Source organism: Halosimplex halophilum, assembly GCF_004698125.1.
In the GTDB taxonomy this organism is placed as follows: Archaea; Halobacteriota; Halobacteria; order Halobacteriales; family Haloarculaceae; genus Halosimplex; species Halosimplex halophilum.
Map to the genome: position 1 here is coordinate 56826 of NZ_SRHV01000005.1, position 53843 is coordinate 110668.

At 71.3% G+C, this 53843-nt stretch carries 59 protein-coding genes (1 of these 59 only partly in view); 29 read left to right on the top strand and 30 right to left on the bottom strand.

The window, feature by feature from the left end; genetic code table 11:
• Positions 1 to 175: the 3' portion of a DUF7557 family protein gene (locus E3328_RS16755; protein WP_135365796.1), read on the top strand. 26 nt of this gene lie to the left of the window's left edge; only the last 175 of its 201 coding nucleotides appear in the window; its start codon lies off the left edge, out of view; it ends in the stop codon at positions 173 to 175.
• Complete coding sequence (locus E3328_RS16760) at positions 172 to 561, top strand: PIN domain-containing protein (protein ID WP_135365797.1); 390 nt, start codon at positions 172 to 174, stop codon at positions 559 to 561. The genes E3328_RS16755 and E3328_RS16760 overlap by 4 nt, the downstream gene beginning before the upstream one ends.
• 18 nt (positions 562 to 579) lie before the next feature.
• On the opposite strand, the gene E3328_RS16765 is transcribed toward E3328_RS16760, so the two are convergent.
• A complete protein-coding gene (locus tag E3328_RS16765; protein WP_135365798.1) occupies positions 580 to 2334 on the bottom strand; it encodes a glycoside hydrolase family 97 protein in 1755 nt (584 codons plus the stop codon).
• 425 nt (positions 2335 to 2759) lie between these two features.
• Here E3328_RS16765 and E3328_RS16770 point away from each other — a divergent pair, with 425 nt between their 5' ends.
• Complete coding sequence (locus E3328_RS16770) at positions 2760 to 3413, top strand: PH domain-containing protein (RefSeq protein WP_135365799.1); 654 nt, start codon at positions 2760 to 2762, stop codon at positions 3411 to 3413.
• Positions 3410 to 4171: a PH domain-containing protein gene (locus E3328_RS16775; protein ID WP_135365800.1), complete on the top strand. Its 762-nt coding sequence runs from the start codon at positions 3410 to 3412 to the stop codon at positions 4169 to 4171. The genes E3328_RS16770 and E3328_RS16775 overlap by 4 nt, the downstream gene beginning before the upstream one ends.
• Before the next feature lie 54 nt (positions 4172 to 4225).
• Here the strand turns inward: E3328_RS16775 and E3328_RS16780 are convergent, their stop codons facing one another.
• Positions 4226 to 4462 (bottom strand): hypothetical protein, encoded by a 237-nt coding sequence (locus E3328_RS16780; RefSeq protein ID WP_135365801.1) that lies wholly within the window; start codon positions 4460 to 4462, stop codon positions 4226 to 4228.
• Between the two features lie 202 nt (positions 4463 to 4664).
• Positions 4665 to 5603 (bottom strand): branched-chain amino acid transaminase, encoded by a 939-nt coding sequence (locus tag E3328_RS16785; protein ID WP_135365802.1) that lies wholly within the window; start codon positions 5601 to 5603, stop codon positions 4665 to 4667.
• A 348-nt stretch (positions 5604 to 5951) separates the two neighbouring features.
• Here E3328_RS16785 and E3328_RS16790 point away from each other — a divergent pair, with 348 nt between their 5' ends.
• Both E3328_RS16790 and E3328_RS16795 read left to right on the top strand, forming a co-directional pair.
• Positions 5952 to 6437, top strand: a complete 486-nt coding sequence (locus E3328_RS16790; protein WP_135365803.1) for a DUF3592 domain-containing protein — start codon at positions 5952 to 5954, stop codon at positions 6435 to 6437.
• A gap of 183 nt (positions 6438 to 6620) precedes the next feature.
• On the top strand, positions 6621 to 7628 hold the full coding sequence (locus tag E3328_RS16795) for an SDR family NAD(P)-dependent oxidoreductase (RefSeq protein ID WP_135365804.1): 1008 nt from the start codon (positions 6621 to 6623) through the stop codon (positions 7626 to 7628).
• 27 nt (positions 7629 to 7655) lie between these two features.
• On the opposite strand, the gene E3328_RS16800 is transcribed toward E3328_RS16795, so the two are convergent.
• The 3 genes from E3328_RS16800 to E3328_RS16810 form a co-directional block, all read right to left on the bottom strand.
• On the bottom strand, positions 7656 to 8567 hold the full coding sequence (locus E3328_RS16800) for a PhzF family phenazine biosynthesis protein (protein WP_135365805.1): 912 nt from the start codon (positions 8565 to 8567) through the stop codon (positions 7656 to 7658).
• Between the two features lie 77 nt (positions 8568 to 8644).
• Complete coding sequence (locus E3328_RS16805; protein ID WP_135365806.1) at positions 8645 to 9505, bottom strand: class I SAM-dependent methyltransferase; 861 nt, start codon at positions 9503 to 9505, stop codon at positions 8645 to 8647.
• Between the two features lie 72 nt (positions 9506 to 9577).
• Positions 9578 to 11428, bottom strand: coding sequence for a PAS domain-containing sensor histidine kinase (locus tag E3328_RS16810; protein ID WP_135365807.1), 1851 nt, complete (start codon positions 11426 to 11428; stop codon positions 9578 to 9580).
• Positions 11429 to 11647: 219 nt separating this feature from the next.
• Between E3328_RS16810 and E3328_RS16815 the strand changes: the two genes are divergently transcribed.
• Together E3328_RS16815 and E3328_RS16820 are read left to right on the top strand one after the other, a co-directional pair.
• A complete protein-coding gene (locus tag E3328_RS16815; protein WP_135365808.1) occupies positions 11648 to 11824 on the top strand; it encodes a ribbon-helix-helix domain-containing protein in 177 nt (58 codons plus the stop codon).
• Positions 11821 to 12531 carry a queuosine precursor transporter gene (locus tag E3328_RS16820; RefSeq protein ID WP_135365809.1) on the top strand — a complete coding sequence of 237 codons (711 nt, stop codon included), beginning with the start codon at positions 11821 to 11823 and terminating at the stop codon, positions 12529 to 12531. The genes E3328_RS16815 and E3328_RS16820 overlap by 4 nt, the downstream gene beginning before the upstream one ends.
• Before the next feature lie 588 nt (positions 12532 to 13119).
• Here the strand turns inward: E3328_RS16820 and E3328_RS16825 are convergent.
• The 6 genes from E3328_RS16825 to E3328_RS16850 all read right to left on the bottom strand — a co-directional run bounded on the left by E3328_RS16825 (position 13120) and on the right by E3328_RS16850 (position 16587).
• A complete protein-coding gene (locus tag E3328_RS16825) occupies positions 13120 to 13671 on the bottom strand; it encodes a GTP-dependent dephospho-CoA kinase family protein (protein WP_135365810.1) in 552 nt (183 codons plus the stop codon).
• A gap of 1 nt (position 13672) precedes the next feature.
• Positions 13673 to 13873, bottom strand: a complete 201-nt coding sequence (gene spt4 / locus E3328_RS16830) for a transcription elongation factor subunit Spt4 (RefSeq protein WP_135365811.1) — start codon at positions 13871 to 13873, stop codon at positions 13673 to 13675.
• The gene (locus E3328_RS16835) at positions 13870 to 14448 is read right to left on the bottom strand and encodes a DNA-directed RNA polymerase (RefSeq protein WP_135365812.1); all 579 of its coding nucleotides are present in this window, start codon (positions 14446 to 14448) and stop codon (positions 13870 to 13872) included. The genes spt4 and E3328_RS16835 overlap by 4 nt, the downstream gene beginning before the upstream one ends.
• A gap of 1 nt (position 14449) precedes the next feature.
• A complete protein-coding gene (locus E3328_RS16840) occupies positions 14450 to 14830 on the bottom strand; it encodes a PIN domain-containing protein (protein WP_135365813.1) in 381 nt (126 codons plus the stop codon).
• Positions 14827 to 16059: a translation initiation factor IF-2 subunit gamma gene (locus tag E3328_RS16845; RefSeq protein ID WP_135365814.1), complete on the bottom strand. Its 1233-nt coding sequence runs from the start codon at positions 16057 to 16059 to the stop codon at positions 14827 to 14829. The genes E3328_RS16840 and E3328_RS16845 overlap by 4 nt, the downstream gene beginning before the upstream one ends.
• Before the next feature lie 108 nt (positions 16060 to 16167).
• Complete coding sequence (locus E3328_RS16850) at positions 16168 to 16587, bottom strand: response regulator (protein ID WP_135365815.1); 420 nt, start codon at positions 16585 to 16587, stop codon at positions 16168 to 16170.
• Positions 16588 to 16728: 141 nt separating this feature from the next.
• On the opposite strand from E3328_RS16850, the gene E3328_RS16855 reads away from it, so the two are divergent.
• Positions 16729 to 17628 carry a winged helix-turn-helix domain-containing protein gene (locus E3328_RS16855; RefSeq protein WP_135365816.1) on the top strand — a complete coding sequence of 300 codons (900 nt, stop codon included), beginning with the start codon at positions 16729 to 16731 and terminating at the stop codon, positions 17626 to 17628.
• Between the two features lie 187 nt (positions 17629 to 17815).
• A complete protein-coding gene (locus E3328_RS16860) occupies positions 17816 to 19981 on the top strand; it encodes a polymer-forming cytoskeletal protein (RefSeq protein ID WP_135365817.1) in 2166 nt (721 codons plus the stop codon).
• A gap of 63 nt (positions 19982 to 20044) precedes the next feature.
• Here the strand turns inward: E3328_RS16860 and E3328_RS16865 are convergent, their stop codons facing one another.
• Genes E3328_RS16865 through E3328_RS16885 form a run of 5 tightly spaced genes read right to left on the bottom strand, consistent with a single transcriptional unit; the run spans position 20045 to position 23425 of the window.
• Positions 20045 to 20827 (bottom strand): DUF7289 family protein, encoded by a 783-nt coding sequence (locus tag E3328_RS16865; protein WP_135365818.1) that lies wholly within the window; start codon positions 20825 to 20827, stop codon positions 20045 to 20047.
• Positions 20820 to 21281 (bottom strand): DUF7266 family protein, encoded by a 462-nt coding sequence (locus E3328_RS16870; protein ID WP_135365819.1) that lies wholly within the window; start codon positions 21279 to 21281, stop codon positions 20820 to 20822. The genes E3328_RS16865 and E3328_RS16870 overlap by 8 nt, the downstream gene beginning before the upstream one ends.
• A complete protein-coding gene (locus tag E3328_RS16875; RefSeq protein WP_135365820.1) occupies positions 21278 to 22273 on the bottom strand; it encodes a DUF7261 family protein in 996 nt (331 codons plus the stop codon). The genes E3328_RS16870 and E3328_RS16875 overlap by 4 nt, the downstream gene beginning before the upstream one ends.
• Positions 22261 to 22857, bottom strand: a complete 597-nt coding sequence (locus E3328_RS16880) for a DUF7288 family protein (RefSeq protein WP_135365821.1) — start codon at positions 22855 to 22857, stop codon at positions 22261 to 22263. The genes E3328_RS16875 and E3328_RS16880 overlap by 13 nt, the downstream gene beginning before the upstream one ends.
• Before the next feature lies 1 nt (position 22858).
• The gene (locus tag E3328_RS16885) at positions 22859 to 23425 is read right to left on the bottom strand and encodes a DUF7287 family protein (RefSeq protein ID WP_167837443.1); all 567 of its coding nucleotides are present in this window, start codon (positions 23423 to 23425) and stop codon (positions 22859 to 22861) included.
• Positions 23426 to 23667: 242 nt separating this feature from the next.
• On the opposite strand from E3328_RS16885, the gene E3328_RS16890 reads away from it, so the two are divergent.
• Positions 23668 to 24678 (top strand): DUF5787 family protein, encoded by a 1011-nt coding sequence (locus E3328_RS16890; protein ID WP_135365823.1) that lies wholly within the window; start codon positions 23668 to 23670, stop codon positions 24676 to 24678.
• 1 nt (position 24679) lies between these two features.
• On the opposite strand, the gene E3328_RS16895 is transcribed toward E3328_RS16890, so the two are convergent.
• Positions 24680 to 24970: a hypothetical protein gene (locus tag E3328_RS16895; RefSeq protein WP_167837444.1), complete on the bottom strand. Its 291-nt coding sequence runs from the start codon at positions 24968 to 24970 to the stop codon at positions 24680 to 24682.
• Between the two features lie 166 nt (positions 24971 to 25136).
• On the opposite strand from E3328_RS16895, the gene E3328_RS16900 reads away from it, so the two are divergent.
• Positions 25137 to 25694, top strand: a complete 558-nt coding sequence (locus tag E3328_RS16900) for a gamma carbonic anhydrase family protein (RefSeq protein WP_135365825.1) — start codon at positions 25137 to 25139, stop codon at positions 25692 to 25694.
• Here the strand turns inward: E3328_RS16900 and E3328_RS16905 are convergent, their stop codons facing one another.
• Both E3328_RS16905 and E3328_RS16910 read right to left on the bottom strand, forming a co-directional pair.
• On the bottom strand, positions 25695 to 26111 hold the full coding sequence (locus tag E3328_RS16905; RefSeq protein ID WP_135365826.1) for an SHOCT domain-containing protein: 417 nt from the start codon (positions 26109 to 26111) through the stop codon (positions 25695 to 25697).
• 63 nt (positions 26112 to 26174) lie between these two features.
• Positions 26175 to 26624, bottom strand: a complete 450-nt coding sequence (locus tag E3328_RS16910) for a hypothetical protein (RefSeq protein WP_135365827.1) — start codon at positions 26622 to 26624, stop codon at positions 26175 to 26177.
• 339 nt (positions 26625 to 26963) lie between these two features.
• On the opposite strand from E3328_RS16910, the gene E3328_RS16915 reads away from it, so the two are divergent.
• On the top strand, positions 26964 to 28205 hold the full coding sequence (locus tag E3328_RS16915; protein ID WP_135365828.1) for a tryptophan--tRNA ligase: 1242 nt from the start codon (positions 26964 to 26966) through the stop codon (positions 28203 to 28205).
• Between the two features lie 10 nt (positions 28206 to 28215).
• Here E3328_RS16915 and E3328_RS16920 read toward each other — a convergent pair whose 3' ends face one another.
• Positions 28216 to 29436 (bottom strand): LolA family protein, encoded by a 1221-nt coding sequence (locus E3328_RS16920; RefSeq protein WP_135365829.1) that lies wholly within the window; start codon positions 29434 to 29436, stop codon positions 28216 to 28218.
• A gap of 103 nt (positions 29437 to 29539) precedes the next feature.
• Between E3328_RS16920 and E3328_RS16930 the strand changes: the two genes are divergently transcribed.
• Entirely contained in the window at positions 29540 to 30358 is an 819-nt protein-coding gene (locus tag E3328_RS16930) for an ABC transporter ATP-binding protein (protein ID WP_394345915.1), read from the top strand.
• Positions 30358 to 31599: an ABC transporter permease gene (locus E3328_RS16935; RefSeq protein WP_135365830.1), complete on the top strand. Its 1242-nt coding sequence runs from the start codon at positions 30358 to 30360 to the stop codon at positions 31597 to 31599. Before E3328_RS16930 ends, E3328_RS16935 begins: the two co-directional genes overlap by 1 nt.
• A 36-nt stretch (positions 31600 to 31635) precedes the next feature.
• On the opposite strand, the gene E3328_RS16940 is transcribed toward E3328_RS16935, so the two are convergent.
• Positions 31636 to 32325 (bottom strand): DUF8127 domain-containing protein, encoded by a 690-nt coding sequence (locus E3328_RS16940; protein WP_209452230.1) that lies wholly within the window; start codon positions 32323 to 32325, stop codon positions 31636 to 31638.
• Positions 32326 to 32463: 138 nt separating this feature from the next.
• On the opposite strand from E3328_RS16940, the gene E3328_RS16945 reads away from it, so the two are divergent.
• From E3328_RS16945 to E3328_RS16955, 3 genes are all read left to right on the top strand, one after another.
• Entirely contained in the window at positions 32464 to 33012 is a 549-nt protein-coding gene (locus E3328_RS16945) for a KH domain-containing protein (protein WP_135365831.1), read from the top strand.
• A gap of 533 nt (positions 33013 to 33545) precedes the next feature.
• Positions 33546 to 34607 (top strand): zinc-dependent alcohol dehydrogenase family protein, encoded by a 1062-nt coding sequence (locus tag E3328_RS16950; RefSeq protein WP_135365832.1) that lies wholly within the window; start codon positions 33546 to 33548, stop codon positions 34605 to 34607.
• Positions 34608 to 34668: 61 nt separating this feature from the next.
• Positions 34669 to 35118: an RDD family protein gene (locus E3328_RS16955; RefSeq protein ID WP_135365833.1), complete on the top strand. Its 450-nt coding sequence runs from the start codon at positions 34669 to 34671 to the stop codon at positions 35116 to 35118.
• A 108-nt stretch (positions 35119 to 35226) separates the two neighbouring features.
• Here the strand turns inward: E3328_RS16955 and E3328_RS22150 are convergent, their stop codons facing one another.
• A complete protein-coding gene (locus tag E3328_RS22150; RefSeq protein ID WP_167837445.1) occupies positions 35227 to 36144 on the bottom strand; it encodes a hypothetical protein in 918 nt (305 codons plus the stop codon).
• A gap of 228 nt (positions 36145 to 36372) precedes the next feature.
• On the opposite strand from E3328_RS22150, the gene E3328_RS22155 reads away from it, so the two are divergent.
• The gene (locus E3328_RS22155; protein WP_167837446.1) at positions 36373 to 36537 is read left to right on the top strand and encodes a hypothetical protein; all 165 of its coding nucleotides are present in this window, start codon (positions 36373 to 36375) and stop codon (positions 36535 to 36537) included.
• Positions 36538 to 36556: 19 nt separating this feature from the next.
• Here the strand turns inward: E3328_RS22155 and E3328_RS16965 are convergent, their stop codons facing one another.
• From E3328_RS16965 to E3328_RS16975, 3 genes are all read right to left on the bottom strand, one after another.
• On the bottom strand, positions 36557 to 37861 hold the full coding sequence (locus E3328_RS16965) for an amidohydrolase (RefSeq protein ID WP_135365834.1): 1305 nt from the start codon (positions 37859 to 37861) through the stop codon (positions 36557 to 36559).
• A gap of 117 nt (positions 37862 to 37978) precedes the next feature.
• On the bottom strand, positions 37979 to 39148 hold the full coding sequence (locus tag E3328_RS16970) for a M48 family metalloprotease (RefSeq protein ID WP_135365835.1): 1170 nt from the start codon (positions 39146 to 39148) through the stop codon (positions 37979 to 37981).
• 52 nt (positions 39149 to 39200) lie between these two features.
• Positions 39201 to 39485: a hypothetical protein gene (locus E3328_RS16975; protein WP_135365836.1), complete on the bottom strand. Its 285-nt coding sequence runs from the start codon at positions 39483 to 39485 to the stop codon at positions 39201 to 39203.
• Between the two features lie 108 nt (positions 39486 to 39593).
• Between E3328_RS16975 and hisG the strand changes: the two genes are divergently transcribed.
• Positions 39594 to 40442 (top strand): ATP phosphoribosyltransferase, encoded by an 849-nt coding sequence (hisG, locus tag E3328_RS16980; protein ID WP_135365837.1) that lies wholly within the window; start codon positions 39594 to 39596, stop codon positions 40440 to 40442.
• A gap of 21 nt (positions 40443 to 40463) precedes the next feature.
• Here hisG and E3328_RS16985 read toward each other — a convergent pair whose 3' ends face one another.
• The 3 genes from E3328_RS16985 to E3328_RS16995 form a co-directional block, all read right to left on the bottom strand.
• On the bottom strand, positions 40464 to 41918 hold the full coding sequence (locus E3328_RS16985) for an acyl-CoA thioesterase/bile acid-CoA:amino acid N-acyltransferase family protein (protein ID WP_135365838.1): 1455 nt from the start codon (positions 41916 to 41918) through the stop codon (positions 40464 to 40466).
• Positions 41919 to 41999: 81 nt separating this feature from the next.
• Entirely contained in the window at positions 42000 to 42344 is a 345-nt protein-coding gene (locus E3328_RS16990) for a DUF7473 family protein (RefSeq protein WP_135366438.1), read from the bottom strand.
• Positions 42345 to 42651: 307 nt separating this feature from the next.
• Positions 42652 to 43212 carry a TATA-box-binding protein gene (locus E3328_RS16995; protein WP_123535123.1) on the bottom strand — a complete coding sequence of 187 codons (561 nt, stop codon included), beginning with the start codon at positions 43210 to 43212 and terminating at the stop codon, positions 42652 to 42654.
• 261 nt (positions 43213 to 43473) lie between these two features.
• On the opposite strand from E3328_RS16995, the gene E3328_RS17000 reads away from it, so the two are divergent.
• The 3 genes from E3328_RS17000 (at position 43474) to E3328_RS17010 (ending at position 46189) form a co-directional block, all read left to right on the top strand.
• Positions 43474 to 44535, top strand: a complete 1062-nt coding sequence (locus tag E3328_RS17000) for a methyltransferase domain-containing protein (protein WP_135365839.1) — start codon at positions 43474 to 43476, stop codon at positions 44533 to 44535.
• A gap of 75 nt (positions 44536 to 44610) precedes the next feature.
• Positions 44611 to 45609 (top strand): thymidylate synthase, encoded by a 999-nt coding sequence (thyA, locus tag E3328_RS17005; protein ID WP_135365840.1) that lies wholly within the window; start codon positions 44611 to 44613, stop codon positions 45607 to 45609.
• 13 nt (positions 45610 to 45622) lie between these two features.
• A complete protein-coding gene (locus tag E3328_RS17010; RefSeq protein ID WP_135365841.1) occupies positions 45623 to 46189 on the top strand; it encodes a dihydrofolate reductase in 567 nt (188 codons plus the stop codon).
• 557 nt (positions 46190 to 46746) lie between these two features.
• Here the strand turns inward: E3328_RS17010 and E3328_RS17015 are convergent.
• Entirely contained in the window at positions 46747 to 47973 is a 1227-nt protein-coding gene (locus E3328_RS17015) for a glucuronyl esterase domain-containing protein (RefSeq protein ID WP_135365842.1), read from the bottom strand.
• Positions 47974 to 48115: 142 nt separating this feature from the next.
• Between E3328_RS17015 and E3328_RS17020 the strand changes: the two genes are divergently transcribed.
• The 6 genes from E3328_RS17020 to E3328_RS17045 all read left to right on the top strand — a co-directional run bounded on the left by E3328_RS17020 (position 48116) and on the right by E3328_RS17045 (position 53824).
• Positions 48116 to 48844 carry a sugar phosphate isomerase/epimerase family protein gene (locus E3328_RS17020; protein WP_135365843.1) on the top strand — a complete coding sequence of 243 codons (729 nt, stop codon included), beginning with the start codon at positions 48116 to 48118 and terminating at the stop codon, positions 48842 to 48844.
• Between the two features lie 240 nt (positions 48845 to 49084).
• Positions 49085 to 49873, top strand: a complete 789-nt coding sequence (locus E3328_RS17025; protein WP_135365844.1) for an SRPBCC family protein — start codon at positions 49085 to 49087, stop codon at positions 49871 to 49873.
• A gap of 41 nt (positions 49874 to 49914) precedes the next feature.
• A complete protein-coding gene (locus E3328_RS17030) occupies positions 49915 to 51084 on the top strand; it encodes a zinc-dependent alcohol dehydrogenase (protein WP_135366439.1) in 1170 nt (389 codons plus the stop codon).
• Positions 51085 to 51160: 76 nt separating this feature from the next.
• Positions 51161 to 52414 carry a Glu-tRNA(Gln) amidotransferase subunit GatD gene (gene gatD, locus E3328_RS17035; protein WP_135365845.1) on the top strand — a complete coding sequence of 418 codons (1254 nt, stop codon included), beginning with the start codon at positions 51161 to 51163 and terminating at the stop codon, positions 52412 to 52414.
• Between the two features lie 13 nt (positions 52415 to 52427).
• Complete coding sequence (locus tag E3328_RS17040; RefSeq protein ID WP_135365846.1) at positions 52428 to 53354, top strand: GNAT family N-acetyltransferase; 927 nt, start codon at positions 52428 to 52430, stop codon at positions 53352 to 53354.
• Between the two features lie 62 nt (positions 53355 to 53416).
• Positions 53417 to 53824: a PaaI family thioesterase gene (locus E3328_RS17045; protein ID WP_135365847.1), complete on the top strand. Its 408-nt coding sequence runs from the start codon at positions 53417 to 53419 to the stop codon at positions 53822 to 53824.
• The last annotated feature ends 19 nt before the right edge of the window (positions 53825 to 53843 follow it).

Below are 53843 nucleotides of genomic sequence, written 5' to 3' on the forward strand. Positions count from 1 at the left end.
CGAGGAGACCAAAGAGCGGCTCGACGGCCTGAAGCGGGACGACGAGACGTGGGACGAGTTCCTCCAGCGGATCACGAGCGACCGCGAGCCGATGACGTTCGGTGCCTGGGACGACGACGAGGCGGACGAAGCCATGGAACGCCTCCGTGACGGGCGGGAGCGCCCCGAGCGATGACGTTTCTCGATACGTCCACCGTCATCCAGTACCTCAGCGGCGACGAGCGCGTTCGGGAGTACATCGAGGGCCGCGAGCCGTGGCTCACGTCGGCGATCTGCGTCTTCGAGGTGATCAACGGCCGTCTCGGGAGCGGCGACACGGACATCGTCGCGATCCGGCAGGATTTCGCCGGCGTGCAGGCGATCGATCTGAACGAATCTATCGCGATCGAGGCGGCTCGGTTGCAGGACGAACTGATCGACGACGGTGACCGACTGGCGACGGCGGACCTGCTGATCGCTGCGACCGCTCGGTCGACCGGGGACGAACTGGTCGTCGCCGACGGCGATTTCGAGACGGACGCGCTCGAAGCCGTGATGCAGGTCACGAATCTCCGGGCGTAGTCGCTCCGACGACGGGCGCTATCGCTCGAACCGCGCCGCGAACCCGCCGTTCTCGGGGACCACGACATCGAGGGCTTCGTCGCCCGAGACCGTCCACCTCTCCGCTTCGAGCGTCCCGTCGGCTTCGTCCCGGACGACGTGAGCGGTCCACTCGTCGCCGGGGTCGGCGTCGCCGCTCGCCAGGAACGAGCAGTCGACGGTGACGATGCGCTGGGGGCCGGCGGTGATGGAGCCGAGGAACCACTCGCCGGTCGCATTGTCGCCGCGGGCGCGGCGGGCGACGGTCGCCTCGACGCCTGGGTGGCCGCCGACGAGCCGGGTCTCCTCCCAGGCCGCCGGCACGCGCTCCAGGAACCCCTCGGCTTCGGGTCGAGCGGCGTACTCGTCGACCGAGTCGGCGAAGTGCTGGAGCGGCGACTCGAAGACGACCGACAGCGCGAGTTCGTGGCCCGGCGTCGTGTGGGCGGCGTCGGCGGAGAACGTGACGGGGGTATAGTCCATCGGGCCGACGACGTTGCGGGTAAAGGGGAGGGTGCAGTTGTGCTCCGGTGTGACAGTGGACCACTTGTAGTACTCGGCGCCCATCACGCCCTCGTAGGTCATGACGTGGGGGTAGCGCCGCTGGAGGCCCGTCGGGACCACGGAGCCGTGGAAGTTCACGAGCAGTTCGTGCTCGGCGGCCGCTTCGGCGAGGTCGTCGTAGAACTGCATCCGACCCTGGTCGTCGGCGTCCATGAAGTCGACCTTGATCCCCGCGGCGCCCCAGTCGGCCCACGTCGGCAGGCGCTCGGCGCGCTTGGACTCGGTGTTCACGTCCGTCCAGTGGGTCCAGAGGACGATGTCGACGCCCCGCTCCGCCGCGTAGTCGATCAGGTCTGGCATCTCCGCGCGGCGACGGGGCCAGCCGGCGTCGACGAGGACGTACTCCCAGCCGCGGTCGGCGGCGTAGTCGACGTACTCGCGCTGGCGCTCGAAGTCGTCCGGGCTGTCGGACTCGGACCACCACGACCACGCGACGCGTCCGGGCTCGACCCACTCGTCGTCGTACTCGGCGGAGCCTACCAGATCGGTTACCAGCGTCGACTCGACGATGTCGCCCAGGTCGCCCGTGATCGCGACGCGCCAGGGCGTCTCCAGCGGGAAGTGGGCGTTCAGCTGGGTCCCCGGGAGGCCGAACGTCATCCCCGCCTCCGCGGCGACGAGGCGGGCCGCGGCGTAGTCGCCGTCGGCGCCGGCTTCCGCGAGCAGCAGCCACTCGTCGTCCACCCGGAAGAGGCCGGGCGTGCAGTACTCCCCGTCGGTCTCGACGATGGGCTGCTGGCGGGCGCTGGCCTCGTGGGCCTCGTCGAAGGGGACCAGCCACGAGACGGTGTCGCGGGGCAGCGACAGCGTGGTCCCGTCGCCGGTGTGTCGCTGCATCGCGGTCCCGGTGACGCGGAACCGGAAGGCCACCCCCTCGGCGGCCGCGCGCAGGTCCACCTCGACGACGCCGTCGGCGTCGGGGTGGTCGTACGTGACCGTGCGCTCGACCGCCCGATGCTGTCGCTCGCGAGCCTTCCCCTTCGGGAGTTCGTAGGTCTCTTCGACCTCGACGGGGTCGCCGACGGACACGTCCGCCTCGGTCCAGTCGACGCCGTGGAGCTGGCGGGCGAGTTTCTCGACGGGCAGTTCGGAGGGCGCCACGAGCGTCGTGCCGTCGCGCTCGACGGCGAGTTCGGCCGTCTCCGGGTCGAACTCGACCGCGTTCGCGTCGGCGGGACCGGTGAGTCGCATACACGTGGGGCTCGCGGGCGTCGCAAAAAGTTGCGGGTGCCGGAACCGGTCGCCCGATCCGGGGGCCGAACGGTGTACCGGACTGTCGATGGCGTTCGGTGCGACCGGAGGCTGTTGCGGTGGGCGGTCGCAGTGTGGTCGGCTTGCGCTGGAGCGCGCTTTCATGCGCGCGACGAGATCGCGCGAGGGATGAGCACCGCACGCCGCAGGCGCGCGGAGCGCAATCGGCTGGGGAGGTATGTGGCCGTCTGCGGTGTTATGCGGGGCAGTGCGGTTGCGGTGCCGTGCGGTGCTGTGCGGGACGGTCCCTGGCGGGCTGAAAGACTCTCCACGCAGACTGCGGGTGCGTGACGCCCGCTCGCCGCGGGGACCCACGAAGCGGCCGTCCCGTAGTTTTATCTCGGCGACCGTACCACTCCCGTGATATGACAGCCGAACACGAGTGGCTCTCGCTGGACCCGGACGAGTCGGTGGTCTGGACCGGGCGGCCGCGAGTCTGGCGGATCGTCGGCACGGTCGCCGGGGGGATCGCGGTGGCGCTGCTCGCCGTCGGCGGTGCGGCCTACGTCACCACGCGGATGCCCTACTGGCCGGGCGACCCGCCGGTGAACCCGGGGCTGGCCGTGTGGGGAGTCGCGGCGCTGGTCGTCGCCTCCCAGGTCGCCTCGGCCGGGTGGGCCTACCTGACGGTCGAACACACCGACTACGTGCTGACGAACCGGCGGATCTACCGGAAGACGGGGGTGCTCTCGGAGACGGTCACGAGCGTCGGTGTCGACCGCGTCCAGAACACGACGCTGCGCAAGGACTGGCGGGGGAACCTCTTCGACTACGGGAGCGTCGCCGTCTCGACGGCCGGCAGCGGCGGGGCGGACCTGACGGTCTCGGACCTGGACGACCCCGAGCGGTTCCGCGACGCGCTGCAGGAGCAGGTCCGGGCGGCGGGCGAGCGCGACGACGGGGAGGGCGACGACCGGGCCCCTGCCGCGGGCGCGCTCGACGACGCGACCGTCGAGGCGCTGCTGGAGGAAGCCAGGCGGCTGCGCGCGGTCGCCGAACGCATGGAGGAGCGAGCATGAGCGGCGGTGACCGGACGGGCGATGGAGCAGAGACCGGCGACTCGCTGACCGACCGCGCCGCGGCGGCGGCCGACCCGGAGGTCTCGGAGTGGCTCTCCCTGGAGCCCGGCGAGGAGGTCGTCTGGGTCGGCGAGCCGACCAAGCTGCGGATGGTCGGAACGCTCGTGACCGGCGTGGTCCTGATCCCCTTCCTGATCGGGGTCCTGATCCTCCTGTTCTCGCCGCTGTCGTACCTGGGGATCAAACACACCGACTACGTGGTGACCACCCGGTCGCTGTACGTCAAGCGGGGGATCCTCAGCACCAACATCGAGAGCGTCGATCTGGACCGCATCCAGAACACGGAGTTCACTCAGTCGTTCTGGGGCACGCAGCTGGGGTTCGGCACGATCGAGATCAGCACCGCCGGCAGTTCCGGCGCCGACATCTCCTTCGACGACGTGGAGGACGCCCGCGACGTGCGCGAGGAGATCTCCCGCGTCCAGCGGGAGGCCGGCGGGGGCGGCGGCCGCGACGGCACCGGCGGCGGCGATCGCTCCGCCGACCGACAGGCCGCGAGCGCCGACCAGCTCGACGAACTCGTCGCGGAGCTGCGGGCGACCCGCGAGGCGCTCGAACGCGTCGAGGCGCGGATGGCCGACGGACCGGGCCGGCGGTCCGGTGGCCGGGATCGGCCGGTCGACGAGGACTCGGCGAACGCGACCGGTGGGGTCTCCGAGAGGACCGACCCGTTCGGGTCGGACGGGGAACAGAACTGACCGGCGGTCGCCGTTCGCGGTTGTCGATCGGCCGCTCGACAGCCCGGAACCCGACTACTCCCGCGAGAGCGTCGCGGAGACCTCCTCGACGGGTTCGTCGCAGGACGAACAGGTCGACTTCGCCTCGGCGACGTAGACGTTCCCGCAGGCCGGGCACTCGAACAGGCCCGTCGTCGGTTCCGCCGTCGACTCGCCGCCGTCGCCCGGGCCGTCGGTCGTCGCGGCGTCGTCACCCCCGGCGCGCTCGCGGGCGTCGCTCAGCACGGACCGGAGGCGCGTGGTCAGGGGCATCGGCGGTCCACCCCCGCGCGTGTCCCGCGTTCGTCGTCCCGTACGCGCCAGCCGTGACTCCCGGTGGTGCTCGTCTGTTGCATCTACCCCGGTATCGGAGGTAAACTCCCCTGACCGTTACCCCTAATTGTTTACCCTCCGTGCGACGAGATCGGCGTTTTCGCCACAGAGGAGAGATCTCCGGACGGGTCCCGGATCGCTGTCAGACGTAGGTGAACCAGTCGTCGTAGCCGTCCAGCCGGCCCTCGACGAGGTCGAAGAACTCGGACTGGATCTCGTCGGTGACCGGCCCCTTCGTCCCCTCGCCGACGACGTTGTCGTCGACGCTGCGGATGGGTGTGACCTCCGCGGCGGTCCCCGTGAAGAACAGCTCGTCGGCGGTGTACAGCTCCCCGCGGGAGATGGTCGCCTCGTCGTGGACGGTGTAGCCCAGGTCGCGGGCGAGTTCGATGGCCGTCCGGCGGGTGATGCCGTCGAGGATGGACTCGGCGAGGCCGGGCGTGTAGATCTCGCCGTCGCGGACGAGAAAGAGGTTCTCGCCGGGACCCTCGGCCACGTTGCCCTCCTTGTTGAGGACGATGGCCTCGGTGTAGCCGTTGCCCTTGGCCTCCTCGGTGGCGAGCATGGAGTTGACGTACAGCCCCGTCGTCTTGGCGTTGGTCGGGATCTGGCTGGAGGCGTGCTTGCGCCAGGAGGAGACCATCACGTCGACGCCGTTCTCCAGGGCGTCCTCGCCGAGGTAGGCGCCCCACGGCCAGGCGCCGATGGCGACCCGCGTCGGGCAGTCGCCGGGGCTCACGCCCAGCGAGTTGTAGCCGTAGAAGGCGATCGGCCGGATGTAACACGATTCGAGGTCCTCGCGGCGGATCAGTTCGAGGGTGGCCTCGGTGAGCTCCTCGCGGTCGAAGGGGATCTCCAGGTCGTAGGGCTTGCCCGAGTCGTAGAACCGCTCCAGGTGTTCCTCCCAGCGGAAGATGGCGGGGCCGTCGACCGTGTCGTAACAGCGGACGCCCTCGAAGACCCCCGAGCCGTAGTGCAGCCCGTGGGTGAGGACGTGGATCTGTGCGTCGTCGAAGTCGACGAACTCGCCGTCCATCCAGAGTTCGTCGACGCCCTGGAACATCTCGGGGCGTTCGCTCATGGGTCGTACCTCCCGGTGAGGGTCCCCGTCGGTTTATACGTTGTCGGTCCGCCGGCGCCGTCGCCGTCCGCCGACCGTTGGGCGTCCATGATCTCCGGTTCCCGCCCCGCTGTAAAGAGTGTTGACGGTCGCGTGCCACCGGGTAACACAAACAGCCGCCGGAGTTACGGGAGGGCTTTTCCCTGAGTGCGTCGAGTCTCCGCGGACGATGACCCTCCAACGGTCCCCGAACGCCGCGAGCGGAACGGGACGAACCCGCGTCCCGTGCCCGTCGCCCGCACGTACGCCTGCTGTGCCGACGCCCCCGACGACGCCCTCCGCCACGGCACCGCCCCGGGAGGCCCCGGCATGAGCGACGACTCGGGGCTGTCGATCAACGGGCCGGAGTCGCTGCGCGGGGCGCTGCTCATGGTGCTTGTCGGCCTCGCGATCGCCGGCTACGGCGGCTACGACTACGTCCAGCAGTCCGACGCGGTGCGCGACGCCGTCGAAGTGAACGCCACGGTCGAGGCGGTCGGCGTCGAGACCGTCTCGGCGAGGCGCGGCGTCGACCACAAGCCGACGGTCCGGTTCAGCTACGAGTACGACGGGCGGACCTACGAGAGTACCAGCGTCTTCCCCGCGACGATCTCGCCGAACTACGACACGGAGTCGGCCGCCAGGTCCGTCGTCGCCGAGTACGAGGTCGGCGAGACGGTCACCGCCTACGTCGTGCCCGACCGGCCGGGCGACGCGTTCCTGAAGAACAAGACGACGAACACGCCGCTGCTGGCCGCCGGGTTCGGGGTCGTCTTCGTCCTCGCCGGCGGGTGGTTCGCGCTGAAACGGCTGTGACCGCAGTGACGGTCGGACCGCCGGAGCGCTGGACCGACCCCGGCGTGGGCGGGTGTCCGCCGCGGGCCGGCGGCGCCGGTCGTGCGAACGGACCGCGCCGGGTGTGGTGGCGGCTTCGACGGCGAAGCCGCGGGAGAGCCGGCCGCCGGGGGCGTTAACTCGGTCCGGGCCGAACGCCACGCCATGACAGGCGGAGCCGACGACGACTCGGTGCTCGGCGAGGGGCACGTCGCGCTCGTGACGGGGTCGACGAGCGGCATCGGCGCGGAGACGGCGCGCAACCTCGCCGCGACCGGGGCGACGGTCCTCGTCCACGGCCGCGACCGCGCGGCGGGCGAGGCGCTGGTCGCCGACCTCCCCGGCGGGGGCCACGCCGTCTACGCGGCGGACTACACCGACTTCGACGAGGTACGCGAACTCGCCGACGCCGTGCTGACCGACTTCGACCGGCTGGACTGTCTGGTCAACAACGCCGGCACCTGGCAGGGCGAGCGCCGCCTCGTCGACGTGCCGGGGAGCGACGAGGGGGTCGAGATGACCGTCGCCGTCAACCACCTCGCCACCTTCCTGCTGACGAACCTGCTGGCGGACCGCCTCGCTGCGACGGGCGAGCGGCGGGCGGCGGAGCGAGGCGGTCGCGGAGAGCGAGACGCGGGAGCGGCCGACTCGGCCGTCGATCCGGCCCGCGTCGTGACGGTGTCCTCGGACCTGCACCGGCGGGCGGAGCCGGACCTCGACGCTGCGACCGGCGACGGGGGACCGAGCGGCGTCGCGGCCTACGGGTTCTCGAAGCTCGCGAACGTCCTGTTCACCTACGAACTCGCCCGGCGGCTCCCGGCGGGCGTGACGGCGAACTGCTGTCACCCGGGCGTGTCGCCGTCGACCGACCTGTCGCGCGACGGGTCGTCGCTCGCCGGGCTCGGCTGGAAGCTCTTCGGCGTCGTCGGGCGGCTGACCGGAACCGTCGACACCGCCGCCGAGTCCGCCGAGACGCAGACGTACCTCGCCACCGCCCCGGACGTGACCGGCGTCTCCGGCGAGTACTTCGACGACTGCGAGGCCGTCCGGTCTGCCGAGGCGACCTACGACCGCGACGCCCAGCGGACCCTCTGGCGGGCGAGCGTCGAGTGGCTCGACCTGGACGACGGCGAGGTCGTCGGCGCCGACGGCGAGCGGGCGCCGGAGGCGTAGGTTCGCGGCGGGAGCGGAGCCAGGGGGTCAGACCAGGTTGCCCCGGGCGACCGGCCGGACCGCGCCGCCGACCTCGACGACGATGTCGCCGCCGTCGGCGCTCTCGCGGGCGCGGAGGTCGAGCAGCGACGGCCGCCCCATCTCGTAGCCCTGTTCGACGCGCACGTCGACGGGGTCGGTGCCGAGGTAGGCGTGCCGGTGGAGATACGCTGCGAGGCAGCCGTTCGACGAGCCCGTCGCGGGGTCCTCGGGGACGCCGTAGTAGGGCGCGAACACCCGGACGGCGAGGTCGGTGTCGTCGCGCCGCGAGTCGGGGCAGACGGCGAGGACGTTCTTCGCCTCGCGGTCGCCGGTGACGGCGTCGTAGGCGGCCCGGTCCACGTCGATCGACTCCAGCGCGGCCCGGTCGACGAGGGGGACGACGACCGTGGGCAGCCCCGTCGAGACGACCTGGGCCGGGTACTCGCGGTCGAGGTCGGCCGCGTCCAGTCCGAGGACGGCCGCGACCTCCTCGTGAGCGAGTCGGTCGCCGAACTCGGGCGGCTGCTGGGTCATCCACAGCGTCTCGCGGCCGTCGCGCTCGCGGACCTCGACGGGCACTCTGCCCACGTCCAGGTCGAGGACCACCTCGTCGGGCCGGCCGTCGGCGAGGTGCTCGCGGATGGCGTGGGCGGTCCCGAGCGTGGGGTGGCCGGCGAAGGGGATCTCCGCCTCCGGCGTGAAGATGCGGACCGGCCACGTGTCGGGGTCGCCGTCGCCGGACGACGGGCCGGCCGCGGCGTCCGTCTCGACGTAGGTCGTCTCGGAGAAGTCGATCTCGGCGGCGAATCGCTGCATCTCGTCGTCGCTCAGGTCGGCGGCGTCGGTGACGACCGCGAGCTGGTTGCCGGCGTAGCGCTCGCGGGCGAACACGTCGACGAGGTGGAGGGGCTGGCGCATGGCTCGCCCGACGTTCTCGTCGGCGACCGAAAGCCGTTTTCCCGGTGTGCGAGTGGTCCCCACGGTCCAGCACCGCCTCAGCCGCCGTCGGTGGGTTTCAGGAACCGCAGACAGAGGAAGTTGGGCGGTCCGTCGACGAACGGCTCGATGCGGTCGGGCTCTCGCTCCGCGAAGGCGTCGGTGACGCCCGGTTCGCGGACCCGCTCGACGAGCAGGCCGGCGTCGGTGGCAGGTTCGAACACCGCCTGCAGCGGGCGGCGGTAGAACGGGACGACGAACGGCTCCTCGTCGCCCCAGTCGCGGTCGGCGCGTTCGACCTGTCCGTAGGTCGCGCCGTCGGCGAGGACGTGCTCGCGCGCGCCGTACTCGGCGTCGACGTAGTCGCGGACGGGGTGGCTCGTCGAGACCACGACGCGCCCGCCGGGGCGGAGGACGCGGGCGAACGCCCCGAAGACCGACGGCCAGTCCTCGACGTGCTCCAGCGCGAGCTGACACAGGACCAGGTCGAAGCTCCCGTCGTCGAGGAAGGGCAGCCCCGCGGTGAGGTCGGCCTCGTGGACCGGTATTTCGGTGTCGGGGTCGCCGAACCGTTCGCGCGCCCGGGCGACCATCTCGGGGCTGGCGTCGACGCCGACGGCGTCGGCGCCCGCCGCGACCAGCCGCTCGGTGTAGAACCCGTCGCCGCAGGCAGCGTCGAGGACGCGCCGCCCGTCGAGCGACGGCAGCAGCTCCCGGACTACCGGCCACTCGTAGTGCTCGCGGATCGCCGCGCCCGTGATGTCCTCGTACCCCGGCGCGAGGTCGTCGTAGGTGTCCCGCGCCGGCGGGCCGTCGGGCGGCCGGTCGGCGTTCCCGTTCCGTTCGTCCCCGCGGTTCCGGTCGTCTACCCGCTCCTCGCCGGCCGGTTCCTCCCCGGAGCTCGCGTCGTCGTCCGCCATCGTGTCAGCGAATCGTCTCTCGGACTGATATACTTTCTCGGGGGATCGGGGCCGTCCCGGGGAGTCGGCGGGCTACTCCGCCAGTTCGTCGCCGCGGGTGACGCCGGTGAACTCGAAGCGGGCGCCGCCGGCCTCGCTCTCGGTCGCCCGCACGTCCCAGCCGTGGGCGTCGGCGATCTCGGCGACGATCGGGAGGCCGAAGCCGGTGCCGCCCTCCTCGCCCGTCACGCCGCGCTCGAACAGCCGGTCGCGCACGTCCTCGGGGATTCCGGCCCCGTCGTCTTCGACGTAGAACCCGGGATCGCTCTCCGGGAGCGTCCCGACGCGGACGGTCACGTCGTCGCCGCCGTGTTCCACGGCGTTGCGGAAGCAGTTCTCGAACAGGCGCCCCAGCCGGTCGGCGTCGCCCCGGACCGAGTACGCCCAGTCGGTCGCCAGCGTCGCCCCGGCGGTGTCGACGGCCTCCCAGGCGGCCTCGGCCTGGTCGCGGCCGGTGATCCACTCCAGTTCGTCGATGTGGCTGCCCTCGCGGGCGTAGGTGAGCACCTCGTCGACGATGGCCTCGATGCGGTCGTGCATCGCCGCGACCTCCTCCAGTTCGGACTCGTCGCCCGTCCGCCAGTACAGATCCAGCCGGCTCTTGGCGACGTTCAGCGGGTTGCGCAGGTCGTGGCTGAGGATGCCGGCGAACTCCTCCAGCCGCTCGTTCTGGCGGTCGAGCTCGCGCTCGCGGCGCTTCTGTTCGGTCACGTCGACGGTGACGCCGACGATCCCCCGGGCGCGGCCCTCGTCGTCGTACCACGGCGCCTTGGTCGTCTGGAAGAAGAGATCCTGGCCGTTGGGCGGCTGGGCGTGCTCGATCCGGTCGCGGATCGGCTCGCCGCTCTCGATCACCTCGCGGTCGTCGGCGACCGCCTCGGCGGCGTTGTCCGCCTCGTAGAGGTCGAAGTCGGTCTTGCCCACCACGTCCTCCGGGGAGTGGAGGATCTTCCCCTCCGGCGACTCGATGAACGGCTCGACCACGTCCTCGCTGACGAGGACGTGGCGGCTCTCGGTGTCCTTGAAGTACACCGACATCGGGACGTGTTCGACCAGCGAGCGCAGCATCGCGGCCTCGTCGCCGCCGAGCGGGTCGGCCCGCCGCCCGGACGGCTCGGACCCGGGCACGTCCGCGACGAGGTAGCCCGTCCCGGCCCGGTCGTCGACGAACAGGTCGACCTCGGTCTTGAACGCGGTCCCGTCGGCGCCGGTGCAGTGCCACTCGCGGCTCTCGTAGTTGCCGCCGCGGGCGCGCTCGACCATCGTCTCGACCGGGTCGGCGTCGGGGTCGATCCACTCCAGGTGTTCCTCGCCGTCGGCGCCCCGGCCCTGCCCGCGCAGCTCCCCGGTGATGTCCGTCACGAGCAGGTCCCGGACGGTCGCGTCGGCGAGATCCGCCGGCTCCCACTCCCACCGGTCGTAGAACCGCTCGTTGGCGTCCCGGAGCGCGAGCGTCTCCGGGTCGAAGGCGACGACCGCCTCGTCGGCGAAGTCGGCCAGCCGCCACGCGGTCGTCGCCGATGGGTCGTCGGCGAGCCGCTCGACCTCGACCGGCAGCACCGTCCCGAGGTCCGCGTCCGGGTGGACCCGGGCGGCGCGGGCGTCGCCGGCCACCCGCTCGACGGCCGCCCGCGCCAGCCCCCCGGCGACCACGACGACCCCCACCGTGCGGTCGATCTCTCTGATCCGCTCGTAGTCCGCCGCGCTCGCGCAGACGAGACAGTCGGGTTCGATGTCCCCCCGGTCGCCGCCGAGGCCGTCGATACCCCCCTGTTCGACGACCGCGACGGCACCGTCCCCCGACAGCGCCGCCGCGAGCCGCTCGCGGTCGCCGCGGTCGCCGACGACCGCGACGCCGACTGGGTCGTCCCGTGTCCCCTGCATCGGCCCCGTCTTCGCTCGGCCCTGTGAAATACTTCCCGACAGTACATTCCCCGGTGAAATGTGGATATTCCCACAGACGTACCGGAGATCCCACCGACGCCACCGGACCGCAACGGCGTCCGCCGGCCGCACAGAGGGACCGTACCCCGGAGACCAGCCGGGTCCGCCGTCGCCCGGATCGAACCGCCTATATTCCTCGGCGAGCGCCTGAGTAATATCATGCCGAAGATCAGCGTGGAGGTGCCCCAGGAGTTGCTGGACGACCTCGACGAACACGTGGGGGAGGACGGGAAGTTCGTCAACCGCAGCGAGGCGATCCGCGCGTCGATGCGCAAGACGCTCGATGTGCTCGACGACATCGACGCCCGGCAGGGCCGCATGGAGGAGGAGCGATGAGCGAGTCCCGCCCCGCGCTCTCGCCGGTGCAGGTCGGGCTCGTCGGCCTGTTCGTCACCGCCATCGTCACCGCGCAGCTGACCGCCTCGAAGCTGCTGATGTTTCAGCTGCCCGTCGAGCTGCCGCTGGCCGGCGGCGCGCTCGTGTTGCCGGGCGCGGCGCTGGCCTACGCGCTGACCTTCTTCGCGTCGGACTGCTACTCGGAGCTGTACGGCCGCGAGGCCGCCACCGTCGTCGTCAACGTCGGCTTCCTGATGAACCTCGTCATGCTCGTGCTCGTCTGGAGCACCATCGAGGCGCCGGCCCTGCCCCAGACCGAGCCCGGCCAGATCGACCTGACGGCGTTCCGGAACGTGCTCGGCTCCGGCACCGCCATCGTCGTCGGCAGCCTCTCGGCGTACGTCGTCAGCCAGAACTGGGACGTGTTCGCCTTCCACTGGATCCGCGAGGCCACCGACGGCGACCACCTCTGGCTCCGCAACATCGGCTCGACCGCCACCAGCCAGCTCGTCGATACGGTCATCTTCATCCTGGTCGGCTTCGTCCTCCTCGGCTCGACCTCCCTGTCCGGCGCCGTCGCCCTCATCGCCGGCCAGTACCTCTTCAAACTGTTCGTCGCCGTCGCCGACACCCCCTTCGTCTACGCCGTCGTCGGCGCCGTCCGCTCCCGCGAATCGGCCTCCGCGACCGCCTACTCCCCCGAGTGAGGGCGCGTGTTCGATCCTGTTCTGTCCGCTTCTGGTTCTGTGGCGTGAGTGGCGTGACCGTTGGACCCAGCAGGCGCTGAACGCCCTCGGCGCGCTCGCGGTCGCTGTCTCCGAAAATCGAAGATTTTCGGGATGACGAGAGCGCTCCGCTCTCTCGAACCAAGCGACATATCCGCGCTCTCCGCACGGCCCGCTCACGGTACAGCCGTTCGCTTCGAGGCGCTGCGCGCCTCGCACCGCGCGGATAGGGGTCGCTCAGACGACTCCCGGCGCGAGCGCACCTCGCCCGTTCAGTCCACCAGGGACCGCCCCGCACAGCACCGCAGGGGGCCTCACACCTCCCCAGCCTCTTGCGCTGTCTGCGGGCGACCCGAGCGTCGCCCGCATGGCCCGAGGGACCGCCGGTCCCTCGCTGCTCGCAGGCTGCGGTGCTCATCCACCGTCAGAGCAAGCGCTGACGAGCCTTCGCTCGCAGGCTCGCGAAGCCCTCGCGCGATGCTGTCGCGAGTCTCGTCTCGCGACAGCGCGCGCCGGTTCGGTTGTCGCATCGCTACGAGCGGGAGAGAGGATGCCGAGAGAGACGGACGGTCACTCGGGGTCGACGTCGAGCGCGTCGAACGCGCGGGCGGCGTCGCCGTCCATCCGGTCGAGGAGGTCGACGACGCGGGCGCGGGTGTCGCCGTCGACGGTGACGTGGACGACGCCCTCGCCGGGCTGGCCGTAGAGGACGCTGGCGCCCGCCGGCGCGGCGGCGATGGCGGGCAGGGCGGCCAGGTCCTCCTCGCCGTCGACGCGGACGAGCGTCTTCTCGCCGGCCGCGAGCGCGTCGACCAGCGCGTCCAGCAGCGCGGCGGTGAGCGTGGCGGGCGGGTTCTCGATGGACCGGACGCGGTCGAAGCGGTCGTCCGCGATCCCCTCGCTGACCTCGTCGTCGACGGCGGCGCGCTCGGTGCGCTCGTCGACGAACGCGAGGTCGGGGACGCGGCCCGCTTCTAGGGTGTGGTAGGTGACGATGTCGCCGACGGTCACGAGGGGGTCGCCGGCGGCGTCGAGAACGGCGGCCGTGTCGGTCGAGACGGGGCCGAACGGGTCTTTGAGCTCCGGGCGGAGCGCGGGCTGGAGTTCGAGGACGACGGTCACGCTAGCGGACCTTCAGCGCGTAGCGGCCGGGCTCGGTGACGCCCATCTCCTCGGCGATCTCCGAGCGGTCGGGGTGGCTGATGACGACGAACCCCGCCCAGTCCTCCGTCAGCGACGACGACCCGCAGGCGACGCAGGTCTCGGCCTCCTCGGAGTCCTGTACGCGGTGGCACTCGCGACAGACTAACCTGTCGGCCATCAGTCCTCACCCGCTTCCGCGGCGGCCTCGCGTTTCTGGCGCTCCTCCTCGAGCCAGCCGTGCTTGCCGAGCCCGACCTGCTTGGCCGTCAGGCCGATCTTCGAGTCCCGAGGGTTGCGCTCGTCGATGCTCTTGGTGACGATGCGCGCCCGGACGGCGTCGCCGACACCGAGGGTGCGGTTGGAGTCCCGCGAGGAGAGCATCTGGCCCTCCTCGTCGTAGGCGAGGTACTCGTCGGAGATCTGGGAGACGTGCAGCAGGCCGTCGACGGGGCCGATCCCGACGAAGGCGCCGAAGTTGACGACCTCGACGATCTCGCCGTCGACGACCTCCTGCATCTGCGGGTCGAAGGTCAGCGCGTCGAACTCGGCGGTGAAGTAGACGCCCTCCTGACCGGGGACGACCGCCCCCTCGCCGATGTCGTGGACGTCGATCACCGAGACGACCGAGCCGACGTCTTCGTCCATCCGTCCCTCGAGCTTGTCCTGCAGGAGCCGTTTGACCAGCCCCGGCGTCACGTCCGCCAGGTGTTCCGGCGGCACTTCGACCGTATCGCGGAGTGTAACCCGTTTGTACATGTTATGGTTGAGTGACTGCGAGTTTGTTCCCGGCCCGTAAACTAACTACCGGAATACCGGCGTCGAGCAGCCGGCCCTTGAGCGGACCGTCGTTCGTGACAGCGTGCGAAACGTCCTCCCGTCCGGCGACCTCGACCACCGCGTCGTCGGCGTAGGCCGCCTCGTGGCCGACCGGCTCGCAGCGGTCGGCCGCCAGGTCCAGCCCGACGCTGGCCGCGGCCGCCTCCTTGCCCCGCCCGTCGGCGAGCTTCGCGAGCTCGTCGCGGACCGCCTCGGGGACCAGCAGCTCGTCGTCCCCCAGCAGCCGCTCGAGCTCCTCGAACACGCGAACGTCGCATTCGACGGGCATCATCAGTGCGTTCGTGTCCATGACGACGCTCATTCCCGAAGCGTGCCGATGCCGATGAGCCGCCAGCGGCCGCCCAGCCGTCGGTTGATGGCGATCTTCGCGCCCTCGCGGGCACAGACCGGGCGCTGGAGCGCGACCTCGGCCTCGCCGCCCCGGGCGCTGGTGACCGAGCCGACCGTCGTGGCCGTGCCGATGGTCATCATCAGCGGCTCGCCCGTCGATATCTCCTCGACGTCGCCGGCGTTCTCGCCGACGATCCGGTCAAGTAGATCGACGTCCATCGTGAACTGCTCGTGGGTCGGCGGCAGCGTCCCGGGCGGGCCCGCGACCTGCCCGGCGAGCGCGTCGCCCTTCGTGATCGAGGGGTCGAGCCCGGTCCCGACGCCGAGCAGCCCGCCCGGGGTCGCCGTCTCGACGGTCTCGCCGCCGGCCTGGAGCGACCGGACGGTCGTCTCGACGGGCTGCCACTCCGACTGGCCGCCCTCCTCGACCTCGCGGCCGGGCCGCAGCTCGATCTCGTCGTCGGCCTCCAGCTCGCCCTGGACGAGCGAGCCGCCGAGCACGCCACCGAGTAGCGAGTCCCAGGTGGTGCCCGGGCGGTTGATGTCGAAGCTGCGCGCGACGAGCATCTCCGCGTCGGCCTCGGGGTCCCGCTCGGGCGTCGGGATCTCCCGCTCGATGGCGTCGATGAGCAGCTCCATGTTGACGCCCTGACCGGCGCTGATGGGGACGATGGGCGCGTCCTCGGCGACGGTGCCCTCGACGAACTCCTGGATCTGTTCGTAGTTCTCGCGGGCCTGCTCGGCGTCGACCAGGTCGATCTTGTTCTGGGCGACGACGATGTTGTCGATGCCGATGATGTCCAGCGCCATCAGGTGCTCCTCGGTCTGTGCCTGCGGGACGTCCTCGTTGGCGCTGACCACCAGCACCGCCCCGTCCATGATCGCCGCACCGGAGAGCATCGTCGCCATCAGGGTCTCGTGACCCGGCGCGTCCACGAACGAGACCGTGCGCAGCACGTCCGTCTCGGCGTCGTGCTCGCCACAGGTCTCGTCGACGGTGTAGGCGTCGGGGACTTCCCCCTCCGGACACTGCCGGAAGGTCGCGTCGGCGTAGCCGAGGCGGATGGAGATGCCGCGTTTCATCTCCTCGGAGTGCTGGTCCGTCCATTCGCCAGAGAGGGCTTGCACCAGCGTCGTCTTGCCGTGGTCGACGTGACCGACGAGTCCGATGTTCACCTCCGGTTGTGTGTTCGTCGTCATCTCGAGAGTAATCTTGGGGAATCTTCGCCCTCTGCGACTGATAAACCTACTGTTCCGTGTCCGGCCGCTCCGGGGGACCGGCCGCCGTCCGCCGGCGGCGTCCCCGCCTCAGTCGTCGAGCGCGTCCTCGACGGCGTCGACCAGGTCGTCGAACCCCCCGTTCGACGCCCCCTTCCGGACGTACCGGGCGCCCCGCTCGCGCGCCCGTTCGGCCAGCCCCTCGTCCTCGGAGCCCGAAAAGAGGATCAGGGCGGCGTCCGGGTGGGTCGCCGCGACGGCGTCGAGCAGCGCCAGCCCGTCCGTCCCGGGCATCTCGTAGTCGCTGACCACGCAGTCGACCGCGTCGTCGACCCGGGCCAGGGCGTCGTCCGCGTCGGTCGCCGTCCGGACGGACACGTCGTCGATCCGCCCGAGGTACGCGCCCGCGAGCGCCGTCAGGTCCGGGTCGTCGTCGACGACAAGCACCGTGTGCGTCTCACAGCACCCGGTCGACCGGTGGAGGGGGTTCGACTCGCGCGATGCACACATCACTCGCCCCGTTGACTCCGATCCGTGTTAATGATCCACGAGCGTTTTCGCGCGCTGAAAGCGCCGTCGGACAAGTGATAGTGAAAGTACAAAAACCCGCTTCAGGGAACCCTTTTGGGAGTTCCCGTCGATCGATCGGGTATGAGCGGAGCCAGCGAGGGGCCCGGCGAGGAGGCCGACGGGGAGGTCGACCCCGCGGAGGCGTTCGGCGTCGTCGCCAACGGGACCCGATTGGAGATCCTGGAGGCGCTGTGGCGCGCCGACGACCGCCCGGTGAGCTTCTCCGCGCTGCACGACGAGGTGGCGATGCGCGACAGCGCGCAGTTCAACTACCACCTCCAGCAGCTGACCGACCAGTTCGTCGCCAAACGCGAGGCGGGCTACGACCTGCGCCACGCCGGCGCCCAGGTCGTCCGCGCGGTCCGCGCGGGCACGTTCACCCGCCGGCCCGACGTGGAGCCGTTCGAGGTGGAGGGCGCCTGCACCCGCTGTGGCGGCGCCCTCGAAGCCCGCTACGCCGACGAGCAGTTCCGCATCGACTGCGTCGACTGCGGCAAGTCCCACGGCGAGTACGAGTTCCCGCCCGGCGGCCTGGTCGACCGGTCGAACGCGGAGGTCGCCACCGCCTTCGACGAGCGGGTCCGCCACCTCCACTGTCTGGCCGCCGACGGCGTCTGCCCCTCCTGCGCCGGCCGCATCCACACCGAGATCGTCCGCAACGACGGGGAGTGTTGTCTCGACGTGTCGCTGCGCGCCGAGCACGTCTGCGAGCGCTGCCGCAACGAGCTCTGTTCGCCCGTCGGCCTCGTCCTGCTCGACGAGTCGGTCGTCTCGGCGTTCTACGAGGACCACGGCATCGACCTGTCCTCGCGCCCGTACTGGACGCTCCCGTGGTGCGTCGACGACGAGTACACCGCCGTCGAGTCGGTCGACCCCTGGCGGGTCACCGTGGAGATCCCCCTGGCCGACGACCGGTTGACGGTCACGCTCGACGGCGACCTCGACGTGGTCGACAGCGAGTGTCGGTCCTGCGAGGGGTGACGGGAGGCGGGGCCGTCACCGCCGCCCGTTCGTCTGCCGTCACCGGGGCCGGTCTGGAGGCCGTCGCCCCGTCGGCATCCGGTAGCCGGCCGGTAACTGCCAGTCGGCTACCGCTCGTTCGTCCGTCGCTCCTGAAGTGTCGAAAGGATTATTTCGGCGTGGATGCACGTTACGCAGGACTGAACACATGCGCAGGGGCATCCGTCGGGAGGCAGGGTGGTCGCCGACCAGGGGGCAATCGAACGTCATCGCGGTGGTGTTGCTGGCGGGGCTCGTCCTCGCCGGGGCGACGGTGGTCGTGGTCGCCGGCTCGACGGCGATCAACCAGGCCCAGAGCGACTCGTCGTTCGCGAGCGCCGAGCAGTCGATGCGGTCGCTCGGCGCCGAGATCGACAGCGTCTCGCGGGACGGGCAGTCGGCGGACGTACAACTCGACGCGTTGAAATCCGGCGACGCGGCGGTCGAAGAGTCCGCCGGATCGATGACCGTCACCGTCGTCCACAAAGGGTCGGGGGCGACGGATTCCCACACCGTCGAACTCGGGCGTATCCAGTACGAACAGGGCCAGCGGACACTGGTGTACCAGGGAGGCGGGCTGTTCGAACGAACCGGGAACGGGTCGGCCGTCGTCTCCGCGCCCGAGGTGAGCTACCGCCAGGCGTCCGAGGGCGGGACACTGACGGTCCCCGTCGTCGCGGTCACGGGCGAAGCAGTCGACGACGAGGTGACCGTGGAACGGACGGCTATCCGCGAGATCCTCCCCAAACTCGACGGCAACCCGGACACCGGCTCCGACGAATCGGTCAACCCGCTCAAACGCGGCACCGCGCTCCGGGTCACCGTCGAGAGCGAGGTCTACCGGGCGTGGGGGAGCGTGTTCGAACAGCGGATCGGGACCGGCGTCGAGTACGACCCCGACAAGGAACAGGTCTCGTTCACGCTCGATGGGCCGCCGGAACGCGGACCGCCGGTCACGCGGGCCGCGTTCTCCTCCCGGGGGGTCGACACGCACGTCGGGAAGTTCGCGGGGACGAGCTGCTACCACCCGACCAGAAGCAGTAGCTGTACGGCCGGTGACGTGTATCTGAAGTCGGCGGACGGCGGGCTCGCGAACTGTTTCACGGTCGAAGGGGACCTGGTCATCGAGCGGCTCCCGGCCAGCGGGAGCCTGTACGGGTCGTCGGGGTGCGGCGGTGCGACCATCGAGGGGAAGTCCTTTTTCGGCGAACGACGCTCGGCGAGTTCGCCGTACGAGATCAAAGGCGACGTGACCTTCGAGGGCTACACCAGCATCCACGACACGGTCACGTTCACCGCCGGCGGTGTCAATTTCGAGGACGACGTGCGGATCGACGGCAAGGTGAAGAAGATGCGCGGCGTCACCGTCGAGGAGTCGCTGTACGTCGAGCCGAACCCGAGCAGCAACGAACTGAAGATCAACGACGGCACCGTCGTCAAGGGCGACCTCGTCGTCAACGGCCGCATCAAGGTGAACGGGAACGTGAGAGTCCACGGGGAAGTGTACGCCGAGGACGAGGTGAAAAGTACCGGCTGGGGCGGCCTCAAGGACGAGAACGGGGACCCGAAACCGTCGTCGGAGATCCACGAGAACCTCCCGTCGTCGCAGGTGCTAGGGAAGATGCCGCGCGACCTCCAGCACATGACCACGTCCGACCGACCGAGCAGCGTCGACATGAGCAAGAAGGAACCGACGACCGGCGACAGCGCCTCCGACATCTCCTCCGGCACGCTCGACTGTGACCCCGACGGAACGGCCGAGACGTGTCATCTCGACGCCGGGACGTACAAGCTCGACCACCTGGAACTGGGCCACGGCGACGAACTCGAACTCGACACCAGCGGCGGGAGCATCAAGATCTACGTCGAGGGCGGCGTCGAAGTCCCCAAGAACGCGGAGATCCAGGTGCTCGGGGACAACTCGAACCGGGTGGCGGTGTTCGTCGAGGGAGCGGGCGCCAGCAGTAACACGTTCCACATGTACGGCGGGTCCGGAACGGCCGGGGAAGTGACGACGCCGGACGACAAGGCGTCGAAGTTCTGGGTCTACATGGACCCGAGCGACGAGGTACGCATCAAGGAGCACTCGGACTTCACCGGCGTCATCTACGGGCCCGGTAACGGTCCCGACGGCGACGGCGTCGACGTGTATCTCGACAAACACGCGACCGTCCGGGGCGCGGTCGTCGGCAACCTGGAGAAGTTCACGAACTCGGCGAGCATCAAGTACGACGTCACGCTCCAGGGGCGGTCGGCGCTCATGGTGGGTACCTCCGACACGGACCGGGTGGCGTACTTCCGAACGTCCGCCCGCGTCGTCGGGGTGGACGGCTGAAAGCCCGCGCCGTTCGGCAGTCCGCCCTCGGTCGCCACGTCCCGCCCTCCGGTCGCCCGTGAGCTACCGCAACTCGTAGTCGATCTCCGCGTGGGAGACGACGACCCGGTCGGTCGGGACGATACAGGTCACGTGGTCCGGCTCCGGTCGCCTGCAGGCCGGGCGGCCGCTCAGCGGCGCGCCCGGCGGGCGCGTGATGGTCCCGACGCTCTCGTTGAGCTGTCGCTCCCACACGTCGACCCGATCCGGCAGACTCTGGACGGTCACGTTGAGCCGGACGGGATCACTGTCCCGTGTCAGCGACACGCCGGTACTGTTGCCCGCCACCGCGTGGACCTCGCTGGTCCCGCCGCCGACGCTCTGCGTCGTCGCGTTCGTCTCGACGACGGGCACGACGGAGCGGCTCCGCGAGAGGGCGAGTCGCGGGCCGGTGACTGCGACCGACCCCCTGGCCTGGTCGCGGACGACGAGCGTGTTCTCGTAGGCGATCGCCACGTCGTCGGTCCTGTAGACGATCGGCCGGACCACGCGGTTGACCTCGACCCGTTCCGATCCGCGGATCGCGGTGACGTTGACCGTCGCCGGTGCGCCGGTCTCCAGCGTCGCGGAGTCGAGCGTGAGTTCGGTCGTCCGGCTCGTCGCCGTCCCGTAGTACAGCGCCTCCATGTCGGCCGCGACCGCCTGCATCGCGAACTCCCCGTTGTCGGCGACCGTCGACGACTGCACCTGGTCGAGCGCCGTCACCCCGAAGGTCACGACCCCGCCGATCGCCAGCACGACCGCCGAGAAGACCAGCACGTAGCCGATGAGTTCGCTCTGTCCCCTGCGGGTGCGCCGCTCACGCATGTCTGATCACCACTTCCTGCCCGGTGTGGACGTACTCGACCCGGACCGTTCCGCCGTTGATCCGCGTCGAACGCAGTCCGGTGTCGACCTGTCGGACGGGGACGGTCACGTTCACGTTCAGGTCGGCTGCGGCGAGATAGAGCGTGTATCGGCCGTCGTCCGGGTCGTCGGCGATCACGCCGATCCGGTACTGCGAGCCGGCGACGCGGTCGGGGAACTGTCGCGTCACGGCCGCCGTCTCCGGGACCGCCTCGGTCTCGTTGAACCGGTCGACGGTCATGACCGTCCCCGCCAGCTGCTGGCCCACGACCTCGAGTTGCTGGCGGGCGGTGTCCTCCCGTTCGTTCTGGATGAGCGACTCCGTCCCCAGCACCAGCCCGGTCGTCAACACCAGCGCCAGCGAGACGATGAGGACGTACGAGATCGCCGTCGAGACCGCGCGGTCGTCCATCATGACAGTTCCCTGTGCGCGATGTCGATGTTCGTCTCGTAGGACACCGTCGCCGAGTGATAGCGGTACCTGACGCGGGCGCCGAACAGCACCGGCTCCGCCGACGAACGGGACCCGGCGTCGAACTTGTCGCTGAGCGACGGCGACCCGCTGGACGGTGGCTCGTCGACGATCATCCAGTACTTCCCGAATATCTTGTGGCTCCGGGTGAAGTTGACCGTGTACTCGTGGCGACCGGGATCGATCGGGTCGAGCGCGTCGCAGTCGTCCCCGTCGACTGTGCCGTTGTGGACGTGGATCGTCGCCGAGTTCGTGGCGGCGACCGACCCCGTCTGGCACTTCCTGATGACCCCCTCCGGACTCCGCGTCCTGATCACCAGCGGGTCACTCAGGCTGAAGTCCTGGTAGATCGTAACGCTCCAGTTCCCGCCGGCGGCTGCCGGCGTCTCGAAACTCATGTTGAACGCGTTCTCCGGCTGGACGGTCGCGGCGGCGATGTCGGTGACGACCAGCGTGAGGTTTCGCACCTCGACGCGTTTCGCCGGATACCAGTAGTCCGCCCCGCCGGTCGCGCCTCCGGCCGGCTGTTCGAACGTGAACCCGGTCTGTTCCTGTTTGATCCGCGTCCCCTCGATGAACTCCGCGCCGCTCGCCTCCATCGTCGCGTTGACCATCCGCCCGCGCCGGGCGTAGTGGCTCGTCGTCTCGTTGCCCACCTGCGTGACGACCGCCTCGAACGGCGCCTCGCGGTTGCCGGCGGAGTAGTTCTCGAAGACGAACCGGAACTGCCTGGTCAGGGCGGTGTCGAGCGACTCCCGGATCGCGACCGCGTCGTTGCCCCGGACGATGTCGTCCTCCTGGCTCGCGAGCGTCGTGGTGTAGCTGCTCGACGTGAGGACGAGCGTCAGTCCGATGAGCGCGACCGCCAGCACGAACGCGCCGGCCAGCAGGAGCTGTGCGCGCCTGTCCCGGTCGGCGGCGCTCAGGTCTGCCACGCGACCACCTCCACTTCGAGGACGTTGTAGAGGTGGCCGTCGGCGCTCGTGTCGAGGTCCGCGGCGAAGAAGTCCGAACGCTCCGTCGACGTGCAGAGGTAGTCCGAGGGGGACGACGGCGACGACGGCGGCGAACAGACGTCGCGGTCGTACAGCGTCACCACCGTCGACGCGCGCACTGCGCCGTCACCGGGCACCCCGTTGTAGATGAGCCGCGTCCGCTGGCGCCCGTCCGTCGGCGTCCGGTGGTAGATGACGACGTTGACGGTGACCGTCGGCCCGACGCTCTGTTTCAGCGCGGTCCCGAACGGGTTCGACGGGTACGCTCCGGTGTACCACTGCCCGTCGGCGTCCTCGAAGCCGCTGGTACCCCAGTCGTCGACGAGCGCCGACTGGAGTTCGCCGGTCTCGGCGGTCTTCGCGAGGGTGCTCTCGATCGTCGAGGCGTCCACGGGCGCCGCCGTCGCGCCGCTGGTCGTCGGCGTGAGAACCGTCGCCTGGAGCGCGAACGCGATCCCCGCGAGGACGACCAGCGCGGCGAGGATGCCTTCGAGCGCGAACAGCTGTCCGCGTTCGCCCCGCACGCTACCACGCCCTCACGACGACGAACACGTTCTCTCCCTCGAACTGCGCGAAGCGTTTGACGGTCACGTAGTTCCGGTTTCTGTTCGCGTTCGGTCCCCTCGCCAGTACCGTCCCGCTCCCGGCCGGGCAGGCCGAGACGCGCACGATGTCCTCGGCGCCCTCGTCCCAGCAGGCGACGTCCATGTGGCCGTTGCCGCCGATGTCCTTCTCGATCGTGACGTTGAACGGCTGGTTCACCGCCCCGGCGGTGTCGGCCGCGATCGAATTGCCGGTCCCGAACCCACAACTCACGCCGCCGTCGAAGAAGGCGAGCACGCAGTGGCGGGCGAGTCCCGGCTGGCCCTCCGAACCCGACAGCGCCGTGTCGGCCAGGTGATCGGCGACCCGCTCGGCGGCCAGGCGGTCCTCGTCGTCGATCCCGGAGTCGTCGCTCAGCGAGCCGAACGCCGTCGGCACGAACACGACCACTCCCAGCACGACGACCAGAAAGAGGGTCACGCCGATCGAGAAGTCGAAGACTGACTGGCCGCGATCGTCGGCTCCGAGACGGTGCGTGTCCCGATTCATCGGTCCCGTGTCCCGAGCGACGACCCCCCTGTGGACCGCGGCCGCGAACGCCCTCCGCTCGCGGGCGGCCCGAGCCGTCACCCCTGTCGTACCTGACATAGTTTAACACGTTTAGATAAAGCTTGCGCCATCCGTGGGTATGGATGCGTGTTACTCACGTCGGCCGCCTGGTCGTCCCACCGAGGGCTCGCCGGTCGGACCGCCGTCAGCGCGCTTATGTCCGCCCGCGACAACGGGCGACCGTGCAGGAGTTCGCGTTCGAGCTCGCGCTGTGTGCGCACCTCGAACGGCCGGACCGGGTCGTCGGCCGCCAGCTCGGCGCCGCGGTCCACGGCCGCCGGGTCGCCGACGTGTGCCTGGTCGAGCCAGGTCCCGAGTTCGACCGCCGCGCGGCGGTCACGCCCCACACGATCCCGCCGCTGGCGATCGAGAGCGACGCCGGCCCGGGCACCGCCCGGCCGGTCGCCGAGGCGTTCGACTGCCACCCAGACCGCGCCCGCGCGGTCGCCGAGCGGGCGGTCGAACTCGGCTTCTTCGAGCGCGAACGCGAGGGGGCGAGCACGGCGGTCCGGCAGACGGTCCGCTACCCCGAGCAGTGGTTCGACTCGCTGGTCGGGATCGAGAACAAGCCCGACCTCGACCGGCCGGGCGACCTGCGGGACCAGCTGCGCATCGACGCCTCGCTGGGGCTGTTCGACGAGGTGGTCCTGGCGACGGAGACGTACGTCACCGGCGCGCACCTCAACCGCCTGCCCGACGCCGTCGGCGTCTGGCGGTTCGACCCCGAGACCGGCGAGCGCGAGGTCGTCCGCGAGCCGGAGCCGCTGGCGACCGACGGACCGGGCATCGAACTCCTCGACCGCGAGCCGGGCCGCGCCGAGGTGCGGCCGGTCACCGCCGCCGAGAAGCGCCGCCAGCGCCGTCGCATCGCAGAGCGCGCCTACGGCAAGGGCTGGCGGACCTACGAGCTGCCCGACTGCGAGCGGTGCGCCCCGAGCGACGCCGAGCCCGCCGACCTCGCCGACGCGCGGCTGCCGTGGTGTGCGTGGACTGACGGGCTCGTCCGTCCGGTCGCCGACTGCGGGCCGACGTGTCCGGGGTACGAACCCGTCGACGGCGGCGATAGTGACGGAGACGCGGAGGGGGTCCCGCCGTCGGAGGGCCCGGAGGCCGTCCGCGCCCGGCGGAGCGCCTGGGAGCCGGACCCCGCGGGCGTCGACCGCCGGCAGGCCGGACTCGACAGGTTTCTGTGAGTCACTCGGCGCCGTCGTCGGCCGCGCCGGCGGTCGGGTCGTCGCCGGTCGTGCCGCCGTCGGTCGTGTCGCCGTCGGTCGGGCTGGCGTCGCTCTCGGCCGACCGCTCGCGCAGGTAGCGGGCCCCGGCGACGTAGACGAGCGTGAATATCAGGACGAACGACGCGGTCTCGGCGGGCGCGACGGCCCCGTCGAGGACGAGCTGGACCCCGACGTAGGCGACCGCCGCGACCGCCGCGACGACGACCGTCGCGAGGACCGGCCGCTCGACCGCGATGTCGTCCGACGCCATATTCATAGCACGTCCCACGGTTTCGATCAGCATAGGTGTGTGGGAGCGCGGCGGAGCGACGGCGTACGCCCGGTCCACACGAAACGGTGGCGGTCGCCGTGTCGCGGCGGGCCGACTCGCACGGGACGGGCCAAGGGTTTAGACGTGTGAACACGACACACACCACATGGACAGCCGCGAGTACGCGTTCGAGGGGCAACGGCCGGAGGTCCACGGGTACGCCCACGTCAGCCGGGAGGCGACGCTGGTCGGCGACGTGACCGTCGGGGCGAACGCGAACGTCTGGCCGGGGGTGGTACTGCGCGGGGACGTGGGACCGGTCCGCGTCGGTCGCGAGTCGGCGGTCGGCGACAACGCAACCGTCCACGCCTCGGAAGTCGGCGAGAAGGTGATGGTCGGCCACAGCGCGGTGCTGAACGACACGACCGTCGAGGACGGCGCCCTGGTCGGGTTCAACTCGACGGTCAGCGACGCCGTCATCGGCGCGGGTAGCATCGTCGCGATGGGCACCGTCGTCCCGCCGGGCTACGAGGTGCCGCCCGAGTCGTTCGTCCGCGGGATGCCCGCCACCGTCACGCCGCTCTCGGAGACGAGCATCGACCCCGAGGCCGTCTTCGAGGCGTTCAGCTCCGGCGACTACGCCAACCTCGCGGACCGCCACGAGGACCTGTTCGGCGGTCCCGAGGCGGACGGAGGCAGCGACGAGGGCGGGGACTCGGGGTAGTCACTCCCGTCCGACCGACCGCTCCCGGTCGTCGGCCGGGTCCGCGTCGCGGTCGTCCACGTCGGGACCGGCCGCGTCGAGGTCGCCAGCCGTCCCGCCCGCGTCCAGTTCCTCGGCGCCGACCAGCCGCTCGACGCGCCGTTCGAACTCGGCGTCGTCGATCTCGCCGCGCGCGTACCGGGCCTTGAGTTCCGCCAGCGGATCGTCGGAGGCGTCGGACTCGTCGTCCCCGTAGCTGGGCAGCAGCCCGCCGACCTCCTCGGCGAACACGACGAGCAGCGGCGTCAGCAGGAACCAGCCGACGATGAATATCACGGCCGCGGGAACGATCCCGACGAACAGCGCGGTGAGCAACCCGATCGGGAGCGTGAGGATCGAGACGAGGATGCCCACGCCCGCGACGGGATGGTGGACCATACGCCTCGTTGACAGTCAATCGGAAAAAACAGTTCGGTCGTGCGGGCGTCGATCCGCCGGAGATTAGAGGCCGCTCGTGTTCACCGCGGTCGTCACGTCGCGCCAGTTGCGGACGGTCCAGTAGCCGACGCCGGAGGCGATCATCGCCGCCGACAGCAGGTACACCGACAGGTGCGAGGCGACCACGGCGTCGGGGTGGGTCGCCCCGTAGACGACGCCCTCCGTGCCCAGCCCGATCATCACGAAGCCGACGACGCCGACGCCCGCCGCGGTGACCAGCGCCGGCCGCCCGTAGTACTCGGAGTGTTCGGCCGCCAACAGCGCGGCGACGAACGCGACCGACCCGGCGAGCACGTAGAGGGGCAGTCGCCCGACCAGCCCCGACGCGTCGCCGGACGCGATCCCGACGATGCCCATGAAGGCCGCTGTCAGCGCGAGCGTCGTCGCGCAGATCAGCGGCCCCGCCCGTACCAGTACGTCCCGTTCGAGGTGCCCGTTCGCCGACGTAGCCATCACTACAACGACGCCCATCTCCCTACAAAAACACCCGTCAGCCGGGCGTCAGACCCCTGTGAACGCAGTGAAGGGTCCGATCCCGCTTCCCGACCGCCCCGCTCGCCACCCGGCCCGCGTGTCACCTTCGCCCGACGGCTCCGAAACCTATTTGCCCGCCAGCCGGCTACTGGCTGGTGATGACGCGGTCCGCTCTCGCGTGGCGCTGGCGCGCGCACCGTTCGAGAGCGGACAGTATCGCGGGCGCGGTCGGTCGGGCCTAACCCGGCCGGGGCGGTCGCGGTGCTCACTCGTTCTCCCGCACGCTCGCCCGCCAGCCACCGCACACCCACGACACTCATGCACGACGACAGCGCCACCGACGCACAGTCCGCCGACCACTCCCCCGAAGCCGACCCCGGTCCGACTGCCCCACAGCCAGCCGACCAGTCCGCCGACGAAGACGAGTTCACCGTCACGCCCTACGACGTGGCGGGGACGGTCGACTACGACCGCCTGCTGGAGCGGTTCGGCGCCGACCGGCTCACCGACGAGCAGGTCGCCCGGTTCCCCGACCACCCGATGCTCCGCCGGCGGGTCTTCTACGCCGGCCGCGACGTCGACCGCTACCTCGCCGCCGCCGAGGCCGGCGACACCCACTCGATCGTCACCGGCGTCGGCCCCTCCGGGCCGATGCACCTGGGCCACGTTCTCGTCTTCTACCTCGCGAAGCGCCTGCAGGCGGAGACGGGAGCGCACGTCTACATCCCGCTCTCGGACGACGAGAAGTTCTACGCGAAGGACCTCTCGTTCGGCGAGATCGGGGCGGCAACCCGCTCGAACCTGCGTGACCTGCTCGCCGTCGGCTTCGACCCCGAGCGCACCCGGGTCGTCGTCGACCGCCTCGACGCCGACGTGCTCTACCCGCAGGCCGCCCGCGTGGCCGCCGACATCACCCAGTCGACCGTCGACGCGACCTACGGCGACCCCGACAACGTCGGGCTCTCGTTCTACCCGGCGATGCAGGCCGTCCATCTGCTCCTGCCCCAGCTCGTCCACGGCCGCCACCCGACGCTGGTCCCCGTCGCCGTCGACCAGGACCCCCACGTCCGGGTCTGTCGCGACGTGGCCGCCAAGGAGCGGTTCGACGTGGCCAAGCCGGGCGCCCTGCTCGGGAAGTTCCTCCCCGCGCTCGACGGTCCCGGGAAGATGTCCTCCTCGTCGGACGCGCCGGCCATCGAGTTGACCGACGACCGCGAGACGGTCCGGTCGAAGATCATGGAGCACGCCCACTCCGGCGGTCGCGTCGATATCGACGAACATCGCGAGCACGGCGGCGACCCGAGCGTCGACGTGGCCTACCAGTACCTCCACACGTTCTTCGAACCCGACGACGAGCGAGTCGAGGAACTCGCGGCCGACTACCGCTCGGGCGAGTTGCTCACGGGCGAACTGAAGGGGATCGCCGCCGAGCGGATCGGCGACTTCCTCGCCGACCACCGGGCGCGCCGCGAGGCGCTCGGCGACCTGGCGACGGCGCTCGAACCGTACCGGCTGACCGACGAGGAGCGGGCGCGGCTGCGGCCGTCGGTGTTCGCGTAGCCGCGTCGCGCTACGTCGCGGCCCGACCGGCCAGATCGACCAGATCCGCCCGCGGCAGGTCGCCGACCACCGCGCGCGTCACGCCCTCGTCCTCCCAGACCACGGCCGCGCCGTCGCCGCGCTCGACGTAGGTCGCGTTCGTCCCGGCGACGGTGACGGGCTCACCCTCTGTCGCGTTCTCCCCCGCGGCGCCCAGCATCGGCAGGTCGTCGGCCGTCGAGACGACGGTCACGTTCGTCTCGCCGGCGTAGGTCTGGGCGGCGACCGTTCGGCCCGCCCGGGTCACGACGACCGCCTCGTCGAACGCGTAGCCGTCGGCGCCGAGTCGCTGCAGCGTCACGGCTGTCCCGTCCTGTGCGGCGCCGAAGCTGTCGTACCGTTCCTGTCCGACCGCGTTCACCGACGCGGCGTCGGGCGGCCGGAACGTGCTCCCGTGGACGCTCGCGTTGAACTGCACGCCGTCGAAGGCGACGGTCGTCCGGTTGTCGTCGTAGCTGGCGCGCAGCCGGTGGACGCGGTAGTCGTCGGTGTCGACCCACAGCGTCGCTTCCCCTCGGTAGGACTCGTTGGTCGGCTCGACCCCGACGACGTAGACCTCCGCGCCGTCGAGCGTCGTCGTCTCGCGCACCTCGGCGGTCACGTTCTCGGCGAGCCACGCCGTGACGTTCGCCGAGCGGTTCCAGTCGTGATTCGCGTTCGCGTAGCTGCCGTTCCAGGCGTGGCTCCCGTTCCAGCTGTGGGTCCCGGTTGCGGTCCAGTTACCGGGCGGGGCGGTGCCGTCGATGGCGGCGCCGTCGGCGGCCGTCGCCGAGCGGTCCCACGTCGAGCCGTTCCACGCCGAGGCGTTCTCGGGCAACTCCCAGACGCGGGCGGTGTCGTTCGCGCCGTCGTAGACCCACGCGACCGAGCCGTTCGTGCCGAGGGCGTACTCGCTCCCGTCGTGCGCGGTGCTCAGTTTCGTCCGGTTCGGCCGGTCGAGGACGAACGAGACGGTCCCCGAGCGCTCGGCGGTGGCGTTGGCGACGGTGACGGTCGCCTCGCCGGTCAGCGTCTCGGCGTTCTCGTAGCGCTGTTCCACCCGGTCGAGGACCGTCTCGCCGTCGGGCTGGGCGTCGCCGTCGAGGGCGCCGGGAAGCGCGCCCGCCGCGGCCGCGCCGGCGACGGCGACGAGGGCCACGCCGACCGCCAGCGGCACGGCCCGCGTCGCGAGGGACCCGCGGTCGTCTGTCATCGCCGGCGGTTAGGACCGGAGCGGCTTAACGACACGGACGGCCCGCGGGGTCGCGGCCGACGACCGGCGAGGGGTTCATTTCCCACCGCCCCCTGGCACGGGTGTGACCGACGCGACCGACACGGAGGCGACGGGGGCCGACTCGCCGGCCGGCGCGGACGGGGCGACCGGCGGCGAACCGGTCGTCGACCTGGCGGACGTGACGAAGACCTACGAGGGCGGGGTCGCCGTCGAGGCGCTCTCGCACGTCTCGCTCTCGCTGGCGCCGGGGTCGTACACCGCCGTCATGGGCCCCAGCGGGTCGGGCAAGAGCACCCTCCTCAACCTCGTCGGCGGCCTCGACACGCCGACGGGCGGGACCGTCCGGCTCGACGGCCAGGACCTCGCCGCCCTCTCGGACGCCGAGCGCGCGCGGGCCCGCGGCCGGACGGTCGGGTTCGTCTTCCAGACGTTCAACCTGATGCCCAGGCTGACCGCCGTCGAGAACGTCGCGCTCCCGCTGGTCTTCCAGGGTGTCGACCGCAGCGAGCGCCGCGAGCGCGCCGCGGATCTCCTCTCGCGGGTCGGCCTCGGCGACCGCCTCGACCACCGCCCCTCGGAACTCTCGGGCGGCCAGCGCCAGCGCGTCGCCATCGCCCGGGCGCTCGCGGCCGACCCCGCGCTCCTCCTCGCCGACGAACCCACCGGCAACGTCGACACCGGGACGGGCGCGCGGATAATGGAGCTCTTCGCCGAGTTGCACGAGGCGGGCAACACCATCCTGCTGGTCACCCACGAGCGCCGCATCGCCGAGCACGCCGACCGCATCGTCCACGTCCGCGACGGCGAGATCGAGGGGATCGAGGACGTGTCCGGGGCCGACCCCGCCGAGTCCGCCGACGGCGGCGGTTCGGCCGGGGCCGAGGACGAGGAGGGTGCCTGATGGACCTCGCCGAGACGCTGCGGATCAGCGTCCGCTCGCTGCGCTCCCATCGCCTGCGGGCGGCGCTGACGGTGGTGGGGATCGTCATCGGCATCGCCGCGGTCGTCACGTTCGCCACCTTCGGCGCGAGCCTGAAGGCCGATGTCGTCTCGGAGATCGAGGGCTCCAGCGCCAACGAGGTGTACCTCGTCGCCACGGAGGCCGACGAGGGCGGCGGGTTCGGCGGCGCCGGCCAGCCCGTCTTCACCGAGTACGACCTCTCGCAGTTGCGGGCCATCGAGGGCGTCCAGCGGGTCGTCCCGCGGGGGATCGTCCCCGTCAGCGCCGTCGGCCACGACGGCGAGACGGTCGCCCAGCGGCAGGTCACGGCCACCAACGCGACCGCCTTCGACACAGCGACGTTCGAGTCGGGCCGACCCTTCCGCAACGGCGCCGCCGAGGCGGTCGTCAACCGCCCCGCCGCGCAGCTGTTCCCCGGGAACCTCTCGACGGGCGACGAACTGACGGTCACGCGCTCGTCCGGGGACCGATTCAACGTCACCGTCGTCGGCATCGTCAACGGCACCGGCGGCCAGCTCCCGTTCAGTTCCTTCACCGACCAGCCGCGGGTGTTCGTCCCCGCCGACCCCTACTACCAGTCGGTCGTCGAGAGCCCCAGCGCCGTCGCCAGCCAGCGGGTCTACTCGCAGGTGACCGTCGTCACCGACCCCGCCGACACCACCGCCACTCAACAGCGCGTCCGCGAGTACTTCGCCAGTCCCCGTTCGGACGCCGCGCGACTGGTCCCCGACGGCTACGAGGTCTCGGCCCGGACGAACGCCGACCTCGTCGACAGCATCGAGCGCATCGTCACCCGGCTCACCCGCTTCGTCACCGGCATCGCCGTCATCGCCCTGGTCGTCGGCGCCGTCGGCATCGCGAACATCATGCTCGTCAGCGTCACCGAGCGGACCCGCGAGATCGGGATCATGAAGGCCGTCGGCGCGCGCAGCCGCGACGTGATGGAACTGTTCCTCGCTGAAGCGGTGCTGCTGGGGGCGCTCGGTGCCCTCCTGGGCGTCCCACTCGGGATCGCCGGCGGCTGGGTCGCCACCCGCTACGCCGAGATCCCCCTCGAACTCGCGCCGGGGTGGTTCGCCGCCGCCGTGGCCGTCGGCGTCCTCACCGGCGTCGTCGCCGGGCTCTACCCCGCCTGGCGGGCCGCCCGCGTCGACCCCATCGACGCGCTGCGGTACGAGTGACGGCGACAGCGGCGGCCGTCACTCGGTCCGGCGCGGCTACCTGCCGGCGGTCACCCGGCGGCGCTGGCCCCGGAGGACGAGTAACCCGCCGCCGATGCCCGCGACCCACTGGAGGGCGATCACGATGTCGCGGCGTTCGCCCGTCGTCGTCCGGTAGCTCGTCGCCGTGACGACGTAGTAGTCCCCGTCGTGTTCGACGAGTTCGTCAGCGTCGTCGAGCGGGTCGCTCGTCCGGTACTGTCCGGTTTCGACCGCTCTGCGGACGCCCCGCGAAGCGTCCTCGATCGGAGTCGCAACGCTCTCCAGCGCCGACGACTGCGGGACCGGTTCGAGCCCGTACTCGTAGGTTCCGTTCCCCAGCTCCTCGGCGACGGGCTCGAAAAAGCCCTCGTTCCAGACGTAGACGTACCGGTAATCGGTGGCGAGGAGCCGCTGCGGGAGCGCGTCGTACGTGATCCCCCCGTTCACGTGAACGGCCCCTTCGAGCGTACACGACCGGCTCGGGAGATGCCCGTCCAGACACGCAACCATCGGCTCCGCCACACTCGTAGCGTCAGGCGTGTCGTACGTCCCGTTGTCGTGGAAGGTGACCTCCTTCGGCTCGTACGTGTAACTGTCCGGGTCGCCGATGTCGAACGCGCCGACGACGAACGGGTTCAGCAACAGGGCGAACCCCGCGACGACCACGAGTGTCCCCCACTGCCGTCCCGTGAGCGGCTGCGTCACGGCCGATAGTTCTCTCCGGCCGACAAGATTGTGTCGGTTCCGCGGACGACCGGCCTGCCACTCCGCCGGCCTGGGTCCCCGTGACACGGTCGCCCGTCCAGCAAAGCCTTAAAACGGCGGAGTCACGTACGGTCAGGCATGCAACACGTGAAGATTCCGCAGGACCGTATCGGCGTGCTCATCGGCGAGGGGGGTGCGACGCTGCGGGAGATCGAGGACGCGGCGGAGGTGCGACTCGACGTCGACAGCGAGACGGGGCAGGTGAAGATCGAGCAGACCGGCGACCCGCTCACCGCGCTGAAGGGGCCGGACATCGTCAAGGCCATCGGCCGCGGGTTCGCCCCCGAGGAGGCCATGCGCCTGCTCGACGACGAGATGATGATGTTCGACATCATCGACATCGACGCCGCCGCGCGCAACCGCAACGACCTCCAGCGCCACAAGGGCCGACTCATCGGCGAGGACGGCCGCACCCGCGAGCTCATGGAGGAACTGTCCGGTGCCTCGGTCGTCATCTACGGCTCCACGATGGGCATCATCGGCGGCCCCGAACAGGTCGACACCGTCCGCGAAGCCGCCGAGATGATCATCGAAGGCGCCCCCCACGGCACCGTCTACTCCTTCCTCGAGGAGAAGCACAACGAGATGAAACACAAGGGCCTCGACTACCACCAGTTCACGGGCTAGGTAGCGTCGGGACTGCTGTCCGACCTGCGCCCTCCCGCTCTCGTTTTCCCGCTCCCGCCGCTACCGATTTCGCGACTGCCGCTACCGCGAACAGCGTGAAAGCCCCGGCCTGGTTCGGTCGCGCGGCTTGCTGCGCGCTTCGCTCACTGCGTTCGCTGCAGTGCTTACGGCGCCGGGCTTCCCGAACCAGGCCGCCCCTTTCATTCCCACCCGCACAGACTGGTCGGTAAGCCGATACGGGTGGGAATGAAAGGGGCGACTCGCTCGACGACGGCGGCTGACGCAAGCACCGCAGGGCGGAGCCCGAGGAGCGCAGCGACGCCCCCGAGTCGAGCGAGTCGGGGCTTTCACGCTGTCTCGCAGTACGATCAGATCAGCGATGCTGTCGGCGATCGCGGGAGCTCTCGGGCTGTTCGCAGTCCAGCGATCAGTGACGTAGTCGTCGCAGTCACCACTCCACTGGGCACCAAAACTCGAACGCGAACCGGCTACAGGTACGAGGGTATTTCACGGGCGCTGCCGATACCCCGGGTATGCGCGCAGCAGTGTTCACGGACTACGGCGAACCGCTGGACGTGCGGGAGGTCGACGACCCCGAGCCCGAGCCCCACGGCGCGGTCGTCGCCGTCGAGGCCTGCGGGGTCTGCCGGAGCGACTGGCACGCCTGGCAGGGCGACTGGGAGTGGCGCGGCCTCGACCCGGTGCCGGGCCACATCCTCGGCCACGAGCCCGCCGGCCACGTCGTCGCCGTCGGCGAGGAGGTCGACGGCGTCTCCGAGGGCGACCACGTCGCCGTCCCGTTCAACCTGGGCGACGGCTCCTGTCACCTCTGCCGGACCGGCCACTCGAACATCTGCGAGAATCGCCAGGCGCTGGGCCTCCAGCCGAGCGCACCCGGCGCGTTCGCCGAGCAGGTACCGGTCCCCCACGCCGACCACAACCTCGTCACGCTCCCCGAGGGGGTCTCCTCGGTGGACATGGCGGGGCTGGGCTGTCGGTTCATGACCGCCTTCCACGGGCTGGCCCACCGCGCGGACGTGGGCGCCGGCGACTGGTTCGTCGTCCACGGCTGCGGCGGCGTCGGCCTCTCCGCGGTCCAGATCGCCGACGCGCTCGGCGCCAACGTCGTCGGCGTCGACCTGATGGACGAGAAGCTCGACTTCGCGGAGGAGCAGGGCGCCGTCGAGACCGTCAACGCCGCGGAAGTCGAGGACCCCGCCGCCGAGGTGCGGGCGATCACCGACGGCGGCGCGGACGTGTCGATGGACGCGCTCGGTATCGAGACGACCTGCCGCAACGCGGTCAAGAGCCTCGGCAAGACCGGCCAGCACGTCCAGGTCGGGCTGACGACGAAGGAGGCCGGCGGGAACCTCCCGCTGCCGACCGACGAGATGGTCACCGCCGAGATCGACTTCCTCGGCGCGCTGGGGATGCCGCCCGAGCGCTACGACGAGATCTTCCGGATGGTCGCCACCGGGAAACTCGACCCCGCCGCCATCATCACCGAGCGCATCTCCCTCGACGAGGTGTCGGGGGTCCTCGGCGACATGACCGACTTCGAGACGGTCGGCATCCCCGTCATCGACGAGTTCTGACGGGCGGCCGGCCGCGCCGGAGAAAGAAATGTTCTTTGACACGACGGCCGCAGAGGGGCGTATGACCGATAGCCCTGAACGGTGTGGTCCCGGCATCCGCGGCGTGGCGATGGCCATCGACGCCGTCGTCTGGTTCCTCCTCCTGTTCGTCGCGATCTATCCGATCGCGGCGATCACGGGCGATATCACGACTACCAGCGAGGGCGTCGACGCGTCGCTCAGCGGCGCCCCGGGGTTCGTCGCGCTCGTCCTCTGGTTCGCGCTGGCGCTGGGCTACCACACTGTCCTGGAATGGCGCCACGGGAAGACGATCGGCAAGTACCTCGTCAAGATCCGCGTGACCGGCGGCGACGGCTCGCCGCCCTCCCTGCGCGCCGCCGCGGTACGGAACGCCCTCCGGCTCGTCGACTGGCTGCCGGCGTTCTACGTGGTCGGGATCGTCGCCGTGTTCGCCTCCGACGAGTCCCGGCGGATCGGCGACCGCGTCGCCGACACCGCCGTCGTCAGGTGACCGACGGGTTCGGGTCGTGGCCGACACCGCAACGGGTCGCCGCAACGAACCTTCGAGAAGAGTACGTGCCGACCCCCGCGACCGGCTGCCGGACCGCTCTACCGCCGACTATCGCCCGCCGCTGGCTCCGTTCGCACCGCCGCCGTTACCGGCGTGGTCCGGCGGCCCGCCGGACTCGTCGTCTTCGTCCTCGTCGTCTTCGTCCGCGTCGTCAGCGTCTTCGGCCTCGTCGGCTTCGTCTTCTTCTTCGGCCTCGTCGTCCGCTTCGTCGTCCTCCTCTTCGGCTTCGTCTCCGTCGTCGTCCGCTTCGTCTTCCTCGTCCTCGCCGTTGCCGGCGTGGTCGGGCGGACCCTGGGTTCCGTTGCCGTCGTTGCCGGCGTGGTCGGGCGGACCCTGGGTTCCGTTGCCGTCGTTGCCGGCGTGGTCGGGCGGACCCTGGGTTCCGTTGCCGTCGTTACCGGCGTGGTCGGGCGGACCCTGCGTATCGTTCCCCGTCTCGTTGCCGGGGCCGGCGTGGGCGGGCGGTCCGCCGCCGTTACCGGGGTTGTTGGCCGTCACCCACGACGCGATGGCCAGGCCGCGGGGCCCGTCGGTGTCGTTCATCCCCGACATGAAGCCGACGAGCTGTCGCCCGAACGGCGCCCCCGTCTCGTTCGTGTCGTCCGTCTCGTTCTCCTCGACGGCCGTCAGGTCGGCCGTCGTCGTCGCCGAGTGGTTGTCGACCGTCGCCGTCACCGACACCGTCAGCGACTGGTTCGGCGCCGGCAGGTCGGCCGTTCCGTTCGGCCCGGTAGTGTGCGTCCCCGCGCCGTCGTACGTGACGTTCTCGGTGACCGTCGTCACGTTCACCGACGCGTTCGCGACCGTGCTGTCCGCCGTTTCGTTCGTGACCGTCACGGTGACGCCCTCCTCCTCCTGGTCCACGTCGACGCTCGGCGACTCCGACGACTGCGCCGCCATCGCCGGCGCCGCGACCGAGACGACCATCAGTGCCGCCAGTATCAACGCTCGTGTGCCCTGACTCATACGTCACTACTCCACGGTCGGTTCCCACTTAGTGGTGGGTTACTCCTTGCCCGGATTTCGCCGGATTAACGCGGATTTAGCGTCGATAAACAGTCTCCGGGTCGATTATCCGACCTGAAAACGACGCGTCGCGGGGGCATCAGCCGGCTGAACGCGGGGTCGCGAAACGGACGCGGACCGCTCCGGCGGATACGAAGCGTTTTCGCCCCCGGTCGGCGACACACTGGTATGAACCTCCGCGAGGTCCCGACGGACTCGTACGCGCTGTGGCTGGCCGCCGTCCTCGTCCCGGCGCTCGTCGTCGGCGCGCTGACCGACGCCGTCATCGAGGCGTCGGTCGCGGCGGTCGTCCTGGCCGGCGTCGGATACCTCTACTTCGAGTACCCGTTCTGAACCGGGGTCGCTGCGGTCGTCAGTCGTCGCGCTCGGCCCGCGCGATCAGGTCGCGGGCGTGCTCGCTCGCCCGCTCGCGCACTGCGGCCTCGTCGAGCGTCAGCACCTCCCGGTCGCGCATGAGGACATCGCCGTCGCAGACGGTGTGGCGCACGTCGCTACCGCGGACGGCGTAGGCGAGGTGGCTGACGGGGTCGTGGGCGGGCGTCAGATGGGGCGCCGACAGGTCGACGACGGCCAGATCGGCGTTCGCGCCCGCCTCGACCCGGCCGCTGTCGAAGCCGAGCAGGTCCGCGCTCCCCCGCGTGACCATCTCGACGGCCGCCTCGGCGGGGACGGCGCCCGCGTCGTCGGCCGCGAGCTTGCCGATCATCGCCGCGTCGCGCACCTCGTCGAAGGCGTCCAGGTCGTTGTTCGACGCCGCGCCGTCGGTGCCGATCCCGACCGTGACCCCCGCCTCGCGCAGGCGCTGGACCGGCGCCATCCCGCTGGCGAGTTTCATGTTCGACGCCGGGCAGTGGGCGACGCCCGTCCCCGTGTCGGCCAGCAACTCGATCTCGGTCTCGTCGACGTGGACGCCGTGGGCGACGTAGGTGTCCTCCCCGAGCAGTCCGAGGTCGTCCGCGTATTCGAGGGGGCGGACGCCGTGCTCGTCGACGATGGGGTCGACCTCGTTCTCGGTCTCGTTGGCGTGGAAGTGGATGGCCAGTCCCGCGTCGCGAGCCTCTGGGACGAACTCCCGGAGGTACTCCTCGCCGACGGTCGTCAGGGAGTGGGGCTGGAAGGTCGTCGTGATCCGACCGTCGGCCGCGCCGTCGAACTCCCGCGCCACGTCGAGGCTCCGCCGCAGGTCCGCCCGGGCGTCCTCGTCGTCCTTGCCGACGGTGACGGCGGTGTGGCCCAGGACGGCCCGCACACCGGCGCGTTCGACCGCGTCGGCGATCCGGTCGACGTGGAAGTACATGTCCGAGAAGGCGGTCGTCCCCGACTTGATCATCTCGACGACGCCCAGCTCGGCGCCGGCCTCGATGTCGTCGGCGGTGAGTTCGGCCTCGACCGGCCAGATGTCCTCCTGCAGCCAGGCGTCGAGCGGCTTGTCGTCGGCGTAGCCGCGCAGCAGCGTCATCGCGACGTGGGTGTGGGCGTTGACCAGCCCCGGGACGACGAGTCCGTCGCTCGCGTCGAGCGTCTCGGCGGCGTCGACGGTGCCCGGCTCGGCCACCTCGGCGATGTCGCCCGTCTCCCGGTCGACCAGCACGTCCGCCCGCTCGACGGTGGAGTCGGGTCGCAGTACCTGTCCGCCCGCGACGAGGAGGTCGCTCATGCACCGGGATTTTCGCGGCGGGTGCGTGAATCTGTCCCTTCCGCGGCGCGCAGAGCGGGCCCACGCCCGGGCGGCGTGGCCCGGGGAACGCACTCCCGAACGGCGTGGCCCGGGGAGTCACTCCCGGGCGGCACGGTCCCGGAGCCGGTCGATCCGGCGGCGGAGCGGCGGCTCCATCCGCCGCAGCGAGGTGAGCCGGCCCCACTCCATCCGGGCGTCGTTGAGGTCGGCGTACCGCTCGATGGCCGTCTCGACGGCCGCGCGGCTCGTCCGCTCGGCGGCCGCGGCGTCGGCCCGGTAGACCAGCCGCTGCCCGGCCCACAGCCCGAGGAGGCCGGCCGCGAGCGCGACCAGCGCGACCGTCCCGTCGCTCGCGCCCGGCACCGAGAAGACGCCCAGCAACGGGCCGAGCGCGAGTACCGCCGTTCCGACGGCGAGCGCGAGCCGGACCTCGAGGTGTTTCCTGTCCACGCGCTCGGCCCGCAGCGCCAGGTACGCCCGGAGCGTGCCGTCGTCGAGCTCGTCGAGCAGGTAGTCGGTGACGAAGAGGTGCTGTCGGCGGGGCGGACCGCGCGCGAACGCGAACGCCTGTTTCGCGTCGGCCCCTTCGAGGACGCGGACGCTGTGGGGGGCCAGTCCCGCCTCGTCGCACAGTCGACCGAGCCGGTCGCGCTCGGCGTCGGTCGGCGGCCGCGTCGAGCGGGTCAGCCGGACCAGCCACGGGGAGGTGGCCCAGACCGCGACGAGCCCCAGCGCGAGGACGGCGACGAACGGCAGCGCCGCCGTCGGGGCGGTCTCCAGTGTGTCCATCGCGACCACGAGCACGGTGAAGTACAGCGCCGTCCCGAGGCCGAACCGGGCGAGGCGGAGCGCGGCCGACGCCGGCGACACGTCCGTCCCCCGGAGCGACTGGGCCGCGGGGAACGCGCCGAAGTACGCGCCGATCACGGCCACGAGTGGCGTCGTGACGCCGAGATACAGCGTCACGGCGCTCGCGACCGGCGTGTCGGTGCCGACCAGCGGCGCGGCGACGGCGTCGACGACGAGGAACCAGCCCGCGTCCAGCAGCGCGACGACCGTCCCCGCGTAGACGACTACCAGCACCGCGCGGACGGCCCGCCGGAGTCGCGCGAGCGCGGCCACGCGGTCCTCGGCGCCGCGCGCCCGCAGTCCGTACAGGTAGAGGACGAGTCCGCCGACGGCCGCTCCCGCGGCGAGCGCGCCCAGCGAGTCGACGACGGCACCGGTGTCGACACTCGACTGGAGGGCGGGGTATCGGGCGAGCACGACCGGCGATCCGGCCGGGTCGCCGAAAACGTTTGTGCGTCGTCACGTTCGCTCAGACCGCGCGGCTGTTCCCCCGGCGGACGCCGTCGGCGACCACCTTGTACAGCAGTCCCATCGATCCGGCGTACAGCGTCAGTCCGCCCGCGAGCGACAGGGCCCCACCGAGGAGAAACCGACCCCAGTCCGTGCTCGCCCCGTAGATACCGTAGGTCCGCGCCGTCGTCGCCATGTTCACTCCGACGGCGGTCAACACGGCCGCTACGACCAGGAGGACGCCGAACACTGCGACCGTTCGAAGCCCGTACGCGAGTCCGTCGGTCACGCTGACTGCGACCATGGAGACGGGTGGTCCGCCTCTCGGGGATAAACCTTCGCGTCGGGTTCCGGACGGCGTGTCCCGCCCGGAGAGGGAAAGACAGTTGCCCGCGGCCCGCCCAGTGGCGGTATGCGCATCGCCGTCCCCAACAAGGGTCGCCTGCACGACCCGGCGATCGATCTGCTGGACCGGGCCGGCCTCCACGTCGTCGACGGGGCCGACCGGAAGCTCTACGCCCAGACTGTGGACCCGGACGTGACCGTCCTCTACGCCCGCGCCGCCGACATCCCGGAGTACGTCGCCGACGGCGCCGCCGACGTGGGGATCACGGGACTGGACCAGGCCGAGGAGTCGGACACCGACGACCTCGTCGACCTGCTCGACCTGGAGTTCGGCTCCTGCCGGCTCGTCCTCGCGGCGCCGGAGGACGGCGACATCGAGGCCGTCGCCGACCTCGACGGCGGCACCGTCGCCACGGAGTTCCCCAACATCACTCGCGACTTCTTCGCCGAGCGCGACGTCGAGGTGGACATCGCGGAGGTGTCCGGCGCCACGGAACTCACGCCGCACGTCGACATCGCCGACGCCATCGTCGACATCACCTCGACGGGCACCACGCTGCGGATGAACCGCCTCGCGGAGATCGCCGACGTGCTGGAGTCGTCGGTCCGCCTGTTCGCCCGCGAGGACGTGGTCGACGACGAGAAGGTCCAGCAGACCCGGATGGCCCTGGAGTCCGTCCTCTCGGCGGAGGACAAGCGGTACCTGATGATGAACGTCCCCGAGGACCGGCTGGCGGACGTGAAAGACGTGCTGCCGGGGATGGGCGGACCCACGGTGATGGACATCGCCGGCAGCGACGACGTGGCCGTCCACGCCGTCGTCGACGAGCGCGAGGTCTTCGAGACCATCAACGCGCTCAAGGAGGTCGGCGCCAGCGACGTGCTCGTCACCGAGATCGAGCGACTGGTGGAGTGAGCGACCGCCCAACCCAGACCGTCACGCCGAGACCGATCCCAGCCGGTCGCGCACCCGCGGCCACGAGTCCGCCTCGGCGCGGGCGTCGGCCGCCGGCGTCCCACCCATCGCGAGTCGGATGTCGCTGACGGCGGTCACCGTCGGAGTGTACGGGACGCCGATGCTGTGCCCGGCGCCGTCGTACGCGCGCAGGCCGTACTCGAAGCCGACGCCCTCGGCGTCGAGCCGGTCGACGACGCGGCGCCCGAACGCCGCCGAGGGCCAGAGCTGGTCGTCCTCGCCCGCGACCACGAGCAGCGGCGCGTCCGTCTCCTCGACGGGGACGAACGCGGCGTCCCGCCGCTCCGCGCTCGCGTGTTCGACCCCGCCCCGATAGGCGGGCCGGGTGGCGTACTTGCCGTCGGCGGTTCGACGCGACCGTCCCTGCACCTGGAGGTACGGGACCGGATCGCCGCCGCGGGCCCACGACGACGACTCCGCCTGGCGGAACCGGATCCCTCCGGCGCCTCGCTCGACTTCGATCCCGGCCCAGGCGTAGCAACTCGGCGCGTACGCCACGACCGCGCCCGGCCAGTCGAACTCGGCGCCGACGAGCAGCGACGCCTCGCCGCCCTTCGACGCGCCCACGACCCCGACGGAGCCGTCCGCGACCGCCGACCGTTCGACCAGCCACGCGCGAGCGTCGTCGAAGTACGACAGCGGCACCTCGACGAGCGCGTCCGGGATCGGGTCCGCCTCCCCCGTCGGATCGAAGTACTGGACCGCGAAGGCGGCGTACCCGCGGGACGCGAGCGCTCGCGCCATCGACAGCCAGGGGCTGCCGCCCGACCCGTGGAGGACGAGTACGCCCGGGTGGGGCCCCTCGCCCGGCGGCAGGAACAGTTCGCCGACCGCCCGGTCGGTCGCGACCGACTCGTGCCGGACGCCCTCGGCCACGTACCGTCGCGTGGTCGTCGCCGCCGCGGCCGTCTCCCCGTCTACGACTGCACGGAGCGCCACGTCGTACCCCTCCGGGAGCCCTTCCCCGTCATCCGTCCCGGTCGGCGCCCGGGTCGTCCGGACGGGCGTCCCGGTCGGAGACGGCGTCCCCGCCGCGGTCGGCCCGGTCTCGCCGTCGGCGGTGACCGGCGTCATCGACCAGAACAGCCCCATCGCGTCGGCCCCCTCGTAGGTCCCGTCGGTCGGTGACTGCTCCGACAGGGCGACCTCGCCGTTCTCGTCGGCCTCGAAGGTCGCCCACGAGGTCCACCGCGGTCCGTCGGGATCGTAGTCCGCGGATGTCGCCCGGACCGTCACCTCGGTCCCGCTCTCGAAGCCCGTCAGCCCGACGTCGACCGTCTCGTCCCGCAGCGCCGACTCGGTGACCTCGATGGCCGCGCCGCCCCCGCCAGCGATCGGGCACCCCGCCAGCGCCGACAGTCCGACCCCGCCCGCGGCGGCCAGCACCTCGCGCCGGGTCCGCTCTCGACCGTTCATGGATCCGCCGAGACGTGCAGTTCTGAAAATACTTTTCGACTGACTACGGCGAGTCGGTTCCGCGGGGTGTCCGCCGCGACCCTAGAAGAACCCGAAGATGTTGTTCAGCGCGAAGCCGAGGACGGCCGCGAACGCGAGGTGCAGCGCGGTGAGGACGGCGGCCGGTTTCCAGGTGATCCGGTAGGAGACGCTGATCGCGATGGCGTCGGCGACCAGCGTCGCGAGCAGGACGACGACGATGCCGAGGCCGGGGGAGACGAAGCCGACGCTCTCGACGCCGTAGCGGCCCAGCAGGATGGAGACGGCGGCGGGGACGGGGCCGACGTAGGCGGCCCGCTGGCTGGGCACGTCGCCGATGAAGAAGGTCGCGGCGAGGTGGAGCGTCACGGCGTAGAAGAGCGCGGTGAGCAGGAAGGTGACGACCAGCGCGAAGACCCCGCCGCCCGTCGGGTCGGTCTGGAGCGGTCCGGCGGCGTCGACCGGGAGCGCTCGGACGGTGTCGGCCGGGAGCGGATCGAGCGCGTCGAGGCCGGAGTCGGCGACCGTGGCGACGGGTTCGGCCGGGGGCTGCGCTACGAAGTCCATGGCGGCGATAGGGAGGGGCGCCGTTTGTAGCCTGCTATCGCAGGCCGGCGCGGCCCGGGTCGGGCGCGGTCCGGTGCGGCGTCGCGGTGTCGCGTCGGGCAGTCGAGTGTCGCGTCGGGCGGTCCGGCGCGGTGGTGGAATCGGGTCGCTACTCCAGCAGGCCCAGGTCTTCCAGCCGGGAGACGATCTTGTCGACCGCTTCCTCGGCGTCCTCGGGCTGTTTGCCGCCGGTAATGACGAGCTTCCCGGAGCCAAAGAGCAGGGCGACCACGTCGGGGTCGTCCAGCCGGTAGACCAGCCCGGGGAACTGTTCGGGCTCGTACTCGATGTTCTCCAGGCCCAGCCCGATGGCGATGGCGTTGAGGTTGAGGTTGCGACCCAGGTCCGCGGAGGTGACGATGTTCTGGACGACGATCTCGGGGTCCTCGTCGACCTGGATGTTCAGGTCGCGCAGCTTGTCGAAGACGATCCGGAGGCTCTCGTGGACGTCGTCGGTGCTCTTGGCGCCGGTGCAGACGATCTTGCCGGAACGGAAGATCAGCGCGGCCGACTTGGGCTCCTGGGTGCGGTAGACGAGGCCGGGGAACTGCTCGGGGTCGTAGTCCGCCCCCTCCAGGTCCATCGCCACGCTCTGCAGGTCGAGCTCCTGCCCGATTCCAGTCGAGGCGACGACGTTTTCGATATTGATTGTCTCCTTGGGGTCAACCATGTCTCGACTTAAACGTTGTATTTAAGGCTTATAAACTTTCATACGGAGAGCTGATACGTCACGAACGCGAACGGGTCATCTCGCTTAGGTTCTCCGCCCGGCCGAGGCCCGAAAACGCCTTTTAATGGGCGTGAGGGGCGGTTTTATGAGGGGTCGTGGGTCCGGCGACGGGTCGGGGTTCGACGGGCAGACCGCTCGGGCGCGGGACGGTCGCCGGCGGGCACCGGTGGGTTCTTGGCCGGCGGGGGGCGACAGTCTGGCGTGTACGTCCTCGAACTCGGGGGTCGGGACGACGAGTTCGCGGCCTGCGAGGCCGCGAGCGCCGCCGCGGGGGTCGAGGTGGTCGGCGCGGGGCTGGCGACCGCGCGCGCGGTGACCGACCGCGTTCGCGACCTCGCGTACGTCCACCGCGCGAGCGAGGCGGTCGGCCGCTGCGACCCCGACGTGGCGAGCGCCCGCGCGCTGCTCGACGCGGCGACCGTCGACCGCGAGGGGACCGTCGCCGTCCGCGCCGTCGACGTGCGCGCGACGACCGGCGTCGACACCCAGCGCGCCGAGCGCGAGCTCGGCCAGGTCCTCGTCGACCGCGGCCTGTCCGTCGACCTGGAGGACCCGGACCACGAACTGCGCGCGCTGTTCGCCGGCGCGCCCGGCGCCGACAGCACGGCGGCAGAGAGCGAGTCGGCCGACGAAGCGACCGATGGACCGACCGGCGGAGCGGCCGACGGGACGGGCGTCTGCGTGCTCGGCTGGCTCGGTGTCGAGAGCGACCGCGGCTTCGGCGAGCGCCGGCCCACGGACCGCCCGTTCTTCCAGCCCGGGAGCATGGACCCGATGCTCGCCCGCGCGCTGGTGAACATCGCCGGCGCGCGCGAGGGCGCGACGGTCGTCGACCCGATGTGCGGGACCGGCGGCCTGCTGCTGGAGGCGGGGCTGGTCGGCGCGCGCGTCGTCGGTTCGGACGCCCAGCGGAAGATGGCCCGCGGGACGCGCGCGAACCTGCGCGACGCGCTCGGGACGGACGGCGACTTCGCGGTCTGCCGCGGCGACGTGACGCGGCTCCCCTTCTCCGACGGCTTCGCCGACGCCGCCGTCTTCGACGTGCCCTACGGTCGCCAGTCGAAGATCGAGGGCGACTCGCTGGCCGACCTCGTCGCCGGCGCGCTCGCCGAGGCACGACGGGTCGCGCCCCGCGCCGTCGTCGTCGCCGACCGGTCGTGGGAGCGGGCGGCGGTCGACGCCGGGTGGACCGTCGCGGAGCACTTCGAGCGGCGCGTCCACAGGTCGCTCGTTCGGCACGTGCTGGTGCTCGACGCGGACTGAGGAGGGTCGGGGTCCCGCTGTCGGACCGCCGGAACCGTAGCTGATAAGCGCCCGCGGACGGAGGTACGCCCAACGATGCAGCAGTACCTCGATCTCGCCCGGGAGGCCATCGCCGAGGGCACCTACAAGCCCAACCGGACGGGCGTGGACACCCTCTCGACGTTCGGCGCGCACTACGAGGTCGACCTTCAGGAGGGGTTCCCCCTGCTCACGACGAAGGACCTGTCGGGCTACCGCTGGAACTCGCTGATCCACGAGCTCCTGTGGTACTTCTCCGGCGAGGAGCACATCCGAAATCTACGGGAGGAGACGAAGATCTGGGACGCCTGGGCCGACGAGGAGGGGCGTCTCGACACCGCCTACGGCCGCTTCTGGCGCCGCTACCCAGTCCCCGAGGACGGACTTGAGGGGGAGTCCTGGCCCGACGACGCCCATCGCTGGGTGAACGACGACGAGCGCACGTTCGACCAGTTCCAGTACGTGCTGGACACCCTCCGGGAGAACCCCCAGTCGCGGCGCATCGTCGTCAACGCCTGGCACCCCGCCAACGCGACGGTGAGCACGCTCCCGCCGTGTCACTACACCTTCGTCTTCAACGTCCAGGGCGACCGGCTGAATCTCCACCTCACCCAGCGCTCGGGCGACATCGCCCTGGGCATCCCCTTCAACATCGCCGCCTACTCGCTGGTGACCCACATCGTCGCACAGCGGACGGACTTCGAGGTCGGGAGCTTCTCGCACTCGGTCGTCGACGCCCACGCCTACTGCGGCGAGGGAGCGCGCGGCGAGTGGTACGAGCAAAACCGCGAGGAACTGCGCGAGCGGATGGCCGCCGTGGCGGACCGGTCGGAGTACGCCGGCGTCCGGGACTGGATCCTGACGGAGGCGCCCGCCGAGCCCGGGAAAGAGAACGCCGACCACGTGCCGAACCTGCTGGAGCAGCTGACGCGCGAGCCGCGCGAGCGGCCGACCGTCGAGGTTGCGGACAAACCTATCGACGACCTCGAGTTCGATGACATCGCGGTGCGCGACTACGACCCCGCGCCGGGGCTGGACTTCGCGGTCGCCGAGTGATGGGGGGCGAGTGATGGCCGACGCCGAGCGGGACGAGACGGATGTCGAGCGGGACGAGACGGGCGGCGAGCGGGACGAGACGCCGGTCGAGATCGCCCTCATCGTCGCTGTCGCGGAGAACGGCGTCATCGGGAACGAGGGGGAGATGCCGTGGCACTACCCCGCGGACCTGGCGCACTTCAAAGAGACGACCATGGGCCACCCCGTGGTCATGGGCCGGGTCACCTACGAGTCGATTTCGGGGCAGCTGGGCGGGCCGCTCCCCGGCCGGACCAACGTCGTGCTGACGCGCTCGGGCGTCGAAGCACCCGAGGAGGTCGTGCAGGTCGAGGGCGTCGACGCGGCCGTCGAGGCCGCCGCGGCGGCCGCCGCGGATGCCGGCGTGGAGACGGCGTTCGTCGCCGGCGGCGCGACCGTCTACGAGGCGTTCCTGGACCGTGCCGACCGGCTGGTGCTGACGGAGGTCCCGGGCGAACCGGACGGGGACACCCGGTTCCCGGCGTGGGACCGCTCGGCGTGGGTCGAGGTCGACCGCGAGTCCGAGGGCGAGCTGTCGTTCGTGACCTACGAGCGTCTGTGAGCGTCTCTGGCCCCAGATCTGCGCTTTCCAGGCGCTCGCTAGCTGTCGTATCTACCGCTGGGAACAGCTAGAGCTGAAAGCCCTCGGCGCGCTCGCGGTCGCTGAGCGACATATCCGCGCTCTCCGCACCGCCCGCGCGGATAGGGGTCGCTCAGGCGACTAAAATGGACGCGAGCGCGCCTCGCCCTTTCAGTCCGCCAGGACTGCACGGCACCGCGACCACCCCGAACAGCAACCGCAAACGGCCACGAGCCTCCCCAGCCGATTGCGCTTCTCGCAGGCTGCGATGCTCATCCCTCGCGCGGTTCCGTCGCGCGCATGAAAGCGCGCGACAGCGCGCGCCACCACACAGCAAACCGCCCCGCCACCGCACAGCAAACCGCCCCGCCACCGCACAGCAAACCGCCCGCCACTGCACAGCAAACCGCCCGCCACTGCACAGCAAACCGCCCCACCACCGGACAGCAAACCGCCCCACCACCGGACAGCAAACCGCCCCGCCACCGCACAGCAAACGGCCTCGCCGCCACGGACGGCCAGCCGACATCCGTCGGGGCCTATCCGGCGCCGTCGAAGTGCACGTCGGCGAAGTCGAGGACGGCGTCGAGATACCCCTCGTTCAGGGTGTGGGCGGTCTCGCGGCGGTAGTGACAGATCGAACCGACGGTCTCGTCGGCGATCTCGTCGTCGCCGTACAGCGGGAGGTCGTCGGCGATCCCCTCGGCGCCGAGCAGGTCCCAGACGGGTTCGGCGGCGCGGACGGCGTCGAGCGCGCGGCCGGGGTTGGTCCAGTGGTCGCGGGCGCCGGCGGTGTCGATCAGGGGCCGGGGCGCGACCAGCGCGGCGAGGCAGTGGCTGTCGACGGGCAGCCGGTCGACCTGCCCCTCGAAGGCGGCGTAGGTGTCGGCGAACCACCCCGGGAAGGTTCCGGTGATGTCGCCGACCCCCTCCTGGTCGTTGTCGCGGTCGAGCGCCGTCCCGCCGGTGCCGGACTGGTGGGGCGCGACGAGGCCGATCCGCTCGTCGGTCGCGCCCGCCAGCAGTGCGGCTTTGCCGCACCGGGAGTGGCCGAGGACGATGATCTCCTCGGCGCGGACCGCCTCCATGGGCCGGAGCGCGTCGACGCAGCGCTGGAGGCCCCAGGCCCACGCGGCGAGGACGCCCCACTCGGTGCCGGGCGGGCCCGGCAGTTCGTCGTCGTAGTAGGGGCGGATGCCGTCCGCGGGGTCGCCGCTGTCGGGGTCGATATCGGCGAACTGGTGGGTCGCGAAGCCGTAGCCCCGCGAGAGGACGTGCTCGACGCACCAGTAGTCGGCGGCGGCGCCGCGGTCGGCGGCCTCCTCCTCGAACCCTCCGTGTTCCCGGGCCGTGTCGGTGATCGTGACCGCCGGATCGGCGACGGCGGCGTGGTTACCCCGCCAGTTCAGCCCGAGCAGGACCGGCACGGACCGCCCCGCGTCGACGGCGTCGGCCGGCAGAAAGAGGGCGAGCGTGATCGCGGGCGCGTCGGGCGGCAGGTCCGCGAACGCGATCTCGGTCTCGACGAGCGTCGCCGCGCCGCCGCAGACGCCCGGGGTGCGTTCGGTCGCCGTCTCGATCTCGGGCGCGCCGGGGGCGTAGCCGTAGACGTACTGGCGGAGGAGCTGCCGGATCTCCGCGCGGCGGTCGCGCCAGTCGGCGGTGCTCTCGACGGGCGAACCGTCGCGGAACTCGAGCGGGTCCGGCAGCTCCGGGCGGGACGGGAGCCTGGAGGGGGCTGGCAGGTCCGTTGGGTCCGTGTGCATCGATACCGTCCGCGTGGGCGGGGCGGACCGAAAAGCCACCGGCGGCGGCGACCCGTAGCACCGAGTGCGGAGCGGTCCCGATAACCGGAGCGGCCGACCGCGAGCCCAACGGCTTTCGGCCCGCGGGGCCTGGTCCGGACCGATGACCCGCTCGGCAATCCAGCTGTACACGCTCCGCAACGTCGACCGCCCGTTCACCGAGATACTGGAACTCGTCGCCGACGCCGGCTTCGACGGGGTGGAGTTCGCCTACCGCGTCACCGAGGCCGACACCGACGAGGTGCTCGCGACGCTCGAATCGACCGGGCTCGACGCCGCCGGCGCCCACGTCGGCATCGACGAACTGGAGGACGATTTCGACGAGACAGTCGCCTACTACGACGAACTCGGCGTCGAACACGTCGTCGTCCCGTGGCTCGACGCCGAGCACTTCGCGTCCGTCGAGGCCGTCGAGGCCGCGGCCGCCCGCCTCGCGAAGCTGGCCGACGATCTGGCCGAGCGCGGGATGACCCTGCACTACCACAACCACGACCACGAGTACACCGACCTCGACGACCGGACGGGCTTCGACGCCTTCCTCGACGAGACCGAGATCCCCGTCGAACTCGACCTGGGGCTCGCGCTCGCGGCGGGCGACGACCCCGTCGAGCGCCTGCGCGCGCTGGGCGACCGCTCGCGACTGGTCCACCTCAAGGACTACGACGTGGACGCGGGCGAGTCGGTTCCGGTCGGCGAGGGCGACCTCGACCTGGAAGGCATCGCCGACGCAGTCGCCGACAACGGTAGCGAGTGGCTGATCTACGAGTACGAGGGCGCGGACCCGCTGGCGTCGCTGGAGCGAGCGGCCGACCGGACGGACGACCTCGTCTGAGCCCCCAGCGCCGACGACGGCGCCCGGGACCTCGCGGTTCGACCGGAACGGCGACGGAACGCCGTGAAGGGGCGCCTCGCGACCGCCGTGTGGACCGGTTCGGCCTGCTCGTGCAGGGTGGAGACTGATTGACCGGTGCCACGAGGATCGGATCCGAGTGTCGCCGCCCCGGCGCACACTGGCGAGCGCGGGCGGCGCGCCAGCGCACGGCCGTCGCGCGAGCCGTGCGGGAGAGTTTCCATGGCCAGTCAACACACCGACCGAGGCGAACGCGAGCAGCCGGCGGACGACCGGACCGGCCGCTCGACGAGTGGCACCGACACGAAACGACGGGGGCGCGCGGTCCGGGGGGTCGCCGGCGCCGGGCTCGTCCTCTACGGGCTCGGCAAGCGGTCGCTGCGCGGCGTGGCCGCCGCCGTCGCCGGCGGGTGGCTCCTGTTGCGAGCGCTCCGCGGACGCAGCGAGGGGGGTGGGACGGGCGGGTCGGGTAACTGGACCGCCCCGCGGGAGCGCGAGCGCGAACCGGAGGGCGCGCCGCCCGAGGCGCTCGACGTGCAGCGCTCGGTCACCGTCGAGCGCCCCGCCGAGGAGCTGTACGAGCGCTGGCGCGACCCGGAGACCCACGAGCGGGTCTGGGCGCACTTCGCCGAGGTCCGGGCGGTCGGCGAGGACCGCCAGCACTGGACCGTCGCCGGCCCGCGCGGCGTCGCCCTCGAGTGGGACGCCGAGGTGGTCGCGGCCGACCCGGGGAAGTTCCTGCGCTGGAAGTCGCTGCCCGGCGCCCGCGTCCCCAACGAGGGGTCGGTGCGGTTCCGCTCGCGGGGCGACGCGGAGACCGAGGTGACGCTGCACGTCCGCTTCGACCCGCCGGGCGGCCGCGTCGGGTCGGCGCTGGCCGAGCGGTTCGACCTCGTCCCGGACGCCGCCGCCGGGACGGCGCTCCGGCGGTTCAAGAGCCTCGTCGAGACGGGCGAGGTGCCGACGCTCGAAGCCAACCCCTCGGCCCGCGGCGCCGGTGATCTGGTGTGAGCGACGCCACCAGCGGCGCGGCCGCCGCGGGCACCGGGACGATGCGGGCGGTCTGCTGGCACGGCGAGAACGACCTCCGCGTCGACACCGTCCCGCGGCCCGCGCTCGTCAACCCGAAGGACGCCGTCCTGCGGGTGCGCGCCTCGACGGCCTGCGGCTCCGACCTGCACGTGATCGACGGCCTGATCCCGACGATGCGCGAGGGGGACGTGCTCGGCCACGAGTTCGTCGGCGAGGTCGTCGAGACCGGCGAGGCCGTCGAGGAGACGGAGACGGGTCAGCGAGTCGTCGTCCCCTCGTTTATCGGCTGTGGCGCCTGCTCGTACTGTCACGACGACCTGTGGTCGCTCTGCGACAACACCAACCCCAACGCCGCGATGCAGGAACCCGTCCTCGGCGACTCGACCGCCGGGGTCTACGGCTACACCCACGCCTTCGGCGGCTACGCCGGCTCCCACGCCGAGTACATCCGCGTCCCCCACGCCGACGTGAACTGCTTCGAGGTGCCCGACGAGCTTGACGACGAGCAGGCCCTGTTCGCCTCGGACGCCTGGCCGACCGGCTACATGGGCGCGGACTTCTGCGACATCGAGGACGGCGACACCGTCGCGGTGTGGGGCTGTGGCGGTGTCGGCCTCATGGCCCAGGAGAGCGCCGCGCTGATGGGCGCCGAGCAGGTGATCGGCATCGACCGGTTCCCCGAGCGGCTGGAGGCGGCCCGCGAGCACGCCGGCGCGGAGACGATCGACTACACCGCGGTCGACAGCGTCGTCGACCGCCTGGACGCGCTGACCGGCGGGCGCGGCCCCGACGCCTGCATCGACGCCGTCGGCATGGAGGCCCACGGCACCGGCCTCGCTCACCGCTACGACCGGGCGAAACAGGAGTTCGGCCTCCACACCGACCGCGGCGAGGCGCTCCGGCAGGCCATCCGCGCCGTCCGGAAGGGCGGCACGCTCTCGGTGCTGGGCGTCTACGGCCTGATGGACAAGTTCCCGGTCGGCGTCCTGATGAACAAGGGGATCACCGTCGAGACCGCCCAGCAGCACGGCCAGCGCTACGTCCCGCAGTTGCTGGACCACGTCGTCGAGGGGGAGATGGACCCCTCGTATCTCGCCACCCACGAGTTCTCGCTGGAGGACGGGCCGACCGCCTACCGGATGTTCAAGGAGAAAGAGGACGGGATGATCCGGCCGGTGTTCAAGCCCTGAGCGGTCGCCGAGGGGTCGACCCTCCGGGTCGAGGTCAACGAGTGGATTCAAGTCCGCGGCGGGGGAACCGACGCCCATGAACGCCGGAGACCGCGTCCGCGTCGACCGCGCGGACCAGACCTACGAGGGCGTGCTCCTGCCCTCGACGACCCGGGACCACCTGGTCGTCAAGCTCGACGGGGGGTACAACGTCGGCGTCGACCGCACCGAGGCCGACGTGGAGGTGCTCGAATCGGACGCCTACGACGTGGAATCGGCCCAGGCCGACAGCGAACAGTCGACCATCGAGTTCGACGACGACCTGCCCACGGTGTCGCTCATCTCGACGGGCGGCACCATCGCCTCGACGGTCGACTACCGCACCGGCGCCGTCACCGCGCAGTTCGACGCCGAGGACGTGCTCCGCGCCGTCCCGGACCTCGCCGGACGGGCCAACTACCGCGGCCGCGTCGTCGCGAACATCCTCTCGGAGAACATGACGCCCGACGTGTGGCAGGACCTGGCCGAGGCCGTCCACGAGGAGATCGAGGCCGGCGCCGACGGCGTCGTCGTCATGCACGGCACCGACACGATGCAGTTCACCGCCGCCGCGATGGCCTTCATGCTCGACACGCCCGTCCCCATCGTCTTCACCGGCAGCCAGCGCTCGGCGGACCGCCCCTCCTCGGACAACGTGATGAACGCCGTCTCCGCCGTCGAGGCGGCCAAGTCCGACTGCGCCGAGGTGCTCATCTGCATGCACGAGGACGAGTCCGACGACCGCTGTGCGCTCCACCGCGGCGTCCGCGCCCGGAAGAACCACACCTCCCGCCGGGACGCCTTCGAGACCGTCGGTGCGAAGCCGCTCGGGGTCGTCGACTACGACACCGACGGCGAGACGGAGGTCTCCTTCCGCCGCGAGCACCGCGAGCGCGGCGAGACGGAACTGGACATCGACCCCGACCTCGATACGGACGTGGAGTTGCTGAAGTTCACCCCCAGCACCGACACGGCGTTCCTCGATGCCCTCGAAGGTAAGTCCGGCGTGGTGCTGGAGGGCACCGGACTGGGCCACGTCCACACCGACTGGATCCCGCGGATCGAGGAGCTGGTCGAGGAGGGGACGACGGTCGTGATGACGAGCCAGTGTCTCGAGGGGCGGGTCTGCGACCGGGTGTACGACACCGGCCGCGACCTGCTGGAGGCCGGCATCGTCGAGGGCGAGGACACCCTCCCCGGGACGGCGAAGGTGAAACTCATGTGGGCGCTGGCGAACGTCGAGAGCGTCGAGGAGGCCATGTCCACGTCGCTGGCCGGCGAGATCAACGAGCGGTCGGTCCCGTGGACCTGATCTGAGCGGGACGATGGAGGTCCGCCAGGCCCGCGCCGACGACCACGAGGACGTCGTCGCGTTCACGAGCGACACGTGGGGCGACCGCTTCGACCGCGGGGACTACATCCCCGAGGTGTTCCCCGAGTGGGTCGAGAGCGACGGGCCCGACCAGCGGACCGTCGTCGCCGAGGAGGCGGGCCGCGCCGTCGGGGTCTGCCAGGTCGTCGCGCTCTCCGACCACGAGGCGTGGGCTCAGGGGATGCGCGTGGCCGACGACGCCCGGGCGAAGGGGGTCGCCGAGGCGATGAACGACGCCTGCTTCGACTGGGCGCGCGACCGCGGGGCGACGGTCTGTCGCAACATGGTGTTCTCGTGGAACGCGGCCGGCCTCGGCGCGGCCCGCGGGGTGGGGTACGACCCGGCCACGGAGTTCCGGTGGGCCCACCCGGACCCGGACGTCGACGCCCGCGCCGACGCGAACGGCGCGAGCGGGCTGGCGGCGACCGGCGACCCCGACGCCGCCTGGAGCTACTGGCAGCGTAGCGACGCCGCCCGCGAACTCGCCGGGCTGACGCTCGATCCCGAGGAGTCCTGGGCGCTCTCGGAGGCGACCCGGGAGCGGTTCCGCGCCGCCGCCGACGAGCAGCAAGTGTTCGCGGTGCAGGGGCCGGACGGGACCCGCGGCGCCGCCCTCCGGACCCGGGAGTACGAGCGCGACACCGAAGCCGGCGGCTCGGAGCGGTGGGTCGAGTACGGCGTCGGCGCCTGGGACGACGTGCCGGCGGCGCAGACGCTGTTCGCCGCTATCGCCCGCGACGCCGCCGACCTGGACGCCGACCGGACGCGCGTCCTGATCCCGGAGACGCCGCGGCACGTCTCCGACGCCGCCTACGCCGGCATCGCCGTCTCGGAGAACCCCGACTTCGTCATGGCCGCCGACCTGACGGGGCGGCGGTGAACTGCCGTCCTCGCGCGCTCCCGCCCCCGACACTTACCCTCGCGCGACCCGAACCCGGACGCATGGACGCCGAATCGTTCTTCGAGGAGATGCCCTTCGCCGACCTGCTGGGCATCGAACTCACCGAGATCGACGAGGGTCACGCCGAGGGCCGCCTGCCGATGCGCGAGGAGCTGTCGTGGCACAGCGAGCGCGTGCTGGCCCACGGCGGGGTGACCTACACCCTCGCCGACACCGTCGGGGGCGCGGCGCTCGTGTCGCTGGTGGACCGGCCCGTCCCGACCGTCGACATGCGGATGGACTACCTGGAGGCCGGGACCGGGGATCTGACCGCCGAGGCCGACGTGGTCCGGAACGGTGGGGATGTCGGCGTCGTCGATGTCGACGTGTACGCGGAAGGGGGCGACGGTGACGGCGACGCCCACCTCGCCAGCGCCCGCGGCGTCTACAAGACCGGCGAACCCGAGTGAGATGGTGAGCGGGTCGAGG

What these genes read in the sequence shown, in the direction of transcription:
- E3328_RS16760 (WP_135365797.1), top strand. Translation starts at nt 172, where the DNA reads ATGACGTTTCTCGATACGTCCACCGTCATCCAGTACCTCAGCGGCGAC.
- E3328_RS16765 (WP_135365798.1), bottom strand. Translation starts at nt 2,334, where the DNA reads ATGCGACTCACCGGTCCCGCCGACGCGAACGCGGTCGAGTTCGACCCG.
- E3328_RS16770 (WP_135365799.1), top strand. Translation starts at nt 2,760, where the DNA reads ATGACAGCCGAACACGAGTGGCTCTCGCTGGACCCGGACGAGTCGGTG.
- E3328_RS16775 (WP_135365800.1), top strand. Translation starts at nt 3,410, where the DNA reads ATGAGCGGCGGTGACCGGACGGGCGATGGAGCAGAGACCGGCGACTCG.
- E3328_RS16780 (WP_135365801.1), bottom strand. Translation starts at nt 4,462, where the DNA reads ATGCCCCTGACCACGCGCCTCCGGTCCGTGCTGAGCGACGCCCGCGAG.
- E3328_RS16785 (WP_135365802.1), bottom strand. Translation starts at nt 5,603, where the DNA reads ATGAGCGAACGCCCCGAGATGTTCCAGGGCGTCGACGAACTCTGGATG.
- E3328_RS16790 (WP_135365803.1), top strand. Translation starts at nt 5,952, where the DNA reads ATGAGCGACGACTCGGGGCTGTCGATCAACGGGCCGGAGTCGCTGCGC.
- E3328_RS16795 (WP_135365804.1), top strand. Translation starts at nt 6,621, where the DNA reads ATGACAGGCGGAGCCGACGACGACTCGGTGCTCGGCGAGGGGCACGTC.
- E3328_RS16800 (WP_135365805.1), bottom strand. Translation starts at nt 8,567, where the DNA reads ATGCGCCAGCCCCTCCACCTCGTCGACGTGTTCGCCCGCGAGCGCTAC.
- E3328_RS16805 (WP_135365806.1), bottom strand. Translation starts at nt 9,505, where the DNA reads ATGGCGGACGACGACGCGAGCTCCGGGGAGGAACCGGCCGGCGAGGAG.
- E3328_RS16810 (WP_135365807.1), bottom strand. Translation starts at nt 11,428, where the DNA reads ATGCAGGGGACACGGGACGACCCAGTCGGCGTCGCGGTCGTCGGCGAC.
- E3328_RS16815 (WP_135365808.1), top strand. Translation starts at nt 11,648, where the DNA reads ATGCCGAAGATCAGCGTGGAGGTGCCCCAGGAGTTGCTGGACGACCTC.
- E3328_RS16820 (WP_135365809.1), top strand. Translation starts at nt 11,821, where the DNA reads ATGAGCGAGTCCCGCCCCGCGCTCTCGCCGGTGCAGGTCGGGCTCGTC.
- E3328_RS16835 (WP_135365812.1), bottom strand. Translation starts at nt 14,448, where the DNA reads ATGTACAAACGGGTTACACTCCGCGATACGGTCGAAGTGCCGCCGGAA.
- E3328_RS16840 (WP_135365813.1), bottom strand. Translation starts at nt 14,830, where the DNA reads ATGAGCGTCGTCATGGACACGAACGCACTGATGATGCCCGTCGAATGC.
- E3328_RS16845 (WP_135365814.1), bottom strand. Translation starts at nt 16,059, where the DNA reads ATGACGACGAACACACAACCGGAGGTGAACATCGGACTCGTCGGTCAC.
- E3328_RS16850 (WP_135365815.1), bottom strand. Translation starts at nt 16,587, where the DNA reads ATGTGTGCATCGCGCGAGTCGAACCCCCTCCACCGGTCGACCGGGTGC.
- E3328_RS16855 (WP_135365816.1), top strand. Translation starts at nt 16,729, where the DNA reads ATGAGCGGAGCCAGCGAGGGGCCCGGCGAGGAGGCCGACGGGGAGGTC.
- E3328_RS16860 (WP_135365817.1), top strand. Translation starts at nt 17,816, where the DNA reads ATGCGCAGGGGCATCCGTCGGGAGGCAGGGTGGTCGCCGACCAGGGGG.
- E3328_RS16865 (WP_135365818.1), bottom strand. Translation starts at nt 20,827, where the DNA reads ATGCGTGAGCGGCGCACCCGCAGGGGACAGAGCGAACTCATCGGCTAC.
- E3328_RS16870 (WP_135365819.1), bottom strand. Translation starts at nt 21,281, where the DNA reads ATGATGGACGACCGCGCGGTCTCGACGGCGATCTCGTACGTCCTCATC.
- E3328_RS16885 (WP_167837443.1), bottom strand. Translation starts at nt 23,425, where the DNA reads ATGAATCGGGACACGCACCGTCTCGGAGCCGACGATCGCGGCCAGTCA.
- E3328_RS16895 (WP_167837444.1), bottom strand. Translation starts at nt 24,970, where the DNA reads ATGGCGTCGGACGACATCGCGGTCGAGCGGCCGGTCCTCGCGACGGTC.
- E3328_RS16900 (WP_135365825.1), top strand. Translation starts at nt 25,137, where the DNA reads ATGGACAGCCGCGAGTACGCGTTCGAGGGGCAACGGCCGGAGGTCCAC.
- E3328_RS16905 (WP_135365826.1), bottom strand. Translation starts at nt 26,111, where the DNA reads ATGGTCCACCATCCCGTCGCGGGCGTGGGCATCCTCGTCTCGATCCTC.
- E3328_RS16910 (WP_135365827.1), bottom strand. Translation starts at nt 26,624, where the DNA reads ATGGCTACGTCGGCGAACGGGCACCTCGAACGGGACGTACTGGTACGG.
- E3328_RS16915 (WP_135365828.1), top strand. Translation starts at nt 26,964, where the DNA reads ATGCACGACGACAGCGCCACCGACGCACAGTCCGCCGACCACTCCCCC.
- E3328_RS16920 (WP_135365829.1), bottom strand. Translation starts at nt 29,436, where the DNA reads ATGACAGACGACCGCGGGTCCCTCGCGACGCGGGCCGTGCCGCTGGCG.
- E3328_RS16935 (WP_135365830.1), top strand. Translation starts at nt 30,358, where the DNA reads ATGGACCTCGCCGAGACGCTGCGGATCAGCGTCCGCTCGCTGCGCTCC.
- E3328_RS16945 (WP_135365831.1), top strand. Translation starts at nt 32,464, where the DNA reads ATGCAACACGTGAAGATTCCGCAGGACCGTATCGGCGTGCTCATCGGC.
- E3328_RS16950 (WP_135365832.1), top strand. Translation starts at nt 33,546, where the DNA reads ATGCGCGCAGCAGTGTTCACGGACTACGGCGAACCGCTGGACGTGCGG.
- E3328_RS16955 (WP_135365833.1), top strand. Translation starts at nt 34,669, where the DNA reads ATGACCGATAGCCCTGAACGGTGTGGTCCCGGCATCCGCGGCGTGGCG.
- E3328_RS22150 (WP_167837445.1), bottom strand. Translation starts at nt 36,144, where the DNA reads ATGAGTCAGGGCACACGAGCGTTGATACTGGCGGCACTGATGGTCGTC.
- E3328_RS22155 (WP_167837446.1), top strand. Translation starts at nt 36,373, where the DNA reads ATGAACCTCCGCGAGGTCCCGACGGACTCGTACGCGCTGTGGCTGGCC.
- E3328_RS16965 (WP_135365834.1), bottom strand. Translation starts at nt 37,861, where the DNA reads ATGAGCGACCTCCTCGTCGCGGGCGGACAGGTACTGCGACCCGACTCC.
- E3328_RS16975 (WP_135365836.1), bottom strand. Translation starts at nt 39,485, where the DNA reads ATGGTCGCAGTCAGCGTGACCGACGGACTCGCGTACGGGCTTCGAACG.
- hisG (WP_135365837.1), top strand. Translation starts at nt 39,594, where the DNA reads ATGCGCATCGCCGTCCCCAACAAGGGTCGCCTGCACGACCCGGCGATC.
- E3328_RS16985 (WP_135365838.1), bottom strand. Translation starts at nt 41,918, where the DNA reads ATGAACGGTCGAGAGCGGACCCGGCGCGAGGTGCTGGCCGCCGCGGGC.
- E3328_RS16995 (WP_123535123.1), bottom strand. Translation starts at nt 43,212, where the DNA reads ATGGTTGACCCCAAGGAGACAATCAATATCGAAAACGTCGTCGCCTCG.
- thyA (WP_135365840.1), top strand. Translation starts at nt 44,611, where the DNA reads ATGCAGCAGTACCTCGATCTCGCCCGGGAGGCCATCGCCGAGGGCACC.
- E3328_RS17010 (WP_135365841.1), top strand. Translation starts at nt 45,623, where the DNA reads ATGGCCGACGCCGAGCGGGACGAGACGGATGTCGAGCGGGACGAGACG.
- E3328_RS17015 (WP_135365842.1), bottom strand. Translation starts at nt 47,973, where the DNA reads ATGCACACGGACCCAACGGACCTGCCAGCCCCCTCCAGGCTCCCGTCC.
- E3328_RS17020 (WP_135365843.1), top strand. Translation starts at nt 48,116, where the DNA reads ATGACCCGCTCGGCAATCCAGCTGTACACGCTCCGCAACGTCGACCGC.
- E3328_RS17025 (WP_135365844.1), top strand. Translation starts at nt 49,085, where the DNA reads ATGGCCAGTCAACACACCGACCGAGGCGAACGCGAGCAGCCGGCGGAC.
- E3328_RS17030 (WP_135366439.1), top strand. Translation starts at nt 49,915, where the DNA reads ATGCGGGCGGTCTGCTGGCACGGCGAGAACGACCTCCGCGTCGACACC.
- gatD (WP_135365845.1), top strand. Translation starts at nt 51,161, where the DNA reads ATGAACGCCGGAGACCGCGTCCGCGTCGACCGCGCGGACCAGACCTAC.
- E3328_RS17040 (WP_135365846.1), top strand. Translation starts at nt 52,428, where the DNA reads ATGGAGGTCCGCCAGGCCCGCGCCGACGACCACGAGGACGTCGTCGCG.
- E3328_RS17045 (WP_135365847.1), top strand. Translation starts at nt 53,417, where the DNA reads ATGGACGCCGAATCGTTCTTCGAGGAGATGCCCTTCGCCGACCTGCTG.